This window comes from Cupriavidus sp. 05L411 (assembly GCF_056398045.1).
In genome coordinates this window covers 1-57227 of the sequence record NZ_JBFTOQ010000035.1, presented here as the reverse complement: position 1 = coordinate 57227, position 57227 = coordinate 1, and the positions used below count along the sequence as shown (strand labels likewise).

At 67.8% G+C, this 57227-nt stretch carries 49 protein-coding genes (1 of these 49 running past the window's edge); 25 read left to right on the top strand and 24 right to left on the bottom strand.

Annotated elements, in window-relative coordinates; all coding sequences use genetic code 11:
* Together AC1DQR_RS30235 and AC1DQR_RS30230 are read right to left on the bottom strand one after the other, a co-directional pair.
* Positions 1-437, bottom strand: partial view of an acetate/propionate family kinase gene (locus AC1DQR_RS30235; RefSeq protein WP_477134312.1) — the start only. It extends 790 nt beyond the left edge of the window; the window shows 437 of its 1227 coding nt (coding positions 1-437); it begins with the start codon at positions 435-437; the stop codon falls past the left edge of the window.
* 67 nt (positions 438-504) lie between these two features.
* Positions 505-1446, bottom strand: a complete 942-nt coding sequence (locus tag AC1DQR_RS30230; protein ID WP_416047742.1) for a phosphate acetyltransferase — start codon at positions 1444-1446, stop codon at positions 505-507.
* A gap of 275 nt (positions 1447-1721) precedes the next feature.
* Here AC1DQR_RS30230 and AC1DQR_RS30225 point away from each other — a divergent pair, with 275 nt between their 5' ends.
* The 5 genes from AC1DQR_RS30225 (at position 1722) to AC1DQR_RS30205 (ending at position 6845) form a co-directional block, all read left to right on the top strand.
* A complete protein-coding gene (locus AC1DQR_RS30225) occupies positions 1722-4118 on the top strand; it encodes a DUF3141 domain-containing protein (protein ID WP_477134311.1) in 2397 nt (798 codons plus the stop codon).
* Positions 4119-4169: 51 nt separating this feature from the next.
* Complete coding sequence (gene fabI / locus AC1DQR_RS30220; RefSeq protein WP_416047744.1) at positions 4170-4949, top strand: enoyl-ACP reductase FabI; 780 nt, start codon at positions 4170-4172, stop codon at positions 4947-4949.
* A 118-nt stretch (positions 4950-5067) separates the two neighbouring features.
* The gene (locus AC1DQR_RS30215; protein WP_043344225.1) at positions 5068-5310 is read left to right on the top strand and encodes an RNA recognition motif domain-containing protein; all 243 of its coding nucleotides are present in this window, start codon (positions 5068-5070) and stop codon (positions 5308-5310) included.
* A gap of 111 nt (positions 5311-5421) precedes the next feature.
* Positions 5422-6225 carry a TOBE domain-containing protein gene (locus tag AC1DQR_RS30210; protein WP_477134310.1) on the top strand — a complete coding sequence of 268 codons (804 nt, stop codon included), beginning with the start codon at positions 5422-5424 and terminating at the stop codon, positions 6223-6225.
* Positions 6226-6326: 101 nt separating this feature from the next.
* On the top strand, positions 6327-6845 hold the full coding sequence (locus AC1DQR_RS30205; protein WP_416047746.1) for a class IV adenylate cyclase: 519 nt from the start codon (positions 6327-6329) through the stop codon (positions 6843-6845).
* Between the two features lie 21 nt (positions 6846-6866).
* On the opposite strand, the gene AC1DQR_RS30200 is transcribed toward AC1DQR_RS30205, so the two are convergent.
* The 3 genes from AC1DQR_RS30200 to modA form a co-directional block, all read right to left on the bottom strand.
* A complete protein-coding gene (locus tag AC1DQR_RS30200) occupies positions 6867-7589 on the bottom strand; it encodes an ATP-binding cassette domain-containing protein (RefSeq protein ID WP_416047747.1) in 723 nt (240 codons plus the stop codon).
* A gap of 6 nt (positions 7590-7595) precedes the next feature.
* Positions 7596-8267, bottom strand: coding sequence for a molybdate ABC transporter permease subunit (gene modB / locus AC1DQR_RS30195; RefSeq protein ID WP_150988813.1), 672 nt, complete (start codon positions 8265-8267; stop codon positions 7596-7598).
* 140 nt (positions 8268-8407) lie between these two features.
* Positions 8408-9211, bottom strand: a complete 804-nt coding sequence (gene modA, locus AC1DQR_RS30190; RefSeq protein ID WP_477134320.1) for a molybdate ABC transporter substrate-binding protein — start codon at positions 9209-9211, stop codon at positions 8408-8410.
* 282 nt (positions 9212-9493) lie between these two features.
* Between modA and AC1DQR_RS30185 the strand changes: the two genes are divergently transcribed.
* Positions 9494-11620: a bifunctional 2',3'-cyclic-nucleotide 2'-phosphodiesterase/3'-nucleotidase gene (locus tag AC1DQR_RS30185; protein WP_477134309.1), complete on the top strand. Its 2127-nt coding sequence runs from the start codon at positions 9494-9496 to the stop codon at positions 11618-11620.
* 43 nt (positions 11621-11663) lie between these two features.
* A complete protein-coding gene (locus AC1DQR_RS30180; protein ID WP_416047748.1) occupies positions 11664-12479 on the top strand; it encodes a tetratricopeptide repeat protein in 816 nt (271 codons plus the stop codon).
* An 863-nt stretch (positions 12480-13342) separates the two neighbouring features.
* Here AC1DQR_RS30180 and AC1DQR_RS30175 read toward each other — a convergent pair.
* Together AC1DQR_RS30175 and araD are read right to left on the bottom strand one after the other, a co-directional pair.
* Positions 13343-14326, bottom strand: a complete 984-nt coding sequence (locus AC1DQR_RS30175) for a tripartite tricarboxylate transporter substrate binding protein (protein WP_416047749.1) — start codon at positions 14324-14326, stop codon at positions 13343-13345.
* An 84-nt stretch (positions 14327-14410) separates the two neighbouring features.
* Entirely contained in the window at positions 14411-16177 is a 1767-nt protein-coding gene (gene araD / locus AC1DQR_RS30170) for an L-arabinonate dehydratase (protein ID WP_416047750.1), read from the bottom strand.
* Between the two features lie 257 nt (positions 16178-16434).
* Here araD and AC1DQR_RS30165 point away from each other — a divergent pair, with 257 nt between their 5' ends.
* From AC1DQR_RS30165 to AC1DQR_RS30150, 4 genes are all read left to right on the top strand, one after another.
* Positions 16435-17502 carry a LacI family DNA-binding transcriptional regulator gene (locus tag AC1DQR_RS30165; protein WP_416047751.1) on the top strand — a complete coding sequence of 356 codons (1068 nt, stop codon included), beginning with the start codon at positions 16435-16437 and terminating at the stop codon, positions 17500-17502.
* Between the two features lie 93 nt (positions 17503-17595).
* Positions 17596-18537, top strand: a complete 942-nt coding sequence (locus tag AC1DQR_RS30160) for a 2-hydroxyacid dehydrogenase (RefSeq protein ID WP_416047752.1) — start codon at positions 17596-17598, stop codon at positions 18535-18537.
* A 112-nt stretch (positions 18538-18649) separates the two neighbouring features.
* Positions 18650-18844: a DUF1059 domain-containing protein gene (locus AC1DQR_RS30155; protein WP_043344249.1), complete on the top strand. Its 195-nt coding sequence runs from the start codon at positions 18650-18652 to the stop codon at positions 18842-18844.
* Positions 18845-19002: 158 nt separating this feature from the next.
* Complete coding sequence (locus tag AC1DQR_RS30150; RefSeq protein ID WP_416047753.1) at positions 19003-19551, top strand: nucleoside 2-deoxyribosyltransferase; 549 nt, start codon at positions 19003-19005, stop codon at positions 19549-19551.
* 58 nt (positions 19552-19609) lie between these two features.
* Here AC1DQR_RS30150 and AC1DQR_RS30145 read toward each other — a convergent pair whose 3' ends face one another.
* The 6 genes from AC1DQR_RS30145 to AC1DQR_RS30120 all read right to left on the bottom strand — a co-directional run bounded on the left by AC1DQR_RS30145 (position 19610) and on the right by AC1DQR_RS30120 (position 25431).
* The gene (locus AC1DQR_RS30145) at positions 19610-20248 is read right to left on the bottom strand and encodes a PqiC family protein (protein WP_416050440.1); all 639 of its coding nucleotides are present in this window, start codon (positions 20246-20248) and stop codon (positions 19610-19612) included.
* Entirely contained in the window at positions 20248-21879 is a 1632-nt protein-coding gene (locus tag AC1DQR_RS30140; RefSeq protein WP_477134308.1) for a PqiB family protein, read from the bottom strand. Before AC1DQR_RS30140 ends, AC1DQR_RS30145 begins: the two co-directional genes overlap by 1 nt.
* Positions 21872-22606, bottom strand: a complete 735-nt coding sequence (locus AC1DQR_RS30135) for a paraquat-inducible protein A (protein WP_416047755.1) — start codon at positions 22604-22606, stop codon at positions 21872-21874. The genes AC1DQR_RS30140 and AC1DQR_RS30135 overlap by 8 nt, the downstream gene beginning before the upstream one ends.
* Positions 22603-23268 carry a paraquat-inducible protein A gene (locus tag AC1DQR_RS30130; RefSeq protein WP_416047756.1) on the bottom strand — a complete coding sequence of 222 codons (666 nt, stop codon included), beginning with the start codon at positions 23266-23268 and terminating at the stop codon, positions 22603-22605. The genes AC1DQR_RS30135 and AC1DQR_RS30130 overlap by 4 nt, the downstream gene beginning before the upstream one ends.
* On the bottom strand, positions 23265-24389 hold the full coding sequence (locus tag AC1DQR_RS30125) for an AI-2E family transporter (RefSeq protein WP_416047757.1): 1125 nt from the start codon (positions 24387-24389) through the stop codon (positions 23265-23267). Before AC1DQR_RS30125 ends, AC1DQR_RS30130 begins: the two co-directional genes overlap by 4 nt.
* A gap of 124 nt (positions 24390-24513) precedes the next feature.
* Complete coding sequence (locus AC1DQR_RS30120) at positions 24514-25431, bottom strand: LysR substrate-binding domain-containing protein (RefSeq protein WP_416047758.1); 918 nt, start codon at positions 25429-25431, stop codon at positions 24514-24516.
* A 149-nt stretch (positions 25432-25580) separates the two neighbouring features.
* On the opposite strand from AC1DQR_RS30120, the gene AC1DQR_RS30115 reads away from it, so the two are divergent.
* The 6 genes from AC1DQR_RS30115 to AC1DQR_RS30090 all read left to right on the top strand — a co-directional run bounded on the left by AC1DQR_RS30115 (position 25581) and on the right by AC1DQR_RS30090 (position 32428).
* A complete protein-coding gene (locus tag AC1DQR_RS30115; protein WP_477134307.1) occupies positions 25581-26054 on the top strand; it encodes a (2Fe-2S)-binding protein in 474 nt (157 codons plus the stop codon).
* A complete protein-coding gene (locus AC1DQR_RS30110) occupies positions 26051-28324 on the top strand; it encodes a xanthine dehydrogenase family protein molybdopterin-binding subunit (protein ID WP_477134306.1) in 2274 nt (757 codons plus the stop codon). Before AC1DQR_RS30115 ends, AC1DQR_RS30110 begins: the two co-directional genes overlap by 4 nt.
* A 60-nt stretch (positions 28325-28384) precedes the next feature.
* Positions 28385-28561 carry a rubredoxin gene (locus AC1DQR_RS30105; RefSeq protein ID WP_043344276.1) on the top strand — a complete coding sequence of 59 codons (177 nt, stop codon included), beginning with the start codon at positions 28385-28387 and terminating at the stop codon, positions 28559-28561.
* Between the two features lie 3 nt (positions 28562-28564).
* Positions 28565-29833 (top strand): NAD(P)/FAD-dependent oxidoreductase, encoded by a 1269-nt coding sequence (locus tag AC1DQR_RS30100; protein WP_477134305.1) that lies wholly within the window; start codon positions 28565-28567, stop codon positions 29831-29833.
* 82 nt (positions 29834-29915) lie between these two features.
* Positions 29916-30932: an aromatic ring-hydroxylating dioxygenase subunit alpha gene (locus AC1DQR_RS30095; RefSeq protein ID WP_416047760.1), complete on the top strand. Its 1017-nt coding sequence runs from the start codon at positions 29916-29918 to the stop codon at positions 30930-30932.
* 128 nt (positions 30933-31060) lie between these two features.
* Entirely contained in the window at positions 31061-32428 is a 1368-nt protein-coding gene (locus AC1DQR_RS30090; RefSeq protein WP_416047761.1) for a nucleobase:cation symporter-2 family protein, read from the top strand.
* Positions 32429-32440: 12 nt separating this feature from the next.
* Here the strand turns inward: AC1DQR_RS30090 and AC1DQR_RS30085 are convergent, their stop codons facing one another.
* Positions 32441-33610 carry an HPP family protein gene (locus tag AC1DQR_RS30085; RefSeq protein WP_416047762.1) on the bottom strand — a complete coding sequence of 390 codons (1170 nt, stop codon included), beginning with the start codon at positions 33608-33610 and terminating at the stop codon, positions 32441-32443.
* A 182-nt stretch (positions 33611-33792) separates the two neighbouring features.
* On the opposite strand from AC1DQR_RS30085, the gene AC1DQR_RS30080 reads away from it, so the two are divergent.
* Entirely contained in the window at positions 33793-35532 is a 1740-nt protein-coding gene (locus AC1DQR_RS30080; protein ID WP_477134304.1) for a chloride channel protein, read from the top strand.
* 15 nt (positions 35533-35547) lie between these two features.
* Here AC1DQR_RS30080 and AC1DQR_RS30075 read toward each other — a convergent pair whose 3' ends face one another.
* A complete protein-coding gene (locus AC1DQR_RS30075) occupies positions 35548-35970 on the bottom strand; it encodes an Lrp/AsnC family transcriptional regulator (protein ID WP_477134303.1) in 423 nt (140 codons plus the stop codon).
* A gap of 207 nt (positions 35971-36177) precedes the next feature.
* Between AC1DQR_RS30075 and AC1DQR_RS30070 the strand changes: the two genes are divergently transcribed.
* Both AC1DQR_RS30070 and AC1DQR_RS30065 read left to right on the top strand, forming a co-directional pair.
* Positions 36178-37077 (top strand): dimethylarginine dimethylaminohydrolase family protein, encoded by a 900-nt coding sequence (locus tag AC1DQR_RS30070; protein ID WP_477134302.1) that lies wholly within the window; start codon positions 36178-36180, stop codon positions 37075-37077.
* 49 nt (positions 37078-37126) lie between these two features.
* Positions 37127-38203 (top strand): ornithine cyclodeaminase, encoded by a 1077-nt coding sequence (locus AC1DQR_RS30065; protein ID WP_477134301.1) that lies wholly within the window; start codon positions 37127-37129, stop codon positions 38201-38203.
* Between the two features lie 186 nt (positions 38204-38389).
* On the opposite strand, the gene AC1DQR_RS30060 is transcribed toward AC1DQR_RS30065, so the two are convergent.
* The 7 genes from AC1DQR_RS30060 to AC1DQR_RS30030 all read right to left on the bottom strand — a co-directional run bounded on the left by AC1DQR_RS30060 (position 38390) and on the right by AC1DQR_RS30030 (position 50336).
* Positions 38390-38992: a helix-turn-helix domain-containing protein gene (locus AC1DQR_RS30060; protein ID WP_006160260.1), complete on the bottom strand. Its 603-nt coding sequence runs from the start codon at positions 38990-38992 to the stop codon at positions 38390-38392.
* Positions 38993-39511: 519 nt separating this feature from the next.
* Complete coding sequence (locus AC1DQR_RS30055; protein ID WP_477134300.1) at positions 39512-40534, bottom strand: glycosyltransferase family 2 protein; 1023 nt, start codon at positions 40532-40534, stop codon at positions 39512-39514.
* Complete coding sequence (locus tag AC1DQR_RS30050) at positions 40515-41081, bottom strand: LbetaH domain-containing protein (RefSeq protein WP_416047768.1); 567 nt, start codon at positions 41079-41081, stop codon at positions 40515-40517. Before AC1DQR_RS30050 ends, AC1DQR_RS30055 begins: the two co-directional genes overlap by 20 nt.
* Before the next feature lie 440 nt (positions 41082-41521).
* A complete protein-coding gene (locus tag AC1DQR_RS30045; protein WP_416047769.1) occupies positions 41522-42883 on the bottom strand; it encodes a sigma-54-dependent transcriptional regulator in 1362 nt (453 codons plus the stop codon).
* Entirely contained in the window at positions 42873-44789 is a 1917-nt protein-coding gene (locus AC1DQR_RS30040; protein WP_416047770.1) for a sensor histidine kinase, read from the bottom strand. The genes AC1DQR_RS30045 and AC1DQR_RS30040 overlap by 11 nt, the downstream gene beginning before the upstream one ends.
* Positions 44790-45062: 273 nt before the next feature.
* Complete coding sequence (locus AC1DQR_RS30035) at positions 45063-46373, bottom strand: dicarboxylate/amino acid:cation symporter (RefSeq protein ID WP_006160255.1); 1311 nt, start codon at positions 46371-46373, stop codon at positions 45063-45065.
* 579 nt (positions 46374-46952) lie between these two features.
* A complete protein-coding gene (locus AC1DQR_RS30030) occupies positions 46953-50336 on the bottom strand; it encodes a diguanylate cyclase (RefSeq protein WP_477134299.1) in 3384 nt (1127 codons plus the stop codon).
* Positions 50337-50576: 240 nt separating this feature from the next.
* Between AC1DQR_RS30030 and AC1DQR_RS30025 the strand changes: the two genes are divergently transcribed.
* From AC1DQR_RS30025 to AC1DQR_RS30015, 3 genes are all read left to right on the top strand, one after another.
* The gene (locus AC1DQR_RS30025) at positions 50577-50837 is read left to right on the top strand and encodes a hypothetical protein (protein WP_416047772.1); all 261 of its coding nucleotides are present in this window, start codon (positions 50577-50579) and stop codon (positions 50835-50837) included.
* Between the two features lie 192 nt (positions 50838-51029).
* The gene (locus AC1DQR_RS30020) at positions 51030-51488 is read left to right on the top strand and encodes a (2Fe-2S)-binding protein (RefSeq protein WP_150988428.1); all 459 of its coding nucleotides are present in this window, start codon (positions 51030-51032) and stop codon (positions 51486-51488) included.
* A gap of 12 nt (positions 51489-51500) precedes the next feature.
* Positions 51501-53744 carry a xanthine dehydrogenase family protein molybdopterin-binding subunit gene (locus tag AC1DQR_RS30015; RefSeq protein WP_477134298.1) on the top strand — a complete coding sequence of 748 codons (2244 nt, stop codon included), beginning with the start codon at positions 51501-51503 and terminating at the stop codon, positions 53742-53744.
* A gap of 15 nt (positions 53745-53759) precedes the next feature.
* On the opposite strand, the gene AC1DQR_RS30010 is transcribed toward AC1DQR_RS30015, so the two are convergent.
* Both AC1DQR_RS30010 and AC1DQR_RS30005 read right to left on the bottom strand, forming a co-directional pair.
* On the bottom strand, positions 53760-54641 hold the full coding sequence (locus AC1DQR_RS30010; protein WP_477134297.1) for an anti-sigma factor family protein: 882 nt from the start codon (positions 54639-54641) through the stop codon (positions 53760-53762).
* A complete protein-coding gene (locus AC1DQR_RS30005) occupies positions 54628-55326 on the bottom strand; it encodes an RNA polymerase sigma factor (protein WP_477134296.1) in 699 nt (232 codons plus the stop codon). The genes AC1DQR_RS30010 and AC1DQR_RS30005 overlap by 14 nt, the downstream gene beginning before the upstream one ends.
* Positions 55327-55565: 239 nt before the next feature.
* On the opposite strand from AC1DQR_RS30005, the gene AC1DQR_RS30000 reads away from it, so the two are divergent.
* Both AC1DQR_RS30000 and AC1DQR_RS29995 read left to right on the top strand, forming a co-directional pair.
* Positions 55566-56447 (top strand): metallophosphoesterase family protein, encoded by an 882-nt coding sequence (locus tag AC1DQR_RS30000; RefSeq protein ID WP_416047776.1) that lies wholly within the window; start codon positions 55566-55568, stop codon positions 56445-56447.
* A 75-nt stretch (positions 56448-56522) separates the two neighbouring features.
* Positions 56523-56897 carry a cupredoxin domain-containing protein gene (locus AC1DQR_RS29995; RefSeq protein ID WP_043344319.1) on the top strand — a complete coding sequence of 125 codons (375 nt, stop codon included), beginning with the start codon at positions 56523-56525 and terminating at the stop codon, positions 56895-56897.
* The last annotated feature ends 330 nt before the right edge of the window (positions 56898-57227 follow it).

The following is a 57227-nucleotide window of genomic DNA, read 5'->3' as shown; positions in this document are numbered from 1 at the left end:
ACCGCGCGAATCGCCGTGAGGTTGTGCGGCTGGTGCAGCGGCGCCAGCGGGATCAATGCTTCCAGCTTGGCAATGACGTCGTCGTCGATCTTCACGGCAGCGGAGAAATCCGCGCCGCCATGCACCACGCGATGGCCGATCGCCACCGGCGGCGCATCGCGCAGCCCGATGCTGAGCACCAGCCGGATCAGGCGGAAGGCCGCGTCGTGATCCGCCACCTGCGCCACCGGAAAGCGCTCGTCCGCGACCGCGCGGCCGTCCGCCATGCTGGCGGTCAGGCGCGGCGACACGCCGATGCCTTCGATCTGCCCGTGCGCGCTGAGCACCGGGTTGATGTCGGCATTGGCGTGCGCGGCCTCGGGCACGGCGTACACCGAGACCTTGACGCTGGAGGAGCCGGCATTGACGACGAGGATGGTGGGATGGGTGGCGCTCACGCTGGCAAGCCTCCTTGTGACGGTGACGTTGACTGTGACTGGGACGGCGACCGAGACGCCGGGGCGTTCAGATCCTGCTGGACGTCTGGCCAGTGCGGCGCGCATGCGCCAGCAGCACGGCAATCGCGCAACTGCCGATGCGCGCGCGCACGCTGTCGGCGCGGCTGGTGAGGATGATGGGCACGCGCGCGCCCAGCACGATGCCGGCGGCTTCGGCGCCGGCCAGGAAGGTGAGCTGCTTGGCCAGCATGTTGCCGGCCTCCAGGTCGGGCACGAGCAGGATGTCGGGATCGCCCGCGACCTCGGAGACGATGCCCTTTGTCACCGCGGCCTCATGGCTGATCGCGTTGTCGAACGCGAGCGGGCCGTCGAGGATGCCGCCTTCGATCTGGCCGCGCCGGCTCATCATGCACAGCGCGGCCGCGTCGATGGTGGAGGGGATCTTGTCGGTCACGGTTTCCACCGCTGAGAGGATGGCCACCTTGGGGCACTCGATGCCCAGCACGCGCAGCAGGTCGATCGCGTTGCGGCAGATATCGGCCTTGTCGTTGAGCGTGGGAAAGATATTGACGGCGGCGTCGGTGATGAACAGCGGCTTGTGATAGCTCGGCACGTCCATCGCAAACACATGCGAAAGGCGCCGCCCCGTGCGCAGGCCGGTGGCGGACGCGGTGACTTCGTGCAGCAGCTCATCGGTGTGCAGGCTGCCCTTCATCAGCAGCTCGGCTTCGCCCGCGCGGATTGCCGCGACGGCGCGCGCGGCGGCGGCATGGCTGTGCGGCGCGTCGATCAGCACGCTGTCGCCAAGGTCCAGCGCATTGGCGTCGGCCACCTGGCGGATGCGTGCCTCGGGCCCGATCAGCAGCGGCACGATCAGGCCCAGGCTGGCCGCCTGCAGCGCGCCGCCGAGCGAGGAAGCATCGCAGGGATGCGCCACCGCGGTGGGAATGGCGGGCAAATCCTGGCAGCGCGCCAGCAGGACGGAGTACTTGTCGGGCGTGTGGGTCATCGGCGTTCCGGTGCGTCGGGTTGCGGTGCGATCGCGCGGACATGCTGCGTCGCGCAAAAAACAAAGGCCAGTATAGGCGAAGTTTCCTGCGCCACGATGACATTGGCGTGTACCTTGCGCCAGGTCATCCCGGCCCCGGATCCGCCCATGCAGCGGGTTGTCAAGCACGATGCGGACTGGTAGATTGTGCTGTGCTGCAGGGCAGCAATTCCGTGCGATCGCCTGGAAACGACTGCCTTCGGCGCCACACCGTAGAACGTAGAAGGGGAAGCCGAGTGAACGCACGTGATCCCGCCATCCATGCCGGCAGCGCCGCCGCTGGCATGCCACCGCTTTTGTCCGATGCGTGGTCCTACGCGCATGACGCCTGGCAGCGCGCCATCCTGTTGCTCGACATCCTGCGCGAGCGCGGCAACCAGACCTTCGAGCACGAGCGCGAGGGCATGCCGCCGGTGCTGATCTTCGAGCACGAGGTGGTGATCGACGCGCGCACGCTGGCGCAACCCGCCAACTACGCGCTGCTGCGCATCCTGCCGCCGCCCGGCATTGTCACCGACGACACCAAGCGGCCCTTCGTGGTGATCGATCCGCGCGCCGGGCATGGCCCCGGCATCGGCGGCTTCAAGATCGACAGCGAGATCGGCATCGCGCTGCGTAGCGGCCATCCCTGCTACTTCGTCACCTTTTTCCCGGTGCCTTGCCCGGGCCAGACCATCGAGTGCGTGGCGCGCGCCGAAGCGCTGTTCCTGCTCACCGTGGCCGAGCGCCATCCGCAAGCGCAGGGCAAGCCGTTCGTGATCGGCAACTGCCAGGGCGGCTGGGCGCTGATGATGCTGGCGGCCGCCGCGCCGGAACTGGTCGGCCCCATCCTGCTGGCCGGTTCGCCGCTGGCCTACTGGTCGGGCGTGCGCGGGCGCAACCCGATGCGCTACAGCGGCGGGCTGCTGGGCGGCTCGTGGCTGTCGTCCTTCACTTCGGATCTCGGCAATGGCCGCTTTGACGGGGCCTGGCTGGTGCAGAATTTCGAGCAGCTCAATCCATCCAATACGTACTGGAAAAAGCTCTACGACGTCTATGCGCAGGTGGATACGGAGCGCGAGCGCTTCCTGGCGTTCGAGCGCTGGTGGGGCGGGCACTTCCTGCTCAACCGCGCCGAGATCGACTGGATCGTGCAGAACCTGTTCGTTGGCAACCACCTCACCGCCGGCGAGGTGCGCAGCGCCGATGGCAGCGTCGCGGTGGACCTGCGCAATGTGCGCTCGCCGATCGTGGTCTTTGCTTCCTGGGGCGACAACATCACGCCGCCGCAGCAGGCGCTGAACTGGATTCCCGATCTCTACGCCAGCGTCGACGAGATCGTCGCCAACGACCAGGTCATCGTCTACTGCCTGCATGAAAAGGTCGGGCACCTCGGCATCTTCGTCTCGGCCGGCGTGGCCAATCGCGAGCACACCGAGCTGTTCTCGGCGCTGGACCTGATCGACGTGCTGCCGCCAGGGCTGTACGAGGCGCGCATCGAAGACATCGCGCCGGGCACCTCGCACCTGGAACTGATCGAAGGCCGCTACCTGATGCGCTTCGAGCGCAGGACCATCGACGACATCCTCGCGCTGGACGATGGCCGCGACGACGAGCGTGCGTTCGAGGTGGTGCGCCGCGTGGCCGAAGTCAACCAGCGCTTGTACGACACCTTCGCCTCGGCGGCGGTGCAGGCCGTATCCAACGAGCTGAGCGCCTACGCGATGCGGCAGATGCACCCGGCGCGGCTGGAGCGCTCTCTGGCGTCGGACGCGAATCCGTGGATGGCGTGGATCGCCGCACTGGCGCCAACGGTGCGCGAGGCGCGCCAGCCGGTGGCGCCGGACAATCCCTTCGTCACGCTGGAGCGCGCGGTGTCCGACACCATCGTGCGCACGCTCGATGCGTGGCGCGACCAGCGCGACGCCTTCCAGGAGCAGCTTTTCGAGGCGTTGTACCAGTCGCCATGGCTGTCCGCGCTGATGGGCTTCTCGCCTGGCGCCGAAAAGCGCGGCCCGCCGCCGCTGAGCGCGGCGCTGCGCCAGGAACTGGCCGCGCGGCGCCTCCATGAGGCCGAGGCGGGGATCGAGCAGGGCACGCCGCTCGATGCCTTCATGCGCATCCTCTGCTTTGTGGCGGACGAGAACACCAGCATCGAGGAGCGGCCTTTCAACCTGATGCGGCAGATGGCGCGCGAGCACCTGGAGCAGCAGCCGGACATCGCCACGGTCAAGGCCGCGGTCAGGCGGCAGAGCATGATCGTGGGGCTGGACGCCGGGCGGGCCGTGGCCGCGCTGCCGCTGCTGGTGCCGGACGGCGCGCTGCGCCATCGCATCATGATGGCGATCCATCGCATCGTGACCGTGGTGGGGCCGCTCGAAGGCGCCCGCCTGGCGCGCTATCGCGAGGTGGCGCGCGTGCTGGGCACCGACCATACGGCGCGGCAAACCGCGCAGCCCGCCACCGCGGCGCCCCCGGCGCCCGCACCCGTGGAAACGCCGCGCACGGTGCGCAGAGCCGCTTCGCCGGAAGCCAGCGCACGCGTTCGCAAGGCAGGCACGGCTGTGGCCGGCGCGGCCAAGCCGGGCAAGGTGGCCAAGCCTCTCAAGACGGGCAAGCCTTCGGCGCGGCGCAACGTCAAGACAGGCACCTGAACCAGGCGGGCGGCGCCATCCGGGCCGTGCATTCATTAAGCGAGGGACATCATGGTGCAAGTACCCAATCCCCCATTGCTGGGCGCGCGCGTGCTGGTGGTCGGCGTGGCCAACGCGGATTCCATCGCGTGGGGCTGCGCGCGGGCCTTCCGCGAGCTTGGCGCCGAGCTCGCGATCACCTATCTCAACGACAAGGCCTACCCGCATGTGGCGCCGCTGGCCGAATCGGTGGGTGCGACGATCCTGATGCCGCTCGACGTAGAGGACGCGGGCCAGGAGCAGGCGCTGTTCGAGCGGATCACCCGGCAATGGGGCCAGCTCGACGTGCTGGTGCACTCGGTGGCCTTCGCGCCCAAGGACGACTTGCAGGGCGGGCTGCTCAATGCATCGGCGGCCGGCTTCGCGCGGGCCATGGACGTGTCCTGTCATTCCTTCGTGCGCCTGGCGCGGCGCGCGGTGCCGCTGATGCGCGAGGGCGGCAGCCTGTTCGCCATGAGCTACGAGGGCGCCAACCGCGTGGTACCGAACTACAATCTGATGGGCCCGGTCAAGGCGGCGCTGGAGGCCTCCTGCCGCTACCTGGCGCACGAACTCGGCCCGAGCGGCATCCGCGTGCACGCCATTTCACCGGGGCCGCTCAAGACCCGCGCGGCGTCCGGGCTCAAGGATTTCGAGCAATTGCTGGCGGATGCCGCGGGCCGCGCCCCGCTGGGCGAGCTGGTCGACATCATGGATGTCGGTTTTGCCACCGCCTACCTGGCGACGCCCTACGCGCGCCGGATTTCCGGCAACACCGTGTACGTGGACGGCGGCGCGCACATCATGGGCTGACTGCCGCCAAGGGCGCGATGCGTGGCCCACGGCCCGCGTCGGGCCGCCTACAATGAGCTAGACAACGGAGGCACGCGCTGCCCGCCACGTGCGCGCCGCCTCATATCGGGAGCAAGACATGAAGGTACTCATCCGGGGCCTGCACCGCGATGTGACCGAACAGATGCTGCGCGACAAGCTGGCGACCTACGCACCGGTGACGTCCGTGGAACTGATGCGCGAGGGCGATCCAAACCACCCTTGGGCCTGGGTCAACCTGGATATTGATGCTTTCACCGCGTGGCGCCTGCTGCGCCAGCTGGATCGCCAGTACTTCGCCGGCAGCATGATGCGCTGGTATATCCCGGCTCACCAGGGCTGATGCGCTGGCAAGTTGAGGCCGCGCGGGCTGCCGCGTGTCGCTGCGCTTTGGCATTAAGATAAGCGCCTTCTGCCACTTTGCTGCGCTGCCACGCGGTAGCGCCATTCCCGCATGCTAGAACTCGACGGCGCGATCTGGTTTCGCTCAGGCTCCCAGGACTGGGGCGGGCGCGAACGCATCGCCCTGCTGGCCGCGATCGGCGAGCACGGCTCGATCACCGCCGCCGCCAAGGCGGTCGGGCTGAGCTACAAGGGCGCCTGGGATGCCATCGACGCCATGAACAACAGCGCGAGCGAGCCGCTGGTGGTGCGCGCCGCCGGCGGCAAGGGCGGCGGCGGCACGGTGCTGACCGAGCGCGCCGCCGGCCTGATCCGCACCTACCGCGCGCTTGAGCACGAGCACCGGCTCTTTATCGAACACCTTGCCAGCCTCGGAAACGTCAGCGAGACGGCGCAGGACGACCTTCACCTGATGCGGCGGTTCATGATCAAGACCAGTGCGCGCAACAAGCTTTTCGGCAAGGTGGCCGCGATCCGCGGCGGCGCCGTCAATGATGAAGTCACGCTGTCGCTCGCGGGTGGCCAGCACGTAGTCGCCACCATCACCCACGAAAGCGTGGAGACGCTGGGCCTCACGCCCGGCGCCGAAGCCTTCGCGCTGATCAAGGCTTCCTCGGTCCTGCTGGGGCTGCCCGATCCCGGGCTGCGGCTCTCGGCGCGCAACCAGTTGCCTGGCAAGGTGACCCGCGTGCTGCCGGGCGCTGTCAATGCCGAGGTGGCGCTGGAACTGGATGGCGGCGGCACCGTGGTGGCCGTTGTCACCAACGACAGCGTGAGCGCGCTGGGGCTTGCCGAGGGCAGCCGCGCGCTGGCGATCTTCAAGGCGTCGAGCGTGATCCTGGGCACCATGGGCTGAGCCTGGCGCGTGCTGGAGATTGTTATCGGCATCACCATATGGATGATTGCCACTAAGCAGCTGTTTGCCTTGTTTTCTGAATTCCCGAGTTTCCGACGACCATGCCAAGCAACATAGAAATCAAGGCGCGTATCGCCAGCGTGGACGCGCTGTTGCCAAGGGTCGCGCCGCTGGCCGACCATGGCCCCGAGCTGATCCTGCAGGACGACACCTTCTTTGCCTGCCCCAACGGGCGGCTCAAGCTGCGTGTCTTTCCGTCCGGCGAAGGCCAGTTGATCTTCTACGCGCGCGCCGACCAGGCCGGGCCCAAGGAGAGCCACTACATCCTCTCGCCCACGGCCGCGCCCGATTCGCTGCGCGCCGCACTGGCGGCGGCGTGGGGCGAGAGCGGGCGCGTGCGCAAGGCGCGCACCTTGTTCCTGGTGGGCCGCACGCGCGTGCATCTGGACCGCGTGGAGGGGCTGGGGGATTTCCTGGAGCTGGAGGTGGTGCTGACCGACGGCGAGCCGGCGCAGGCCGGCGTTGCCGAGGCGCATGCGCTGCTAGGCAAGCTGGGCATAACGCGAGGGCAACTAATCGAAACCGCTTACGTCGACCTGCTGCGCGCGGCCGGGGCCTGAGTTGGCCTCAATGAGCCGGCCTCAGACCGCACGCGCCGAGACGGGTGCGTACACCTGCGGATGCCCCTTCACGGGCGCGGCGCCAAAGATGCGGCCTTCGCGCACTTCCAGCACGTGGTCGCCGAGGGCTTCCACGTCGTCGGGGTCGTGCGAGATCACCAGCATGGGCACTTCCAGGCTGGCTTGCAGCGCGCGCAGCTCGGCGCGCATGCGTATGCGCAGCGCCGGGTCCAGCGCGGAGAACGGCTCGTCCAGCAGCACGATATCGGGCCGCGCCGCCAGCGCGCGCGCCAGCGCGGCGCGTTGCTTCTGGCCGCCGGAGATCTCGCCGGGATAGTTGCCGGTGATCGCGCCAAGGCCAAACGCATCGATCCAGCGCTGCGCTTCCGGGTGGTGCGTGTTGCGGCGCGGGTTGCGCCAGCCCCGCTCCAGCCCGAAGGCGATGTTCTGCGCGACCGTCAGATGCGGGAACAGGGCGTAGTCCTGGAACAGGTAGGCCACGCGCCGCTCCTGCGGGCGCACGTTGACATGTGTCTCGCTGTCGAACAGGGTGCGGCCGTTGAGCACGATGCGGCCGCTGTCCGGCGTGAGCAATCCGGCGATGGCGCGCAGCGTCAGGCTCTTGCCCGCGCCGGAGGGGCCAAACAGCGCAATGCGCTTGCTTGCCGAATCGAAGGCGATATCCAGCCCGAACCGGCGGTCGGCGGAACCGAGCTGCTTGCGTACGGTGACTTGCATGGTCATGGCGGCCTACCGGTACATTTTGCGGGTGGGCGGCACCAGCCGCCCGGCGGCCACCAGCAGCACCACGCAGGTGAGGGAGGTGACCAGCACCAGCACGTTGGCGGTGTTGTCGTCGCCGGCCTGCACGGCTTCGTAGATGGCGACCGACAGCGTTTGCGTGCGCCCGGGCAGGTTGCCCGCCACCATCAGCGTGGCGCCGAACTCGCCCAGCGCGCGGGCAAAGGCCAGCAGCACGCCGGCGATGATGCCGCGCGACGCCAGCGGCAGCGTCACGCGAAAGAAGATGCCGGCCTCGGACGTGCCGAGCACGCGCGCGGCGTCCTCGAGCTGCGAGTCAACCCCTTCGAAGGCGGCGCGGGCCGACTTCAGCACCAGCGGGAAGGCCACGATGGTGGAGGCCAGCACCGCGCCTTGCCAGGTAAAGACCAGTTCGATGCCGAGCCGGCCAAGCCACTCGCCGAACACGCCGCGGCGCCCGACCAGCACCAGCAGGTAGTAGCCGAGCACGGTCGGTGGCAGCACCAGCGGCAGCGTGAGCAGGGCGTCGACCACGTCGCGCGCGGCCGATTGCCAGCGCGACAGTGCAAAGGCCGCGCCCACGCCCAGCACGGCGTTGAGCACAGTGGCCCAGCCCGCGACTTTGAGCGACAGCGACAGTGGGACCCAGACAGCTTCCAGGGAGGTCATCAGCATAAACGCCTGCCGGCGGAGCCAGGCAGGCGGCAAGGTGGATTCAGGTTGGCGGCGCGCCCGGGCGCCGGGGCGGCGGGCAAGGACCAGGGATTATGGCTTGCGGCCTACGGCCTACGGATTACAGCTTACGGCTTGAGAAAACCATACTTGGCCAGCACCGCCTGCCCTTCCGGCGACGTCACGTAGCCGAGGAATGCCGCGGCTTGCTCGGGCTGCTTGGAGTGCGAGGTGATGGCGATCGGATACGTGACCGGCTGGCGCGTCGGTACCCGCAGCGCCACCTTGACCTTGTCCGGCATGATCGCCGCATCGGTGGCGAACACAAAGCCGGCATCGACTTCGCCACGGGCCACGTAATCCAGGCTCTGGCGCACGTTTTGCGCCATCACGCCCTTGGCCGAGACCGCATCCCACACGCCGGCTGCTTCCAGCGCGCCCTTGGTATAGCGGCCCACCGGCACCGACGCCGGGTTGCCGAAGGCCACGCGCTTGAACTCGGGGCGGCCCAGGTCCTGCAGCTTGCCCACTTCCAGCTTGCTGTCAGCCGGCAGGATCAGCGCAAGCTGGTTGGCGGCGAAATCGCGGCGCGACGCAGGCTGCACCACGCGCTCGGCCACGGCCTTGTTCATGGCGTCCTGGTCGGCCGAGGCAAACACATCGGCCGGCGCGCCGTTGACGATCTGCTGCATCAGCACGTCGGAGGCGCCGAAGTTGAGGATCACCTTGGTCTGGGGGTGCGCGCGTTCGTAGGATTCGGCGAGCGACTTGAAGGCATTGGTCAGGCTGGCCGCGGCGGAGACCACCAGGTCTGCGCCGAAGGCGGCCGGGGCGGACAGCGCCAGGGTGGCGGACAGCAGCAGGCCGGCTGCCAGCGAGGCGGCGCGCGGCTGGCGGGACTGGGCAGGCAACGGAGCGGAAATCGGGAGCATGGACATGGCGGGGCGCGGGTGGCCGGAAGCGGGTTGGATAGCAGGCGAGCCAGGCCGGAATGTGCCCGCCAGATGTGCCCGCCAAATGCGCAATATATGACGGTATATAACGCGGCGTCAATGGCACATTGGGTCAGGACAGGGCATATCGGAGGGCCGTGCGGGTGCGCCTGCCGCCGGCGGCCCGCCGTCACGGTGGTGTAACGCGCGCGTCACTCTGTTGCCATTTGCGCTCGGGACAATGTCCGGCTCCAGGCACAACAAGAAAGAAGGGAGCCACAAATGCACCGCTGTCCGACCGACGTTCTATCCGCGCGCGCCGCACCCGCTTCGTCCCCGATCCTCGCTGTGCCCACCGTGGCCGCGCTGGGCGCCGCCATCGTGGCCACCGTGCTGCTGGCCGCCTGCGGCTCCGATGACAGCCCCGCCAGCCCCGGCACGGGCACGGGCGTCACGCCGCAGGCCGATAGCGTCTCGGCCGGCACCAAGGCCACGCTGGCCTTGCTGGAAACCACCGACCTGCACACCAATGTGCGCAGCTACGACTACTTCAAGCTGGCCGAGGACAAATCCTTCGGCTTCGAGCGCGTGGCAACCCTGATCAAGCAGGCGCGCGCCGAGTTTCCCAACACCCTGCTGCTGGACAACGGCGACACGATCCAGGGCACCGCGCTGGCCGATTACCAGGCCCAGGTCAACCCGCTCAAGTGCGGCGAGACCCTGGCCATGTACAAGGTGATGAACGCGGCCAGGTTCGACGGTGGCGGCATCGGCAACCACGAGTTCAACTACGGCCTGGGCTATCTGAACCAGGTCACGGGCAACCGCTTCAACGTGGATGGCCTGCCCGACCCGACCGTGCAGACGCCGTGCGCCGGGCCGGCCTTCCCGCAGGTGCTGGCCAACGTGTACAGCGTGCGCACGCGCGCGCCGCTGTTCCAGCCGTACACCATCATCACCCGCCAGATCACCGCCACCGGGCCCGACGGCAACACCGTCACGGTGCCGGTCAAGGTCGGCATCATCGGTTTCACGCCGCCCGCGATCATGAGCTGGGACAAGCGCTGGCTCGACGGCAAGGTCTACACCGAGGGTGTGAAGGAAACCGCCGAGAAGTTCGTGCCGGAGATGCGCGCCAAGGGCGCCGATCTGGTGGTGGTGATCTCGCACGGCGGGCTGGATGCCTCCGCGTACTCGCCCACCATGGAGAACGGCAGCTGGCACCTGTCCAAGGTGGCCGGCGTGGACGCCATGCTGATCGGCCACTCGCACCAGGTCTTCCCCGATGCCACCAGCACGGTAGCGCAGTTCAACCTGCCGGGCGTGGACAAGGTGCGCGGCACGGTCAACGGCGTGCCTACCGTGATGGCCGACTACTGGGGCCGCCGCCTCGGCGTGATCAAGCTGCAGCTCGCGCATGACGGCAATCGCTGGGTGGTCGACAAGAGCGCCACCACGGTCCAGGCGCGCTCGATCCAGAATGCCGACAAGAGCTATGTGGCGGCCGATGCCAGCGTGGCGGCCGCGGTCGATGCGGAGCACCAGGCCACCATCGCCTACGTGAAGACGCCGATCGGCACCACCGACTACCGCATGAGCACGTACTTCGCCGATGTGGGCGATCCCGGTGCGATCCAGATCGTCAACCAGGCGCAGGCGGCCTACGTGAAGGACTACATCGCCGCCAACCTGCCGGCGCTGGCCACGCTGCCGGTGCTGTCCGTCTCCGCGCCGTTCAAGAGCGGCTTTGGCGGCGGCAACGACTACACCGACGTGCAGTCCGGCAACCTCGCCATCAACAATGCGGCCGATCTCTACCTCTACCCCAACACCATCTACGCGGTGAAGGTGAACGGCAGCGACGTCAAGGCCTGGCTGGAGACCGCCGCCAAGCGCTTCAACCTGATCGATCCGGCCAAGACCGCTGACCAGCCGCTCATCAGCAGCTTCCCTGGCTATAACTTCGACATGTTCACCTCACCCGACCTGCAGTACGAGATCGACGTGACGCAGCCGGAGGGCAGCCGCATCAAGAACCTCGCGTACAAGGGCGTGCCGCTCGACGCCAGCCAGCAGCTCATCGTGGCCACCAACAATTACCGCGCCAGCGGCGGCGGCAATTTCCCCGGCCTGGACGGCAGCAAGACGGTCTACGCCTCGCCGGACGCCAGCCGTGATGTGCTGATCGCCTACATCAAGAAGGCCGGCGCCATCACGCGTGCCGCCAACGGCGGCGCGCGCAGCTGGCGCTTCACCAAGGTGGCCACGGCCGGCAAGGTGGTGTTTGCTTCCGCGCCAGGCCAGCTGGCGCAGGCGCAAGCCGCCGGCCTCGCCAATATCGCGCTGGAGCAGGCGAGCTACGACACCACCAAGAACCTGTCGCTATACAGCGTCGACCTCAACCAGTAAGGCGGCAATGACCACGGCAATGCGCACGGCAACGAATACGCCAATGAAGGGAACGACGGCGCCGGCATGCAGCGCGCCTGTGCGTCGCCAGGGCCGTCAGCGCCGCCTGCATCCCGTCATCGCCGCGGCGCTGGTGGCGGTCGCGGTGGCGGCCGGCTGCGTGGGCGGGGCTTCGGCGTGGCGCGAGCATGCCAGCGCGCGCCACGCGCAGCTTGCCCAGTGGCAGACGCGGGCCGGCTCGGCTGGAGACGAAGAGGCGCTCGCGGCGCTGCGCCAGGCGGCGCGGGCAGGGGAGGGCGCGGCCCAGGCTGCGCTTGGCGAAGCGTTGTGGGCAAGCGGGGATGCGGCGGCGCATGCCGAAGGCCGGGACTGGCTGAAGCAGGCCGCCGGGGCGGGCGATGCGCGCGCGCATTTCGTGCTGGGCAAGGCGGCCTTCCTCGGCGATGCGCAGCGCGCGCCTGACGCTGAGGCGGCCTGGCACCACTTCGAGCTGGCCGCCGCGGCGGGCAATACCGGGGCTGCGTACTACCTCGGCTTGCTGCACCGTGGCGGTTATGGCCGAGCGCCGGACCCGGCCGCGGCCGCGCGCTGGTTCGAGCTGGCCGCCGAGGCCGGCGTGCCGCAGGCGATGTTCATGCTGGCCAACGCCTATCGTGAAGGTGCGGGCGTGCCGCGCGACGAGGCCCGCGCGGTAGCGTGGTACGAGGCTGCGGCAGAGCGCGAGCATCCGGAATCGATCCAGGCGCTGGCCATGGCCTATCGGTATGGCGAGCTGGGGTTGAAGCGGGATGAAGGCAGTTTTCGCGCGCATCTGGCAGAGACAGCGCATGCGTTGAAGCATCCGGCTTTGAGTCCTTGATTTCTTGGGGCAGGGCGGACGGGGCGTTGGGGGGGGGCACGCGTGCTTGTAGCCCGCTGACGCGGGGGTAACGTTTGTGGGCGGGGTTTTATGCCTCTAGCTGCTGGCGCGGCTGTACGGTGTTGGCTGTTTTAGAACGTGTGAGATGTCACTTCTCTTTACTCGTAAAGAGAAGTAACCAAGAGAAAGCGATCCTTGCAGGAGGCTGGCGTGGCGTCATTGGGGATCCCAATGGTTTCGTCGTACGGCCCCGGGTGCTAATGGCCTCGTGCCGTTACCGGTTCAGAGCACCACGACCCAGCCAATGCCCAGGGTTTCGTGGTGGTCCCCCCGGTAGCGGCCACCACGAACTTCAAGCCGTCTGTCGCTCGCGGGGTGACCGGCCACGAAGTTGCAAGCGTCCCGTTTCCGTCGTGGGCGCGGTGGCACCGGATTGCTAGGACCAAGAACTTCTTCACCGCGCCCACCCCACCACGAAACCATCACGGCGTGATATATCGTGATACCTTGCACCGGCACCGGCAGATGGATGAATGCGCAGGGATGCCGCTACCGAGCAGCCTCACCACGATACCAGCGCCATCCGCGGGATCGTGGCCATTCAAACCGGTAACGGCACGAGACCATTAGCACCCAGGGCCGTACGACGAAACCATTGGGCTACGCAACCCCAATAAGCCAGCCTCCTGCAAGGATCGCTTTCTCTTGGTTACTTCTCTTTACGAGTAAAGAGAAGTGACATCTCACACGTTCTAAAACGGCCAACACCGTACAGCCGCGCCAGCAGCTAGAAGCCGTAAAACCCCGCCAAAAAACGCCACCCCCGCGTCAGCGGGCCACCACCAGTTCAATCGAGCCCGATATCAATCAATCCTGATATCTGCCGCCTTAACCACCTTCGCCCACTTCACGATCTCGCTGCGCTGGAACTCCGCAAACTCCCCGGGCGACATCCCCGACGGCTCCATGCCCAGCTTCTCCAGCCGCGCCTGCATATCCGGCGTCTTGATGATCGCTGAGATCTCCTTGTACAAGCGGTCCACGATCGGCTTGGGCGTATTTGCCGGCGCAAAGATCGCTTGCCAGGATTCCAGCTCGTAGCCGCTGACGCCGGCTTCGGCCATCGTCGGCACATTCGGCATGCTCTTGATGCGCCTGGCGGAAGTCACGGCAAGCGCCCGCAGCTTGCCCGAGTCGATATGCTGGGCAGCCACCACGGTGGTGTCGAACATCATTGGCACCTGCCCCGCCATCACGTCCTGGATCGCCGGGCCGCTGCCTTTGTAGGGTATGTGCGTGATCTTGATGCCGGCCAGGCTCTTGAACAACTCACCGGCCAGGTGCTGCGAGGTGCCGTTGCCGGCGGATGCGAAGGCGAGCGTATCCGGCTTGGCCTTGGCTTCGGCCACGATGTCCTTCACCGTCTTGAACGGGCTGCCGGCGCTGACGACCAGCACATTGGCATTGGTGCCGATCAGCGTGATGGGGGCGAAGGACTTGACCACGTCGTACGGCATCTTCGGGTACAGGCTGGCATTGATCGCGTGCGAGCTGATGGTGCCGCCGAGGATGGTGTAGCCATCGGGCGCGGCCTTGGAGGCGTAGTCGGAGCCGATATTGCCGCCGGCGCCGGGGCGGTTCTCCACCACCACGGTGGTGCCGAGCGCCTGGCCCAGGCGCTGGCCGATCAGGCGCGCCAGGGTGTCGGTGGTGCCCCCGGGCGGGAACGGCACCACGTAGGTGATCGGCTTGCTGGGCCAGCTGGCCTGGGCGGATGCGCTCAGCGGGAGGGCGGCGGCGGCCAGGGTCGCCGCGGCGGCCAGCAGCGCAAGGGCTTGGCGTTTCATGGGGTGGGGTCTCCTCGGTTCTTATTGGGGTGGTGAAGCGATGATGAAGCGATGCCGGGGCGATGGTGGGACGCTTGTTAAGCGCTAGTGGATCTCCGGCTCGCCGTCCTCCGGGGCATCGACCGGTTCCAGGAAATCAAAGTCGCAGCCCTTGTCCGCCTGGCTGACATGGCGCAGGTAGAGCTTGCCGTAGCCGCGCTCGAACTTGGGCACGGGCGCGACCCAGGCGGCGCGGCGGCGCGCCATCTCGTCGTCGCTGATCAGCAGGTTGAGCTTGCGGGCCGGCACGTCCAGCTCGATCAGGTCGCCGTCGCGCACGAAGGCGAGCGGGCCGCCCACATACGATTCCGGTGCCACGTGCAGCACGCACGCGCCATAGCTGGTGCCGCTCATGCGCGCATCCGAGATGCGCACCATGTCGCGCACGCCTTGCTTGAGCAGCTTCTGCGGAATCGGCAACTGGCCCCATTCCGGCATGCCGGGCGCGCCTTGCGGCCCGGCGTTCTGCAGCACGATCACGCAGGTGGCTTCGATGTCCAGCTCCGGGTCGTCGATGCGCGCCGCCATGTCGTTGTAGTCGCGGAATACCACGGCGCGGCCGGTGTGGCGCAGCAGGTCTTGCTGCGCGGCCGGCGGCTTGATCACGGCGCCGGCCGGGGCGAGGTTGCCGCGCAGCACGGCCAGCCCGTCGCTGGCCACCAGTGGCTTGTCGCGCGGGCGGATCACGTCGTCATTGAACACGCGGGCGCCTGCCAGGTTCTCTCCCAGCGTGCGGCCATCGACGGTGAGCGTGCCGGTATCGAGCAGGTCGCCCATCTGCGCGAGCATCGCGCGCAGGCCGCCAGCGTAGTAGAAGTCTTCCATCAGGTACTGCCCCGACGGACGGATATTGGCCAGCACCGGCGTGCTGCGCGCCAGTTCGTCGTAGCGATCCAGCGATAGCGCATGGCCGGCGCGGCGCGCCAGCGCGATCAGGTGGACGATGGCGTTGGTGGAGCCGGACAGCGCCAGCGCAGTGCGCACGCCGTTGTCGATGGCGGCGGGCGTGACGATTTCCGACGGCTTCAGGTCCTGCCACACCATCTCGACGATGCGCCGGCCCGACAGCGAGGCCATTTGCGCATGGCGCGAATCCGGCGCGGGAATCGACGAGGCGCCGGACAGGCACATGCCGATGGCCTCCACCACGGCCGTCATGGTCGATGCCGTGCCCATCGTCATGCAATGCCCTGGCGAGCGCGCGATGCCGTCTTCGATGCCCTGCCAGTCCTGCTCGGTGATATTGCCGGCACGCAGCTCGGCCCAGTACTTCCACGTATCCGAGCCGGAGCCCAGCGTCACGCCGTTCCAGTCGCCGCGCAGCATCGGCCCGGCCGGCACGAAGAGGGTGGGCAGGTCCATCGCCAGCGCGCCCATCAGCAGGGCCGGCGTGGTCTTGTCGCAGCCGCCCAGCAGCACGCAGCCATCGGCAGGGTAGGAGCGCAGCAGTTCCTCGGTCTCCATCGCCAGCAGGTTGCGGTAGAGCATGGTGGTGGGCTTCTGGAACGGCTCGGACAGGCTCATTGCCGGCATTTCCACCGGGAATCCGCCCGCCTGCCAGATGCCGCGCTTGACCTCTTCGGCGCGCTGGCGGAAGTGGCTGTGGCAGGGGTTGATGTCGCTCCAGGTGTTGATGATGGCGACAACCGGCTTGCCGGCGTAGTCGGCGCGGCTGTAGCCCATCTGCGCGGTGCGCGAGCGGTGGCCGAAGGCGCGCAGGTCGTTGGCGCCGTACCAGCGGTGGCTGCGCAGTTCCTCGGGCTGCTTGCGGGGCCGGTCTTGCGGCTTCTTGCCGGCGAGGTTTGTGGGCATGGGCTGTCTCCTCTGATCGGTAGCGTCGTGGCGACGTCTGCTTTTCTTGTCTGGCCCCGGCGGGCGGCCGTCCTGCTTCTCCAGCGCCGAAGACAGCAGATGATAGCGCTGTCATTTGTCGCCCACAACGCATGCGTGCTCGGGGTTAACCCGTCGCGCGGCCCCGCATCGCAGCCCGCGGCGCGGCGCGGGCGCTATCATGGCGCCCATGCCGGCCCTGCGCCCAGCCGGCTTTTTCCGCTTCCTTCACCACATTCATGGCCTCATCCCGCAAGCCGACCGCTCCTCGCACCGCCCCTCGTTCGGCGTCCGCGCCAACTCCTGCCGGCCGCGCCACCGGCAGCGTCACGCTGGCTGACGTGGCCAAGATCGCGGGCGTCTCGCCGATCACCGTGTCGCGCGTGGTCAACCAGCCCGGGCTGGTCTCGGCGGGCACCGTGGCGCGCGTGCAGGAGGCCATCCAGCGCACCGGCTACGTGCCCAACCTGCTGGCCGGCGGCCTGGCCTCGCGGCGCAGCCGGCTGATCGCGGCCATCGTGCCGACCATCGCCAACTCGATCTTTGCGGACACGATCCAGGCGCTGACCGATCGCTTCTCGCAAGCGGGCTACCAGATGATGCTGGGCCTGTCCGGCTATGCCGCCACGCGCGAGCAGGACCTGCTGGCCGCCATCCTTTCGCGCCGCCCCGACGGCATCGTGCTGACCGGCATCGCGCACACCGCCGACACGCGCCGGCGCCTGCTGGCCGCGCGCGTGCCGGTGGTGGAGACCTGGGACATCACGCCCACGCCGATCGACATGCTGGTGGGTTTCTCTCACGAGAAGGTGGGCCAGACAGTGGCCGAGTTCCTGCATGCGCGCGGCTATCGCAAGCCGGCCATCCTGTCGGCCAGCGACCAGCGCGCCGAGTCGCGCCGCCTGGGCTTTCTCGACGCGTTCGGCCGCCACGGCATCACGGAAGTGCCGAGCAGCATCGTGCCCGCGCCGTCCAGCCTGGGGCTTGGCCGCGAGGGGCTGGCGCGGCTGCTCGATGGCGGCGCGCGACCAGACGTGGTGTTCTGCAGCTCGGACACGCTGGCGCAGGGCGCGCTGTCGGAAGCCCGCGCGCGCGGGCTGAAGGTGCCGGAGCAGCTCGCGGTGATGGGTTTCGGTGATCTCAACTTTGCCGCGCATACCTACCCGGCGTTGTCGACCGTGCGCATCGACGGCCCGGCCATTGGCCGCACCGCTGCCGAGTGCCTGCTGGCCCGCATCGACGGGCGCGAAGTGGGGGAGCGCATCATCGACCTGGGGTTCGAGGTCATCCAGCGCGAGAGCGCCTGACTCCCGAGCCTGGGCGCTGCCCTGCGGCGCGGCGCGGGACGCGTTATGATTGCGCTACCATTCAACGTTGCATTCTTTCCTCGCCTCGCATCCATGTCCCATGCCACGCTCATCCAGATCGGCCCCCTCGCGCCGCAGATCAATTCCCGCCTGCGCGAGCAGTACCAGGCCGTGCCGCTGTGGGAGCAGCCCGAGCCGCTGGCGTGGCTGCGCGAGCACGCGCAGCAGGCGCGCGTGGCGGTGACATCGGCGCGCCACGGCATCACCGCCGAGGCCATCGCGGCCATGCCCAAGCTCGCAGCCATCGTGAGCTTTGGGGTCGGCTATGACTCGATCGCGCTGGACGCGGCCCGCGCGCGCGGCATCCAGGTCAGCAACACGCCCGACGTGCTCAACGACTGCGTGGCCGACCTCGCCTTCGGCCTGCTGCTCGACGCCGCCCGCGGCATCGCCCATGGCGACCGCTTCGTGCGCGCCGGCAAGTGGGGCAAGGACAACTTCCCGCTGACCACCCGCGTCTCCGGCAAGAAGCTCGGCATCCTGGGCCTGGGCCGCATCGGCGAGAAAGTGGCGCAGCGCGCCACTGGTTTCGGCATGGGCATCGCGTACCACAACCGCAGGGCGCGCGACGGCGCGCCGTGGCGCCACGAGCCTGACCTGAAGGCGCTGGCCGGCTGGGCGGATTTCCTGGCCGTGACCTGCGTGGGCGGCCCCGAGACCGAAGGGCTGGTATCGGCCGACATCATCGAGGCGCTGGGCCCCAAGGGCATCCTGGTCAATGTGTCGCGCGGCAGCGTGGTGGACGAAGACGCATTGGTCGCTGCCTTGCGCGACGGCCGCCTGGGCGGCGCCGGGCTGGACGTGTTCCGCGCCGAGCCGGAAGTGCCCGAGGCGCTGTTCGCGCTGGACAACGCGGTACTGGCTCCGCACGTGGCCAGTGGCACGCATGAAACCCGCGCGGCCATGGCCGGGCTGGTGTTCGACAACCTCGATGCGTTCCTTGGCACCGGCAAGGTGATTACCCCGGTACTCTGACGCGCTGGCAGGCCCCCCGCGCACGGCGCCGGTCCTATACTGGATCAGGCGGTGGATCAGGCGCCCGCCGCCCCGGCGGCGCCATCTCACCCTCACGCGTCAGGAGGCAATGATGGGACGCAAATATATCGATTGCCGCGAGTTTCCGAGCGCGTCGAAGTGCACGGTGGCATTGAGCGCCGACACCGAAGACGAACTGCTCGAAGTCGCGGTCCAGCATGCGGTGCAGGTGCACCAGCACCAGGATGGCCCCGAACTGCGGCAGATGCTCAAGGGGGCATTCAAGGATGGCTCGCCGCCCGCGTGAGCACGGCAAAGCAGTAACGCAGGCCGCCGCCTGGCGAGGGCGGCGGCCTGCCGTTCAGGTTCAGGTTGACGTTGGGTTTGATGTGGACGCTGTAGCCATCACGTCAAACACATGCGCTATCCTCACTGGCGTCAACGTCCGCCACCCAGCCACGCTCAATGAAAACCATCTACCTCGCCGGCTTCGACGTATTCCGCAAAGACGCCATCGCCTACGGCGAGGCCCTCAAGGCCCGCTGCGCCCATTACGGCTTCCTCGGCCTCTATCCCCTCGACAAAGCCGCCCCGGCCGGCCTTTGCGGCCCCGACACCGCGCGCTGGATCTATGAGGCGAACATCAATCTGCTGCGCCGCGCCGACATGGTGATGGCTAACCTGGACGATTTCCGCGGGCCGGGCGAGCCGGACTCCGGCACGGCGTTCGAGGTGGGATTCGCCATCGCGCTGCAAAAGCCGGTATGGGGCTACAGCAGCGACCGCGGCACGTTGCTGGACCGCGTGGCCGTTGCCGCCGGTGACACGCACGGCAAGGGCGAACGGCTCGATGCGCGTGGCTTCGTGGTGGAGGACTTCGGCCTGAGCAAGAACCTGATGCTGGCCTGCTCGGCCAAGCTGGTGGCGGGAGACGCAGAGGCCTGCCTGGCGGCCATGGCCGAGTCGGAGCGGCGGCGCAGTTGCCGGGGCGCGCAGGCACCGGCGGAGGATTGATTCCGCTGCGGGCTGGACCTGCATCCCGCAGCGCCGCTACTTCGCCGCCACTTCGAAGCTATTTCGCCGTGCCGCGGCGCAGTGTTTCCACACCTGCCGCGATATCGTCCGCGGTGCCTGCAACGATCTGGCGGTAAGCCGCTACCACGCCGTCCACCGCGCCCGGCGCGGCCAGCTCGGCCTGCGTGCGGCCAGCCTTGACCTTGCCGTCGGGCAGGCGGCGCACGGTCCAGTTGATGATGGCGCCAGCGCGCTGGCCCACGTCAGCATCCAGCCGCACCACTTCGGTGGTGATGCGGAACACGGGCTCCACTTCCGACAAGCCTTGCTGGTAGGTGTCGACCGCACCTAGCCTGGCCTGCAGTTGCTGCGACAGCGCGTCGCGCAGCTCGTCCGGCAGCGGCGCGGACCAGCGCGACAGGTCCAGCAGCTTGAGCTCGTTGCCATCCTTGCCGTCACGCACCACCAGCTGCGGCCGGTTGAGGCGTTCAGGCACGCGCACCGGCGCAACCTCGATCCACACTGGCTGCGCTGGCGCGGCGGCCCGTCCTTCGGCGCCGGTAGCCGTAGCGGCAGCGGGACCCTGGGCCAGCGTGTAATAGCGCGGATCGGGCGAGGCGCAGCCTGCCAGCAGCGCGGCGCCGAGCGCGAGGGGCAGCAACAGGCGGTGGCGGGTCATCTCTATGCGGGTCATCATCATTTCTCCGGCTTGCCGCGCACCAGCGCTTCAGGGTGGCGTTCCAGGTACTCGGTCAGCGTGCGCAGCGACACCGCGGTGCGCGTGAGCTCCTGCATCATGCGGCGCGTGTCTTGCTGCAGCGGGGCGTCCGAGGCGAGCGTGCCGTTGGCCGCGCCCAGCGTCTTGCGCGCGTCCTGCAGCGCGGCCAGCACCTGGGGCGCCACATCGCCGTTGAGCTGGGCGACCAGTTTGTCCGCGCTGGTCATCATGGTGTTGAGCGTGGCTATCGACGTGCGCAGGTCCTGGCCGATCTGCTCGAACGGCACCTTGTCGATCTTGTTGACGATATCGCCCAGCTTGGCCTGCAGCTCGTCGAACGCGCCCGGCGTGGTGGCCAGTTCAGGCATGGCGCCATCCAGGTTGACGCTGGCCGGCGGCGCCTTGGGGAAGAAATCCAGCGCCACATAGAGCTGGCCCGTCAGCAGGTTGCCGGTGCGCAACTGCGCGCGCATGCCACGCTTGATCAGCGTCTGGACGATATTGCGGGCACGGTTGACGTCCTCCACATCGCGCGCCCGGAAGCCCATGCGCGAGGGGTACAGTTCCACCACCACGGGCAGGCGGAAGGCCTTCTTCTCGACCTGGTACTCGATGCCGATCGAGCGCACCTGGCCCACGACCACGCCGCGGAAATCCACCGGTGCGCCGGGCGAGAGCCCGCGCACGGACTGGTCGAAGTTCAGCACGGCGAGTGAAGGCGCGATTTCTTCCGGCTCCTTCATCGCCTCGGTCTGGTCGCTGGCCAGCAGGAACTGGGTGTTCTCGTTGGCGGCATCCGTCGCCTTGGAGTCGTCGGGGGYCTGGAAGGCCACGCCGCCGAGCAGCACCGTCACCAGCGATTGCGTGTTGAGCTTGAAGCCGCCGGCATCGAGCTTGATGTCCACGCCGCTGGCGTGCCAGAAGCGCGAGTCGGCCGTGACGAGCTTGTCGTAGGGCTTGTTGATGAACACGCGCAGCGACAGGTCGCGCCCGTTGGGCTCCAGCTGGTAAGCCACCACCTGGCCAACCTGGACGCGGCGGTAGTAGACCGGCGAGCCGATGTCGAGCGAGCCGAGATCGGTGGCGCGCAGCACGAACTGCTTGCCGGAGGCATCGGTGGTGACGGCGGGGGGCACTTCCAGCCCGGTGAAGTCGCGCACGCGCTCCTCGGACTTGCCGGCGTCGACGCCGATATAGGCGCCTGACAGCAGGGTTCCCAGCCCGGAGATGCCGCTGGTGGCAAAGCGCGGGCGCACCACCCAGAAGCGCGTGTCCTTGGTGGAGAAGCTCGCCGCATCCTGGGTCAGGTCGATCTTGGCGATCACGTGCGAGTGGTCGCCGGCCAGCCGCACGGACTTGACCAGGCCGATGTCCACGTCCTTGTAGCGTACCGGCGTCTTGCCCGGGACCAGGCCCTCGGCGGTGCGGAACGTGACCGTGATCTCGGGGCCGCGCTCGGTGAGCGTGTGGATCAGCAGCGACAGGCCAACCAGCGCCGCCACGATCGGGATCAGCCAGACCAGCGAGGGCAGCCAGCGCGCCCGGCGGCGGCGCTCCGGCGCCGGTGGCTGCGAGGAAGGAGAGGGGGGAGACGGGTCTAGGTCAGGCATCGTTTGTATCCATCGAATCCCACAGCAGGCGCGGGTCGAAACTGAGTGAAGCCAGCATGGTGAGCACCACCACGGAGCCGAACGCCATGGCGCCGGCGCCCGGGATGATGGTGGCGAGTGCTCCGGCCCGCACCAGCGAAGCCAGCAGCGCCACCACGAAAATATCCAGCATCGACCAGCGGCCGATGATTTCCACCAGCCCGTACAGCCGGGTCTGCTGGCGAATCCGCCAGCGCGAGCGCAAGTGCACGGACAGCAGCAGCAGCGCGAGGATGATCATCTTCAGCAGCGGCACCACGATGCTGGCGATCAGCACCACGATGGCCAGCATGTTGGAGCCCGACAACCATAGGTAGACCACGCCGGAGAAGATGGTGTCGCGCTGCGTGCCCAGGATGGACTGCGTCACCATGACTGGCAGCAGGTTGGCGGGAATATAAAGGATGAGGGCGGACAACAGGAACGCCCAGGTGCGCGCGAGGCTGTTCGGCTTGCGGTGATGCAGCGTGGCGCCGCAGCGCGGGCAGGGCTCGCCTTGCATCGCGAGCGGGCTGAGCGCGTCGCAGGCGTGGCAGGACACCAGGCCCATCGACGTGGCGGTGGGCACCTGCGGCAGCGGCCTGGTTTCGTCGTCGTCGGTCAGCTCCGCCACCACATTGGCGGCCAGGCGGCGCGAGCGCGCCAGCGCGGCGGCGCCCATCGGGGGCTTGGGGGTTGGGGCGCTCATCGGGGCGGCTCCTCGTCCAGGTGCTGCCACAGATCGCGCGGATCGAACGACAGCATCGCGGCCAGCACGATCACCAGCGCGGCGAACGACCACAGCGCCACGCCCGGCAGCACCTGCGCCATGGTCGAGAGCTTGACCAGCGTGACCAGCACGCCAATCATGAAGACTTCGATCATGCCCCACGGCCGGGTTTGCTGGATGCCGCGCACGATGCGCTCGAAGCCCGGCGGCATCCGGTGGCGCGCCATGGGCACCAGCAGGTAAAGCATCATCAGCATCTCGGACARSGGAAACAGGATGGTGGTGGCGAACACCAGCACGGCCACCAGCGTCATGTTGTCCGCGTAGAGCGCCTGCACCGCGCCCCATAGCGTGGTTTCGGTGCGCACGCCCTTGAGATCCATCTCGACGATGGGATAGGCGTTGGACACCAGGAACAGGATCAGCGCGGCAATGACCAGCGGCAGCAGCCGCGCATAGGCCCGCGAGCTATCGCGGTAGAGCTGGCCGCCGCAGCGCAGGCACAGCGCGCGCTCGCCCGGCTCCAGCTCGGTGCGCTGGTAGACCGCATCGCAGTACTCGCAGGCGACCATCCGGGCCAGCTCGGCCTGGGTGGGTGGTGGTGCCAATGGCTGCGGTTCGGGACGGCCGGCTTCGCTCATGCCTTGCCGGAACCCGCCACGTCCTCGGCGGTGGTGATGGGCTTGCCTTGCGCCAGCGCGGGTGGCGGGTCAGCCAGGTGCTGCGAGCCGATGGTCCAGTCGCGCAGCAGCGCGTAGGCCACCGCCAGCAGCGTCGGGCCGATAAACACGCCGAGAAAGCCAAAGGCCAGCGCGCCGCCGAACACGCCCAGCATGACCCAGATCAGCGGCATGTCGGTGCCCTTGCTGATGAGGAGCGGCTTGATGACGTTGTCGGCCATGCTGACCACGCCCACGCCCCACACCACCATGAAGATGGCCCAGCCGAGCGAGCCGGTGTGGTAAAGCCAGAGCGCGGCGGGAATCCACACCAGCGGCGGGCCGACCGGGATCACGGACAGGAAGAAGGTGATGAAGCCGAGGATGGCGGCGCCGGGCACGCCGGCGATCCAGAAGCCGATGCCGGCCAGCAAGGCCTGCACGAAGGCGGTGCCCAGCACGCCGTAGACCACGCCCTTGACGGTGTTGCCGGCCAGCGCCAGCAGGTGGTCGGCGCGCTCGCCGGCAATGCGGCGCATGCCAGCGCGCAGCCACGCCACCGCGAACTCGCCACCGGTATAGAAGAAGAACGCCAGCACGATCGACAGTGCCAGCTGGCCCAGCCCGGCGCCGATCGACAGCCCGGCGCCCAGTATCACATGGCCCACGGGCGCGATCAGCTTGCGCAGGTTGGCGACCATCTCCGAGTCGGCATGGATCACCTTGTCCCAGGAGCTTTGCAGGTAGTCGCCCACATAGGGCAGGCCGGTCAGCCACCCGGGTAGCGCGGGCGCGCCGTGATCGAAGAACTGGTCGACCAGGCCGGACAGCTCGTCGATGTGCGCGGAGATGCTGGCGCCAGCATAGACAAAGGGGCCGAGCACGATGACCGCGGCCAGCAGCACGCAGATCAGGGCCGCCAGGCTGCGCCGGTTGCCCATCCAGCGCGACAGCACCGTATAGGGGTACCACGAGCTGAAGGCGAGGATGGCGCCCCACAACAGCGCGGTGGTAAAGGGCGCGAGCACCAGCAGCGAGCCGCCGATCAGCACGATCAGTGCAAAGATGGCGGCGAGTTTTTCAATCAGTTGGCCGGAATTCATCGGGTGCTTCTCCTGGACTGCCGGTGTGACGTGAACGGCAACAATATATAGGAAAACCCGTAGCCCGCCGGAGGCGGGCGGCATCGCGGGGGCAGCAATGTTGCATTGCGGGACGCCGGGCGCGCTACGTGCTACGCAGGCCTTCCCCGAACGTCTCACGATGCCATACCTCGGTGACATCTTCCAGCAGCGTGAGAAAGCGGTCCAGCGCGGGCAGGCCGTGGTCGCGCCGCACGGTGGCATAAAGGTCGGCGGCCAGCCCCGGCTCGTCCAGCGTGAGGAAGGTGACGTCCTCCCGCGGCGCGCCCGACAGCGAGCGCGGCAGCGCGCTGACCCCCACGCCGGCGCCCACCAGGCTCAGCACCGTCTGCGGATCCACCGACTCGTGCAGCACGCGCGGGTGGAAGCCATTACGCACGCAGGCGGCCAGCAAGCTGCGGATCACCGGGCTTTGGGTATTAAGCAGCACAAATGGTTCCGCCGCCAGCGCCTTCAGCCGGATCCGGCCGCTTCCCGCCAGCGGATGGCTTGCCGGCACCGCGGCCATCAGCGGCTGCGGATAGACGCGGATCGACCGCAGTTCCTCCCGCCTGGTAGCGCTGGAGGCAAAGCCGACGTCGATCTGGCCACGCACCAGCGCCTCGCCCTGCTGGTCGGGGAGCATCTCGTGCAGGGTCCACTCCACTGCGGGGTTGCGCTCCTGGAACAGCCGCATGGTACGGGGCAGGGGGCCGTACATCACGGAATTGATGATGCCGATGCGCAGGTAGCCCTCCAGCCCGTCGGCCACGCGCAGCACCATTTTCCGGGTCGAGTCCAGGTCGGCCACGATGTCGCGCGCCCGCGTCAGCAGCGCCTCGCCCGCCCGGGTCAGGCGCGCGCCCAGGCGGCCACGCTCGAACAGGATGACCCCAAGGGACGCCTCCAGCGACTTGATCTGCTGGCTCAGCGGCGGCTGGGAAATATGCAGGCGCTCGGCGGCACGGCTGAAGTTGCCCTCCTCGGCGACGGCGATGAAATAGCGGAGCTGGCGGATATCCATATGGATGTCGTATGGAAAAGATTCTTAAATCATATTTCACATATGGATTTGGCGCAGCTAGTCTTTGTTTCAACACGGCCCGCCAGCCCCCAAAGACAGCAATCAGCAGCGCCAAGCAGTGACAAATGGCGGAGCAAGGAGAAAAAACCATGACCCCCATCAAAGTCAACGGCGCCCTGCGCGCCGTGCAAGCTCCCGGCGACACCCCCTTGCTATGGGTGCTGCGCGACGAGCTCGATCTCACCGGCACCAAGTACGGCTGCGGCATGGGCCTGTGCGGCGCCTGCACGGTGCATGTGGATGGCGCCCCGGTGCGGGCCTGCCAGACGCCGGTCTCCACTGTGGCCGGCAAGCGGGTCACCACCATCGAGGGTTTGGGCCAGCCCGATGCGCTGCACGCGGTGCAGAAAGCCTGGCAAGCCGAAGACGTGCCGCAATGCGGCTACTGCCAGTCCGGTCAGCTGATGTCGGCCGCCGCGCTGCTGGCCAGCAAGCGCAACCCCACCGACAGCRATATCGACGCCGCCATGGCCGGCAACATCTGCCGCTGCGGCACCTACGACCGCATCCGCCGCGCGATCCATCGCGCCGCCGCCGAACTGCGTGGAGGCAAGCCAGCATGACGCGCGATCTCAACCTGATCGATGCCACCCCGGCCAATGGCGGGCGCCGCCGCTTCCTGCAAGCCGGCGCGGCGCTCGCCGGCGGCCTGCTGCTGGAGATCGGCAGTGGCGGCCAGTTCATCCGCAACGCGGCCGCCGCGCCCATCACCGATAGCGCGGCCGGCAACTTCGCCCCCAATGCCTGGGTCCGCGTCACCCCTGACAACCGCGTGCTGCTGGTGGTCCACAAATACGACAGCGGCACCGGCGTGAAGAATGCGCTGGGCCTGATGCTGGCCGAGGAGCTGGATGCCGACTGGGCCACCGTGCAGGTGATCCAGCCCGACGATCCGCTTGCCAAGGCCTACCTGCATCCGCTGTGGGGCATGCACGCCACCGGCGGCAGCACCAGCGTGCCGCTCGAGTGGAACACGCTGCGCCGCGCGGGCGCCACCGCGCGCGCCATGCTGGTGGCGCAGGCGGCGCGGCGCTGGGCGGTCGAGCCGGCGGCCTGCAAGACGGCCGCTGGCGCCGTGATCCACGTGGCCAGCGGACAGCGCCTCACCTACGGCGAGCTGGCCGAAGGCGCGGCAGGCCTGCCGGTCCCGGCCGAGGTCACGCTCAAGCGGCCAGACGAGTTCGTGCTGATCGGCAAGGAGCGCAGCAGCTACCGCGTGGCCGACAAGCTCACCGGCCGCGCGCGCTACGCCATCGACATCAAGCTGCCGGACATGCTGACCGCCATCGTGGTGCACGCGCCAGTGGTCAACGCGCGGGTGGTGTCGTTCAACGCCGCCGAGGTCAAGGCGTTGCCCGGCGTGCGCGATGTGTTCGCCACCGACATCCCGGAAACGATCGCGCATTTCCGCCCCGACGCGCCGGCCGCGCGCCCCATCAATGGCGCCAGCCAGCCCGGCGTGGCCATCGTGGCCGATCATTTCTGGGCCGCGCAGCGCGCGCGCCAGGCGCTCAAGGTGGCGTGGGGCGACAGCGCAATGCAGGATTTCAGCGCCGAGGCCGCCATCCGCGCCATGGCCGCGCGCGTGGATGAGCCTGGCAAGAAGTCCAAGGTCAAGGGCGATGCCGATGCCGCCTTCCAGGGTGCCGCCAAGGTGGTGGAAGCGGTCTACACCATGCCCTACAAGGCGCATGCGCAGATGGAGCCGCTCAGCATCGTGGCGTGGGTGCGGCCGGACGCGGTGGAGTACTGGGGCGGCGTGCAGGTGCCCTCGCGCTGCGCGCAGGCGGCCGAGACCATTGCCGGGGTCTCGCGCGACAACGTGAAGATCCATCTGACCGAAGCCGGCGGCAGCTTCGGCGCCCGCGAAGGGCTGCACATCATTTTGGAGGCGACCTATATCGCCAAGCGCATGGGCCGCCCCGTCAAGCTGCTCTACAGCCGCGAAGACGACATGCACGCGTTCTATTACCAGAGCGCCAGCGTGCACAAGGCGCGCGCCGCGCTGGACGCCGCCGGCAATGTGCAGGCCTTCAGCCTGCGGGCCGTGGTGCCGTCGATCAAGGAGCCCGACGATCCCGGCTTCCTGGCCAAGGTGCCGGTCGACCCGAGCTGCACCGAGGGCATGCGCGACGATTTCTACTACCAGGTGCCCGCGCTCGACCTCGCCTGGGTGCGCCACGAGCCGGGCTTCCCGGTGTGGTGGTGGCGCGCGGTGAGCTACGTGCCGAATATCTTCGCCATCGAAAGCCTGATCGACGAAGCCGCGCATGCCAGCGCGCAGGACCCGGTGGCGTTGCGCAGGAAGCTGCTGCAAGGCAAGCCCGAGCATGTGGCGGTGCTCGACCGCGCCGCCGCGCTGGCGGGCTGGAAAGCCGGCGCGAAGCCGGGCAAGGGCGGCATTGGCCGTGGCCTGGGCGTGGCCACCTACGAAGGCTACAAGAGCTATATCGCCATCGTGGCCGATGTCAGCGTCAGGAACGGCGCCATCACCGTGCGCAAGATCACCTGCGTGGTGGACTGCGGGCTTGCCGTCGATCCCAGCTCGGTGCGCCAGCAACTGGCTGGCGGCATCTACTGGGGCGTGTCCACCGCGCTGATGAACGCGGTGCATATCGAGAACGGCGGCGTGAAGCAAAGCAACTTCCACGACTACCCGGTGGTGCGCATGAGCGACGCCCCGGCGCTGGAGATCGTGGTGATGCCGCCCTCCGGCAGGCAGCCCGGTGGCGTCGGCGAGCTGTCCAACCCGCCGGTGGTGCCGGCGATCGGCAACGCCATCTTTGCGGCCACCGGCAAGCGCTTGCGCGCCACGCCATTTGCGCTGGCGTAGGCCTGCCATCCGACCGGCAAGCAAGCCCGTAACAACCCGAACCCGACGAAAGGACTCGCAATGACGACAGCGACGAAATGGAAATGCATGGTATGCGGCTTTGAATACGACGAAGCGCTCGGCATGCCTGAGCACGGTTTTCCCGCCGGTACGCGCTGGGAGGATATCCCCGACGAATGGCTGTGCCCGGACTGCGGCGTGAGCAAGGCCGAGTTCGAGATGGAAGTGGTGGCCTGAGCCATGACAAACGACGCCAACGACGCCAACGACGCCAACGACGCCAACGACGCCATCACCGCCATCACCGCGAACGCGCAGCCAGCGCTGCCGCTGGTCATCCTCGGCACCGGCCTGGCCGGCTACACGCTGGCGCGCGAGTTCCGCAAGCTCGACAGCGCGACGCCGCTGGTCATCGTCACGCGCGATGGCGGCGAGTCGTATTCCAAGCCGATGCTGTCCAATGCGCTGGCCGGCAACAAGGCGCCCGCCGCACTGGCCATCGCCAGCGCGCAGCAGATGGCCGCGCAGCTCAACGCGCGCGTGATGACGCATGCCGATGCATCGGCCATCGATACCGCCACCGGCACCGTGCTGGTCGACGGGCAACCGCTGCGCTACGGACAACTGGTGCTGGCGCTCGGCGCGCAAGCGCGTGCGCCAGGCTTGCAAGGCGATGGTGCCGATGCCGTGCAGACCGTCAACGATCTTGCCGACTACACGCGCTTTCACGCCTCGCTGCAAGGCAAGAGGCGCGTGGCCATCCTCGGCGCGGGCCTGATCGGCTGCGAGTTCGCCAATGACCTGCACGCGGGTGGCTTCGACGTCGAGCTGGTTGATCCTGCCGCATGGCCGCTCGGCCGGCTGCTGCCGGGCGAGGCGGGCGCTCTGATGGCCGGCGCGCTGCGCGGCCTCGGCGTGCGGCTGCACCTTGGCGAGATGCCGGTCGCGGTGCATCGCCGCGATGGCGCGCTCGCGGTGCAACTGGCCAGCGGCGCGCAGATCGCCGCCGACGTGGTGCTGTCCGCCACCGGGTTGCTGCCGCGCGTGGCGCTGGCGCAGGACGGCGGCATTGCCACTGCGCGCGGCATCGTGGTGGACCGCCTGCTGCGCACCAGCGCACCGTCGGTCTACGCGTTGGGCGACTGCGCCGAGGTCGACGGCCTGGTGCTGCCTTACGTGATGCCGCTGATGCAAGCTGCGCGCGCACTGGCCCGCACGTTGGCCGGCACGCCGACGCCGCTGAGCTACTCCGCCATGCCGGTGGTGGTGAAAACGCCCGTGCTGCCAGCCGTGGTGTCGCCCGCGCTGGCCGGCGCGGGCAACTGGGAGATCGAGTCCCAGGCGGTGGCCGGGGAAGCCGGCGCGGGCCTGCGCGCGTTGTTCCGCGATACGCAAGGCGCCCTGACCGGATTCGCGTTGCTGGGCAAGGCCGTGGCCGAGAAGGGTGCGCTTGCCAAACAGATCGGCGACTGGCTGCCGGTGCAAGCCGCACCAGCCGCACCAGCCTGAAACAAGAACACAACGCGCTGCACGCCTGCACGCCTGCACGTCAGCACACCCCACACTCGACAATACGAGAGGAGACTTCCCAATGCTTGTCACTCAACAACCGGTCCTGCGTCGCTTCTGGTACGCGGTCATTCCCGAATCCAGGCTCGACCTTGGCCCGCAGCCGTTCACGCTGTTGGGCGAGGACATCGTGATCTGGCGCGGCGCCGATGGCACGCCCGCAGCCGTGCGCGACCGCTGCTGCCACCGCACCGCCAAGCTCTCCAAGGGCTATGTGGATGCGCACGGCCTGCTGTGCTGCGGCTATCACGGCTGGTCCTACGACTGCAGCGGCAAATGCGTGCGCATTCCGCAGATGCCGCAGAACATGATCCCCGCCAACGCACGCGTGGCGAACTACCACTGCAAGCTGCGCTATGGCTATGTGTGGGTGGCGCTGGAAGACCCGCTGACCGATATCCCGGATATCCCGGAAGGCAACGATCCTTCGCTGCGCCGCATCCCGCAGTTCTACGAGCGTTGGGCATGCAGCGGCCTGCGCTTCATGGAGAACTCGTTCGACAACGCGCATTTCAGCTTCGTGCACAAGAACACCTTCGGCAAGTTCGCCAGCCCGAAGCCGGCAGACATCGAGATCATCGAGAACGCGTGGGGTTTCGAGTCGCGCCGCTCGGTGCCGATCATGAACCCGCCCGATAGCTGGCTGCTCACCGGCAGCAAGGAGCCGGAGACCATCCGCCACCTGCATGACAACTGGTACATGCCGTTCTCGCGCCGCTTCGGCTGCACCTATCCGAATGGCCTGGTGCACACCATCGTCAACTGCGCCACGCCCATCGACGACAAGAGCACGATGATGGTCCAGTGGCTATACCGCAACGACACGGAGCAGCAGGCCCCGGCCGAGGAACTGGTCAAGTTCGATCATGCGGTCACGCGCGAGGACAAGGAGATCCTGGAAGCCACGGATTACGACGCGCCCATCGATACCACGCGGCGCATGGAGTTCCACATGCCGTCCGACAAGCCCGGGCTGGTGATGCGCAAGAAGCTGATGGCGCTGCTGCAGGCGCATGGCGAGAAGGAGGTGCACCTGTAATGCTTGCTTGATCTTGCCCCGGCGCCTGCTGGGCGCTAGCCAGGTTCCGGGGCTTTCTTTTTTTTGCGCGCCCGTATTCCCAGAGATGTCGCGTCATCGCACGTAACGGCACAAGAGGAGACAACCCCATGAACACCCAAGACCTGACCGGCGACAGGCCGGCCGCAGTTGACCAGGTGCCCGCCCCCGGGCCGCTGGTGATGCTGGGCTTCCAGCACGTGCTGGTGATGTACGTCGGCGCCATTGCGGTGCCGATGATCATCGCCAGCGCGCTCAAGCTGCCGAAGGAGGCAGTGGCGGTCCTGATCAATGCCGACCTCTTCACCTGTGGCATCGCCACCATCCTGCAGGCCGCGGGCTTCTGGCGCTTCGGCGTGCGCATGCCGGTGATGCAGGGCGTGGCCTTCAGCGCCATCCCGCCGATCCTTGTCATCGCCACCAATCCTGCGCTTGGCTTGCCGGCCGTCATCGGTGCGGTGATGGCGGGCGGCGTCATCACCATGCTGCTGGCGCCGGTGTTTGGCAAGCTGCTGCGCTTCTTTCCGCCCATCGTTGGCGGGTCCATCGTGATGGTGGTGGGGCTGTCGCTGTTTCCGGTCGGCGTGAACTGGGTGGGCGGCGGGCGTGGCGCGCCGGATTTTGGCGCGCCGCATCACCTGGCACTGGCGGGCTTCGTGTTCGCGCTGATCCTGGTCATCAACAAGTGGCTCAAGGGCTTCTGGTCCAATGTCTCCGTGCTGCTGGCGCTGGCGGCCGGCATGCTGGTGGCGATCCCCTTCGGCATGGTGGACTTCCATGGCGTGGCCGAGGCGCCGATGGTCGACGTGATCCATCCCTTCTATTTCGGCTGGCCGGTGTTCGACGTGGTGGCCACGCTGACGATCGTGGTGGTGATGATCATCATCATGATCGAGTCGATGGGTTTGTTCCTGGCGATCGGCGATGTCGTGAACAAGCCGCTGAGCGCGGGCGAGATGACGGATGGCCTGCGGGCCAACGGGCTGGCCAGCGTGATCGGCGGGGCGCTCAATGGCTTTCCCTACACCATCTACAGCCAGAACATCGGCCTGCTGGTGGTGACGGGCGTCAAGAGCCGCTGGGTCGTGGTGGCGGCGGGCGTGATCCTGTGCGCGCTGGGCTTGTTCCCCAAGCTGGCCACGGTCGTCGCTTCCATCCCTCTGCCGGCGCTGGGCGGGGCAGGGCTGTTCATGTTCGGGGTGGTGACCTCGGCGGGCGTGCGCACGCTGGCGCGGGTGGATTTCGAGGGTACGCGGCACAACGTGTACATCGTTGCCGCCACCCTGGCCATCTCGCTGCTGCCCACGTTCTCGGGCACGCTGTTCAATCAACTGCCAGGCTGGCTGCAGCCCATCATGCACAGCAGCATCCTGCTGGCTTGCGTGATGTCGGTGGCGTTGAACCTGTTGTTCAATGGCATGGCGCGTGCCGATGCACACGCCATGCCGGCGGCGGGCGGGTTGCAGGCGAGCCGCTAGCGCCCGCGCGGGTTAGCCTGCCGGCTGCGCATCCGGTTCCACTTTTGCCGGCGGGCCTTGTTCGAGCAGCGCGGCGATCAGGTCTGATTGCGTGACAATGCCCAGCAGCCGCCGCTGGGCATCCACCACCGGCACCTGATGCAGGCCGCCATTGGAAAACGCCCGCGCCAGTTCCACCATGGGTTGCTCCGCCCGTGCCGTAGCCATGCCGGTGTGCATCAGGTCCCTGGCAGTTCCCACGCGGACCTGCCCCTCGGCGCCACTGCGCGCCGCAAGAAGATCCGCCAACCCAAGCATGCCAAGCAGCCGCCGCTGCGCATCCACCACCGGCAGCGCCTGGATCCCATGCTTGAACAACAGGGCGCGCGCCTCCAGGCCACTCTGCCCGGGCTGCACCGTCACCACGTCCCGCGACATGATGTCCACGCACCGCACATCGCCAAAGTGCCGGCGATACGCCCGTAGCTGCGCGGCCACCAGGATGTCTTCCAGGTCGTCTTCCTCGATGTCCAGGAACTCGCCGCGCGCCTTGAGCACTTCGTCCAGATCGCTGCGGTTGAATCCCACCCGCTCGCTCGGCAACGGATCGGCGGTGCGGTGCGGGTTGGCGTGTTCGACGGGGCGGTGCGGATAGCGCCGGCGCATCAGGTTGTTGAACAGCAGCGCCACCAGCAGCAGCAACATCGAGTTGACCGCGACCGGCATCACCACGAAGCCAAAGCCAAGCTGGGTCACGGCGTGGCCGCCGAATACCGCGGTAATCGCCACCGCGCCGCTGGGCGGGTGCACGCAGCGCAACTGGAACATGGCGACGATGGCCAGCGCCACGGCCACCGAGGCGGCCAGCCCAGGCTCGGGGATCCAGCGCGCGCAGGCCACGCCGATAAGCGCCGCCACCAGGTTGCCGCCGATGATGGACCAGGGCTGTGCCAGCGGGCTCGCCGGCACGGCGAACAGCAGCACCGCGGAGGCGCCCATCGGGGCGATGAACCAGGGGTTGAAGCCACCCAGCAGGTGACGGCTGATCCATTCGGTGAGCAGCAGGCCGACCAGCGCGCCCAGGCAGCTCTTGACGCGTTCGCGGCGGCCGGCGGCGATGGGGGTGGGGGCAAACGCGCGCAGCCACGCACGTGCCCGGCCTGGCGGGAAGTCGGCTAAGGAGGGGGCCTGGGATGGCGGCATGGGTCTTTTTTCTTTGGGTTGTGCGGGCGAATGCGCGCAATAGCGCACCTGGATCGCCTTGGCATCGTGCTCCGGAAATCCAGCGCGCAAATATATCATGACGTGATACATTTCGTTTTTCGCGCAGCGGGATCAGCCCGCGATCCGCGTCCTGTCCTCCGCCTACTTTCCCAATCCTGGCCATGCACTTCGAAAAACGCGACTACGCCGTCGACCGCCGGCTGCTTCTGCTGGCAGCGCTGGCGCCCCTTATCGGGGCCATCAGCACGGCGGCTGCCGTGCTGTTGCTGAACCTGATCCGGTTCTTCACCAATCTCTTCTTTTATCAGACCCTGTCGCTGGCGGATCGCTCGCCGGCGCAGCATGCGCTGGGGGCATGGGTCATCGTGGTGCCGGCGGTCGGCGGCCTGCTGGTGGGCCTGATGGCGCGTTACGGCAGCGACAAGATCCGTGGCCACGGCATCCCGGAAGCCATCGAGGCCGTGCTGTTCGGCAAGAGCAAGATGTCGCCCCGGGTGGCCGTGCTCAAGCCGCTGTCCTCTGGCATCGTGATCGGCAGCGGTGGGCCGTTTGGCGCGGAGGGGCCGATCATCATGACCGGCGGCTCGATCGCCTCGCTGCTCGCGCAGTACCTGCATCTCACCGCGGCCGAGCGCAAGACGCTGCTGGTGGCGGGTGCCTGCGCCGGCATGACGGCGATCTTCGGCACGCCGGTGGCGGCGGTGCTGCTGGCCGTGGAGCTGTTGCTGTTCGAGCTGCGCCCGCGCAGCCTGCTGCCGGTGGCGCTGGCTTGCGCCGTTGCCGGCTTCCTGCGCACGATGGTGTTCGAGCCTGGCCCCTTGTTTGCGCTGCACACCGCGCCGGCCAGCACCATGGCGCTGGGCTCGTGCGTGGTTGCCGGGCTGCTTTGCGGCGTGCTGGGCGCCGCGCTGACGCTGGCGCTCTATCGCACCGAGGACCAGTTCTCCAAGCTCAAGCTGCACTGGATGTGGTGGCCGGCAATCGGCGGGCTGGTGGTCGGCATTGGCGGGTACTTCGAGYCGCGCGCGCTGGGCGTGGGCTATGACGTGATCGCGGACCTGTTGCACAACCGCATGGCGATCGGCGTGGTGCTGGCCCTGCTGACGGTCAAGGCCATCATCTGGGTGGCAGCGCTGGGGTCCGGCACGTCGGGTGGCGTGCTGGCCCCGCTGCTGATGCTTGGCGCGGGCCTTGGCGTGGCGCTGGCGCCGTGGCTGCCCGGCGCCTCGCCGCAGTTGTGGGCGCTCGTGTGCATGGCGGGTGTGCTGGGCAGCGTGCTTGGCGCGCCGCTGACCGCCATCGTCTTCGCGTTTGGCCTGACGCATGACAGCAATGCTCTGCTGCCGCTGCTGCTGACCGTGGCGATGGCGCATGGCTTCACGGTGCTGACCATGAAGCGCTCGATCATGACCGAGAAGATCGCACGCCGGGGCCTGCATATCTATCGCGAGTATGGCGTGGATCCGCTGGAGCGCCAGCACGTGGCGGATTTGATGACGACGGCTGTGGTGAGCGTGGATGGCGAGCAGCCGGTCCACGTCTTGTGGGCCAGCCACTTTGGCGAGCGCGCACCGCATCGCGGCTATCCGGTCGTGTGCGCAGCGCGCGTGGTCGGCATGCTGGAGCGCAACGCGCTGCGCGGGCGGGAAGCTTCGATGGAGGCCGGCCGCGCGCTGATGGCGCCACTGCAGCCGCACCAGGTGCTGCTGCCGGCGCAGACCGCGCGCCTCGCTGCGGGCCGCATGGCGGAGCTCGGTGTCAGCCGGCTGCCGGTGGTGGCCGACCTGGATTCCATGCGGCTGGTGGGCGTGGTCTCGCTGCGCGACCTGCTGCGCCCCAGCGGCCAGGTGCTGCACGAGGAAACCCGGCGGGAACGGCTGCGCGGCACTGCCGCAGCGTAAGCGCGCTCGCGTCGCCTAAAGCTTGTAGCTGGACAGCAGGATGCTGGTCTCCGTGGCGGCAATGCCGTCGATCAGCCGGATGCGGTCCAGCGTGCGGTCGAAGGCTTCCAGCGAATCCGCGCGCAGCTCGGCGATGATGTCCCAGCGCCCGTTGGTGGTGTGCATGGCCTGCACATTGGGCTCGCCGCGCAGTGCCTGCAGCACCGCGCGCGCCGTGTTGCCTTCCACCGCGATGGTCATCCAGGCACGGATGCGGTGCGCCTCGGCTTCGGGCTTCAGCCGCACCGTATAGCCCACGATCAGGCCTTCCTTTTCCAGCTTGTCGATGCGGTTCTGCACGGTGGCGCGCGAGACGCGCAGCGCCTTGGCCAGGGCGGTGGCGGGCGTACGCGCGTTGTCGCGCAAGAGGGCGAGCAGTTGGCGGTCGGTGTCGTCCATGGTGGGTTCTGGAAGGGGGGGCTGGGGAGGGCCTTTGCCTGCATTTTCGTTGCGGCTGGCGATTCGCTAATTTTAGCTGGCGTTTTGCAGTATGGCACAGGCAAATTGCGCAACTTGCTGGCTTTTAGTTAGCGGGGCAGTGCACCACAATGCAGGCATTCCAAGGCATTGACTGACCCCCGTCACCCATCACCCAAAGGAGCCAGCGTGATCCACCAGCCCACCATCTTGCTTGTCGAGCCCACCCATTACGATGTGTCGTACAGCATCAACCCGTGGATGGACCCCGGCCTCTGGGCCAGCGACCCGCGCGGCATGCATCGCAATGCGGTGGCATCCTTCGAATCCCTGCATGCGGCCCTGCAGGCGGCCGGCTTCACGGTGGAAACCGCGCCCGGCGCGCCCGGCCTGCCCGACATGGTGTTCCCCGCCAACGCCGCCGTGGTGCTGGACGGCCACGCCGTGCTGGCGCGCTTTCGCTATCCCCAACGGGCCGGCGAGGAAGCGCCCTTTGCGCGGATCTTCGAGGGCCTGCGCGAACGCGGCCTGATCGACTCCGTCAGCCTGCTGCCCGAAGGCTGCTACCAGGAAGGCGCTGGCGACTGCATCTGGGATGCCGTGCGCGGCCATTTCTGGGCCGGCTTTGGCCCGCGCTCCTCGCGTGCCGCGGCCGATGCCATGGCGAGCCATTTCGGCCGCGAGGTTGTCGCGCTGGAGCTTGCCACGGCGCAGAGCTATCACCTCGACGTGTGCTTCTGTCCGCTATCCGGCGGCGAGATTCTCTACTACCCGCCCGCTTTTACGCAGGACGCCCTGCGCATCTTGCGCGAGCGCGTGCCGGCCAGCCTGCGCATCGAAGCGAGCGAGGACGACCTGCGCCACTTCAGCGTCAATGCGGTCAACCTGCATGATCAGGTGGTGATGACGCGCACCACGCCGCACCTGCGCGCCGAACTGGGCCAGCGCGGCTACCAGTTGCGCGAGGTCGACCTGTCGCCGTACATGCTGTCCGGCGGCGGCGCCTACTGCATGACGCTGCGCCTGGACCGCACCAGCGGGCCGGCCCGGGCGAGCGCCGTGGCCGAGGGCGCCGCGGTGGCGGCATGAGYGCGAAGGGCGAGCAAAAACCAATACCGAGCCAGCAAGGGAGAAGACCATGAAGGAGATCGCCATGACCCGCTTTCTGGACGCCGCCGATGTAGCGGCGCTGGTGCGCGCCACGGGCGTTGCCAACGCCGTCGCGCAGATGGCGCATCACATTCGCCAGGATTTTGTGCGCTGGGACGCATTCGATAAATCCGCGCGGCTGGCGACGCATTCCGTCGACGGGGTGATCGAGCTGATGCCGGTGAGCGACGCGGTGCAATACGCGTTCAAGTACGTCAACGGCCATCCGCGCAACGCGCAGAACGCCATGCCAACAGTGATGGCGTTTGGCGTGCTGGCGGAAGTGGCGAGCGGCTTTCCGCTGCTGCTGTGCGACCTCACGTTGGCCACCGCGTTGCGCACCGCCGCCACGTCGGCACTCGCCGCGCAGGTGATGGCGCGGCCCGGCGCCGCCACGCTGGCGCTGATCGGCAACGGCGCGCAGGCGGAGTTCCAGGCGCTGGCCTTCCATGCCATGGTGGGCATCCGGGAGATCCGCGCCTACGATATCGATCCCGCCGCAACGGCGAGGCTCGCGCGCAACCTGCATGGCGTGCCGGGGCTGAAGGTGGTGGCGGTGGACTCCGTGCGCGCAGCCGTGCAGGGTGCCGACATCATCAGCACCGTCACCGCCGACAAGACGCGGGCCACCATCCTCACGCCTGACCTGGTCGCCCCCGGCGTACATATCAATGCGGTAGGCGGCGATTGCCCAGGCAAGACCGAACTGCACCCGCAGATCCTGCGCCAGGCGCGCATCGTGGTCGAGTACGCGCCACAGACCCGCATCGAAGGCGAGATCCAGCAATTGCCACCGGATACGCCGGTGACGGAGTTGTGGGAGATTCTGTCCGGCCGGGTGGCCGGACGCACCGAAACAGGGCAGGTGACGGTGTTCGACTCGGTGGGATTCGCGCTGGAGGATTACTCCGCGCTGCGCTGGATCCATGCCGCGGCCCACGCGCAGCATCGCGGCAGCCACGTGGAGCTGGTGGCGACGCCGCCGGATCCCCGCAATCTCTATGGCTGGATGATGGACGCCGGGGTGCCGCAGCCCGTGCGTGAGCCGCTGGCGGCGCTGGCCTGAAGCGGCGGCGCATGCCACAACGCCGCAGTCGTGCGGGTCACGAGACTGCGGCGTTGTGATGTGCGGTTTATAGCGGGTGCCACGCCCACGGGTAACGGGCATGGCAAGCCGGGCGGCCGGGTGACGGCCGGGCAGATAGCTGCCGGTGAAGCGTCCTGGACAGGGTCTTGGCGATGTGCCGGCTGATCAGCCTGCCGCGCCCCGGGTCATCATCAGCTGCGCGCGCAGGAAGCCTTTGACTTCTTCCAGCGAGGGCGTTTTCAGGAACACCATGATGCCCCACTGCTGCAGTGCATCGGCCACACCGTCATAGGCCTGGCGGTTGGTGATCACGGCGAAGATGACGTTCTGGCGCGCAAAGAAGTTCTGCAGCTTCTCGATGGTGGCCGACTCGGCGTCAGTGAGTTCTTCCACGTAGTACAGCACCACTCGCGGATGCGAGCTGACCGAAGTAATGATGGTATCCACCACGTCCTCCACCACCACGCTTTTCAGGGGCAAGCCCCATTTGCCCAATTGTGCGTGGATGCGTTGGGCTTCCTGGTGGTTCGGGTGAAACACCACCAGGTCGAGTTCATGCACAGACGGAAGTTCCTGCCCCACGCGCGTGGCCAGCAGGCGATGCACGGTTTCCTTATGTATGCGTCGGTGGCCACCGTTGGTTTTCCAGGCCCCGAGTTCGCCGCGTTCCACCATCTTCTGCACCGTGCCCAATGACACATTGAGCAGCTTCGCGGCGGTACGCGTACTGTAGTAAGGCTTTTCAGCCAGTTCTGAATCCAGTTTCATCCGTTCACCCGTTAACTAAATACACCGCACTGCGAGAGAAACAGCAGTGACAGCGCGAGCCTTCCGCGCTGGTTTGGGGCTTGGCAATGCAAGGCAACGCGAGCCATGAAGACGGTTGCATGCTGGCACCATTCGGCCTCTTGCATAACCTGCCCTCGCATCCGGGGCGGCGGGAGCGAAGGTGCTCCCACGGTCTTGCAACGGCATGATCTATGTCACTGGTGCCTGATTCTCCCAACGGAAGAATGCCAGCCTCGAATCATATGCGGTATCGAACATAAGCAACCAGACGGCGTGCCAAATATTTCGAAATCGCATTGAACGCTCCCACTTCTGGGTTTAAACGCATATTGCCGCGTTTTGGCAGACACGGGCGAGCGGGAATTTATCGCAAACATTACATACATCTGAAGTGCTTCTGCCGCGCGCTCAGCCCATCGAAACGTAGAGCGCACATGGCCGCGCGGCCGGTCGCCGCAGGAATGACAAATATGGCGTGGGCAGCAATTTCGCTTGCCGTCAGGGATTTCGCCCGCCAGCCACTGCCACCGTTTGCCGGGTCGATGTGACTGGCAGGTTGCTGAATTCACCTTCTCCATCTGCTGTCATATCCGGCATCGGGAGGGACTGGCGCACGGGTGCGGGCGCGCCTTCCGGGCACACGGACTCGGGATCTGGCGCGGGCAGGACCATGGACCTTTCCAGTTCGCGTGTCTTGAGCACGATGAAGTACTCGTAGATCGACTGCAGCATGGCGTAGGTGAGCCCGGCCCGTCCGTCGAGAAAGCCGCGCTTGCCCAGGTACAGGATCGCGAACTTGACGAGGGGGCGCAACGGCAGGCGGAAGAACAGTTCCTTCTGGTGCGCGCGGCGCCGGTGGAAATCCGTCGCGAACAGGGCTTCGGCCAGGCTGAACGCCGCCTCGCCGCGCCGGTTCTCGATGATCTGCATCGCTTCCAGCCCGCTGTAATTGTTGTGGCGGGTGATCCAGTGGGTCACGCCTTTGCTGAACGGGTAGTGATCGAGGTAGCCCGTCAGCTCGCCAGCCGGGCCGTCGGGAATCGACACCGGGTTTACCAGGCGCTCGTAGCGCATCCGCTCCGGGCGGAACAAGCGCAGGTAGAAGGGAGATGTCTGTACATGGCGCAACCAGGTGCCTAGGAAAAAGTCGCGCCGTTGCACCCGGAACGCGACCTCATCGCGCGCCGCGCGCACCGCGGCCCGGGCTTGCGCCACGAGCTCGGGCGTCATGCGCTCGTCGGCGTCGATGTAGAACACCCAGGGATGGCGAAAGCCGATGTGCTGCAGGCCCCAGTTCTGGTGGCTGGCCCAGTTGTCGAAGACGCGCTGCGTGACATGCGCGCCAAAGCGCTGTGCGATCGCCACCGTGGCATCGGTGCTCATCGAGTCGTACACGTGAATGTCGTCCGACCAGGCCACGCTTTGCAGGCAGCCCGGCAGGTCCTGCTCCTCGTTGCGGGTCAGGATCAGCACGGAGATGCCCGGCGCTTGCATGGGCTGGCTAGGCTGGAGACTTGGCATGTCTGACTCTCGTGCTGATGGCGCGGGCCGGGATGCCCGCGTAGACGGTCCATGGCGTGCGCAGGCTTTTGCTCACCACCGCGCGCGGCGCGATCACCGCGCCCTCGGCCAGCGTCACACCGGGCGAGACAAAGGCTTCGGCGCAGATCCACACGTGCGCCGCAAGCACGATGGGATGGGCTACCAGCTGGAAGTTGGCGCTGTTGTAGTCGTGCGTGCCGGTGCACAGGTGCGCGCCCTGCGAGACCACGCAGAAATCGCCGATGTCGATCGGCGCCATGTTGTACAGCGTGACGCCATCGGCCACGCCGACATGGCTGCCCACGCACAGGTTCCACGGCGCCCAGATCTTCACGCCCGGATAGATATGCACATGCGAGCCCAGTTGCGCCCCGAACAACCTCAACAGCGCCGCGCGCCACGCATGCAGCGGGCGCGGGCTTGGCCTGAACAGGCACAACCAGGCCCAGTGCCAGAGCTGGCGCTGAATCCGGTTGCCCAGCGAAAACGAAGCGCCGGTAGTCGGGTCGTTTCCTTGAAGGATCATCGTCGCTCCGCTCCTGCTCGTTGGCGGCTTCTCAATACGCGGCAAGGCCCGGCAGCCATGGAGGCGACCACGGTGCGGGCCAGCACCGCGGTCGCCGAACCCGGCCGAAGCCAGGCTTTGTCCCGCACCGGCCGCGCCAGGCACGGCAAGGTGCAAAGCGCGCGGGAAGGGGTGAAACCATAGTGGCGCGGCGTGCGCGCCGCTTCGGTGCGGCACCTCACACAAGGAAAAACGAAGCGGGAAGGAAGCGCGGGGGCGGGAGGGAAGGAAGGGAGAAGGGCGGGGAGGTGGAGCGAAGGGGCTGAGAGGGCGCAGGAGGCGGGGGGCGGCGCGGCGGCCGACGCGGCAGCGAAAGCCTCAGCGCAAGCTGCGCGCAAGCCGTTGCGGTTCAGCCGGTGGCAGCTAGCGCCGCCACCCGGCAAACCTCAACGCCTGGAATCTCAAAGCCGGTATTTCCTGACCTTATCGAACAAGGTCGTCTTGGCGATGCCCAGCGCCTCGCTCGCGCGGCTGAGGTTCCCCTCATGCCTGCGCATGGCGTCGGCAATCATGGCCCGCTCGAACTGCTCCACGGCCTGCGCCAGCGGCAGCGCTGCCGGCTCGGCGGTGCCTTGCCCGGGATTGCACCCCAGTCCCAGCACATGGCGCTCGGCCAGGTTGCGCAGCTCGCGCACATTGCCCGGCCACGGATAGGCCATCAGCGCAGCGAGCTCCCCCGGCGTGGCAGGCTGCGCCTCGCGCTCGAAGCGCAGCGCCGCCTGCGCGACAAAATGCTCGAACAGCGGCGGCACGTCYTCGCGCCGCTCGCGCAGCGGCGGCAGCTCCAGCGTCACCACGTTSAGCCGGTAGTAGAGGTCGGCGCGGAACTGGCCGGCCGCCGAGAGCGCCTTCAGGTCTGCCTTGGTGGCCGCGACCACGCGGGTGTTGACCGGTACCGGCGTATTGGAGCCAAGCCGCTCCACCACGCGCTCCTGCAGCACCCGCAGCAGCTTGATCTGCATCTGCATCGGCATGCTCTCGATCTCGTCGAGGAACAGCGTGCCGCCCTCGGCGTGCTCGATCTTGCCGATGCGCCGCCGCGCCGCGCCGGTAAACGAGCCGGCCTCATGGCCGAAGATCTCGCTTTCAAACAGCTGCTCGGGCAGGCCGCCGCAATTGATCGGCACAAAATGCCGCGCGCGGCGCGAGCTCGCTTCGTGCAGGCAGCGGGCGACCAGTTCCTTGCCGGTGCCGGTCTCGCCGTGGATGAGCACGTTGGCGGCGGTGTCGGCCAGGTCGGCGATCAGCTTGCGCAGCCGTTCGATGGATGGCGAATGGCCGATCAGGCGCGCCTGCAAGGTGTCGCGTCCGGCCAGCTTCCTGCGCAGCTCGGCCACTTCCAGCACCAGCCGGCGCTTTTCCAGCGCGCGCTGCGTGACCTCTACCAGGCGCTCGGGCGAGAACGGTTTTTCCAGGAAGTGGTAGGCGCCGGCCTTCATGGCCTGCACGGCCAGGCTGACGTCGCCATGGCCCGTGACCATCACCACCGGCAGCGCATCGTCGCGCGAGCGCAGCTCATGCAGCAGCGCCATGCCGTCGATGCCGGGCAGGCGGATGTCGCTCACCACCACGCCGGGAAAATGGCTGCCGACCTCGCGCAGGGCGGCTTCGGCGCTCGCCACGGCACGCGTGGCAATGCCTTCGAGCCGCAGTGCTTGCTCGCAGCCCAGGCGCACGTCGGGGTCGTCTTCGACGATCAGCACGGTCAGCGGCGCGGGGTCGATCGCGTCGGGGGAATCGGCGTGGTTTGGGTCAATTGCCATGGCGGCTCTCCGGTTCAAGCCTGGCCAGCGGCAGCACCAGCGTGAAGCACGCGCCGCCGTCGGGGTGATTGCTGGCCTCCAGGCTGCCGCCGACCTCGTCCAGGATGCCGGCCGACAGCGTCAGGCCCAGGCCCAGTCCCTGTCCTGCCGGCTTGGTGGTGAAGAACGGCTCGAACAGCCGCGCGAAGGCTTCCTCGGACAGCCCGGGCCCGTTGTCGCGGATGGTCAGGCGCAGCTTGCTGCCCGCCAGGTGGCTGCGCAGCTCCAGCCGGGGCTCAGGGTTGCCGGCCAGCGCGTCGAGCGCGTTGCCGATCAGGTTGACCAGCACCTGTTCCAGCCGGTTGGGATCGCACGTCACCATCAGGCCAGGCTCGATCTCCCGGACCAGCGCCGGGCGTACCGCCTGCAGGCGCGTATCGAGCAGGAACAGGGCGTTGTCCACCGCATCGTCCAGCGGTGCCAGGCGAGCGGCGGTGCCGCCATTGCCGGGCTTGCGCGCGAATGACTTGAGCGCGCCGGTGATGCGCCCCATGCGCTCCACCAGGCCGATGATGGTGCCGAGGTTGGCCTGCGCGGTGGCGTTGTCGCCGCGCTCGAGGAATTTCTGGGTATTGCCCGAGAGCGTGCGCAGGGCGGCAAGGGGCTGGTTGAGCTCGTGGGCGATGCCGGTGGACATCTGGCCAACCGCGGCCAGCTTGCCGGCCTGCAGCAGGCCATCCTGGGCCTGGCGCAAGGTTGCCTCGGCGCGGATGCGTTCGGCGACTTCCGCCTGCAGATGCTGGTTGGCGGCGGACAGGTCCGCGGTGCGCTCCGCCACCTTGCGCTCCAGTTCGCCGTTGGCGGCCTCCAGCGCGGCGCGCGCGGCCATGCGCTCGCTGGCGATGCGCCGGCGCACGTTCCAGGCCGCCGCCAGCAGCAACAGGAAGGCGGTGAGCACGCCGGCCAGCGCGGCGGTGCTGAGCGCGGCCACGCGGGCCTGCGAGGTATTGGTGAGCAGCGTCAGGTGCCAGTCGGTGCCAACCAGTTCGGCGTTCTGCGCCAGCATGGGCGGGCCGCTGCGCAGGCGGACCAGGGCGTCGCTGTCGGACAGCTTGCGTACCGGCGTGAGCTCCAGCTGCGGGAGCGCGGCGCGGTTGTATTGCAGGTTGCGTTGCAGCCGCTCGCGCAGCTCGGGGGCCAGCGGCTTGAGCGCGCCCAGTTTCAGGGACGGGTCGGAGGCCAGGATCACCACGCCGTTCTCGTCCGTCAGCAGCATCTGGGTATCGGCGCCCTGCCAGCGGTTCTCCAGGGGTTCCAGCCCCACCTTGACGACCGCTACGCCGCTTGGCTTGTGGCGATCGCCCAGCGGCGCCGAGAGGTAGTAGCCGGGCTCGCTGCGGGTGGTGCCCACGCCATAGAAGCGGCCCAGCTGACCGTCCGCGGCGTCGCTGAAGTAGGGGCGAAAGCTCAGGTCTTCGCCCAGGTAGCTGTCGGGGCGCTGCCAGTTGCTGGTGGCGAGCACATGGCCGCGGGCATCGAGCACGAACACCACGCGGGTGCCGGCGCGGGCATTGACCGCGGCCAGGTACTGGTTGGCGGCCTCGACGCGTGCCGGGTCGTCCGGGTGCGCCAGCAGGGTAGCGATCTTGTCGTCCAGCGAGAGCAGGCTGGGCACGTAGTCATAGCGCGCCAGCTCGCTCGACAGGGCCTGCCCGTACAGGCGCAGCTGCACCTGGCCGCGCTCGCCCTGGCGCGCCAGCGCGTTGTCGTAGCTGTACCGGTAGCCCATGGCGCCAGCCAGCCCGATCAGCGTCGCCAACGCCAGCATGGCCATGAGGGGCACCCACGGGCGCAGGCGTGCGGCACGAGCGGAGGTATCGTGCGGGGCGCCTTGCGGGGTAGCGTGTGAGGGGAGCGGGCCGGTCATGGGAGCGGGCGGAATGCGCAGGAAGCGAAGGCGAAGGAACTCGGTCGCGGGCAGCGAGCCCGACTGGTTAAGACTGCAGGCGCCAGCAAAAGTGCATCGTGCAAAGGGGTAAGAGTAGGGGTAAGAATAGGGGTAGGAGTGCCAATGTGCACATTGTGCGATGGCGGCACCCGCGGCGACCCCGTCTTTTACCACATCGCGGTTTTCCGGCCCCCGGAAACAAAAAAGGCCCGGCCACCTGATCGGTGGCCGGGCCTTGGCGCGCTGGCAGTGTTACTTGCCGGCCAGGACCTGAACGGGTGTCAGGCCGCGGTTGCCGTCGGCAGCGGGGTCATCCGCTTCTTCGGGCACCGGCGCGCCGATGGCGCCTTCGCTTTTGGCGACGACGGTTGTGGCAATGGCGTTGCCAAGCACATTGGTCACGGTACGGCCCATGTCCAGCACGTGGTCGATGCCCAGCACCAGCAGGATGCCGGCCTCGGGCAGGCCAAACATCGGCAGCACCGCGGCCACCACCACCAGCGAGGCACGCGGCACGCCGGCGATGCCCTTGCTGGTGACCAGCAGCACCAGCAGCATGGTCACCTGCTGCGAGAGCGACAGGTGGATGCCGTACACCTGCGCCACGAACAGCGCGGCGAAGGACGTGTACATGATCGAGCCGTCCAGGTTGAACGAGTAGCCCAGCGGCAGCACGAAGCCCGTGATGCGCTCCTTGACGCCAAAGCGGCCGAGCTGCTCGATCACCTTGGGGTAAGCCGATTCGCTGCTGGCGGTGGCGAAGCCGATCATCAGCGGGGCGCGCACCATCTTGAGCAGGCGGAACACATCGCGGCCGAGGAAGAAGTAGCCACCGGCGATCAGCGCCACCCACAGCAGCGCCAGCGACAGGTAGACAGCGCCCAGCAGCTTGGCGTACACGACCAGCACGCCCAGGCCTTCGGCGGTGATCACCGCTGCGACCGCACCGAACACGCCGACCGGCGCGAAGGCCATCACATAGTTGGTGATTTTCAGCATCACGTGCGACAGGCCTTCGATGCCGGCCAGCACGGGTTTGCCAATGCCGTCCTTGAGCGTGCCCAGCGCAAAGCCGAAGAACAGCGAGAACACCACGATCTGCAGGATCTCATTGGTAGCCATGGCCTCGACGAAGCTCTTGGGGAACATGTGCGCGATGAAATCGCGCAGGTTCAGTGCCCCGGTCTTCAGGTTGGAGGCCGCATCCGCCGCCGGCAGCGCCAGGTTCATGCCTTCGCCCGGGCGCAGCAGGTTGGCCATCAGCAGGCCCAGCAGCAGCGAGGTGATGGACGCGGCGATGAACCATGCCATCGCCTTCATGCCGATGCGGCCAACGGCTTTGCCGTCGCCCATGCTGGCGATGCCGCTGACCAGGGTGGCGAACACCAGCGGCCCGATGATCATCTTGATCATGCGCAGGAACACGTCGGTCAGGATGGACAGGTGGTCGGCGATGGACTTGGCGGCGGCGGGGTCCGGCGCATAGTGGTGGGCGGCCGTGCCGGCCAGCACGCCAAGCAGCATCGCAATGAAAATCAGGGTGGGCAGTCGGTTCAGTTTCATCAGAAGTCGGGCCGATGCGCCCGGCCAATGGCCGGACGGCTGTTTTGCGGGGGGGGGGGCTGGCAGCCTTCTGGCATGGCGTTGCCGTCGTGGGGACAGCGCCATGCGGCCTCAGCCGGGAAGATCAGTGCCTGTTCAATCCAGAATCATTCCGGATCAATGCGTTGATCCATGCCAAACGGGCACGGGCAGCGTGTGCCCGGCGCCCACCGGTGTGGTGGGCAAGGTCGGCAAGGCGGGGTCGATCATTGTTTCCTCCATTGTTTTGGGTCCGGGCCGGCACGGGGGGAGCCAACCGTCGACCTGTATGGCCGCTTGGGGCCGGCGCATACATTGCACGAGGCGTGCCAGGCCAAAGGCCGTGCCGAAGCCGCCTAAGCTGCTGAAAAACAAGGAAAAATTAATGTGCGCTCGGCGCACGGTTCGGATTTCCGTGCGGGCGGGGCGACAGGGCGTTCGGTTTTCCGAACGGGTGGCGGGGCTGAAAGCGGCACTGGCGCCCGTGCGGGCGCCAGTGTGTGATGCAAGGGGCATGGCGCGGCCGGCACACGCCGCCGCCAGCCACGCACGCCAGGTGACTCAGGCGTTGTCCACGGGTTGGGTCGGGCAACTCTCCAGGAACAATTCCAGCGGCATCGGCCGCCCGATCACATAGCCCTGGGCATAGTCCACGCCGAGCGAGCGCAAGGCCTGCAGCGTTTCCTCGTCCTCCACGGATTCGGCCACGGTCAGCATGCCCAGGCGATGGCCGATATCGTTGATCGAGCTGACGATCTCGCGGTCCACCGCGCTGCCGGCCAGGTGGCGGATAAAGCTCCCGTCGATCTTGAGATAGTCCACCGGAAACTGCTTGAGATAGGAGAACGACGACAAGCCGGCCCCGAAATCGTCCAGCGCCACGGTGCAGCCAGCGCTGCGCATTTCGGTCACCAGGCGATTGGCCGCCGCCATGTTGTTGATCAGCGCGGTCTCGGTGATCTCCAGCTGGATGCGGCTGGCGGGCAGCACGGACTCGTGCAGCTCGGCGTGCAGGAACGGCAGCAGGAACGGCTCGCCCAGCGAGTTGGCCGACAGGTTGATTGCGACCGTGAGCCTGGGCACCGCGGCCAGGCGCTCGCCGAATTCTTGCAGCACGTGGTGGATCACCCAGCGGTCCACGTGGCCCATCAGGTCATAGCGCTCGGCGGCGGGGATGAACGCGCCCGGCATCACCAGCTTGCCTTGCTCGTCGACCATGCGCACCAGGATCTCGATATGGCGGTCGGCCTGGTTGTGTCTCTGTAGCGCGCGGATCTCCTGGGCGAACAGGCGGAAGCGGTTCGCATCCAGCGCTGAGTGGATGCCGGCGGCAACCTGCAGCTCCTGGTGGTGGCGCTGCGCATCGCTTTCGTCGCGCCGGTACACCGAGACGCGGCTGCGCCCGGCCGCCTTGGCCGCGTAGCAGGCTACGTCGGCGCGGCTCATCAGCTCGCCCATCGGCGGTGTTTCGTGGTCGATGGCGGTAATGCCGATGCTCGCGCCCACATCGTAGACCCGCCCTTCCCACGGGAAACGCTGGCCGCGGATGGCATCGATGATCTTCTGGCACACACGCTCGGCGTGGTCCACCGTGCAGTCCATGAGCAGCAGCGCGAACTCGTCGCCGCCCAGGCGGGCGAGCAGGTCGTCCGGGCGCACGTGGTAGCGGATCACGTGGGCGAGCTCGCGCAGCAGCACGTCGCCCGCGGCATGCCCGGCCGTGTCGTTGACGATCTTGAAGCGGTCCAGGTCGATGAAGCACAGCGCGTGATGCTGGTGCTGCATGCGCGCAGCCTCGCAGGCCTCGCGCAGCCGCTTCTCGAACCAGATGCGGTTGGGCAGCCCGGTGAGCGCATCGTGCGAGGCCGAATGGGCCAGCTCGCGCTGCAGCGCGCGGGCACCGGTGATGTCCTGGAACACCAGCACCGCGCCGATGACCTCGCCGGTAGCCGTGCGCACTGGCGCGGCGGAGTCCTGCACGTCATGGCGGTCGCCGGTCAGGCTTTGCAGCACCGCGCCGTCCTGCAGGTAGACCGGGCGCAAGGTCAGCAGGCACTGTTCCACCGGGCTGGGGATCGGCGCGTTGGTATGCTCGTCGACGATGCGGAAGATGGATTCGAGCGGCTGGCCGGCAGCCGCCTGCATGGTCCAGCCGGTGAGCTGCTCGGCGATCGGGTTCATGAAGGTGACGCCCATGGTGGCGTCGGTGCAGATCACCGCATCGCCGATGGAGCGCAGCGTGATATGCAGGCGTTCCTTYTCCTCGAACAGCGCCTCGGTSAGGYGGCGCTGYTCGGTGATRTCCCAGTTGGTGCCGATCATGGACASCGCGGTGCCRTCGTCCTGGCGCAGCACCATTGCCATGGCGCGGATGTGGCGCACCGCGCCGTTGGGGCGCTGGATGCGGTATTCGGTATCGAAGGTGCGCGTGCCGCGCACCGCCTCGCGCATCTCGGTGCTTGCCTGCTCGACATCCTCGGGATGCACCATCGCCGTCCAGCGCTTGATGTCCGGCGCGCCCAGGGCGGGATCGACGCCGTGCAGCGCATGCATGCGCGCGTCCCACTCGATCGCGCCGCTGGCAACGTCCCATTCCCAGATGCCTACGCCGCCGGCTTCCACCGCCAGCTGGGTCCGGCGCGACAATGCCTCGAGCTTTTCCAGCGCGGCCTTGCGCTCGTCGATGTCTTCCACCTGCGAGATGAAATGCAGCGGCTTGCCCGTGTTCTCGTCGTGCACCAGGGAGACGGCCAGCAAGGCCCAGCGATAGCGGCCGTCCTTGTGGCGGTAGCGCTTTTCTATCCGGTACGACTCGATCTCGCCGGCCAGCAGGCGCTCGACCTGGTGCAGGTCGGGGGCGAGATCGTCCGGGTGGGTGATGGTCGGGAAAGGCAGCTCCGCCAGCTCGGCGGCATCATAGCCGAACAGGTCGCAGATGGCGCGGTTGACCTGCAGCCAGCGGCCGTCCAGCCCTACCAGCGCCATGCCGATGGCCGAATGCTCCATGGCCTGGCGAAAGCGCCGCTCGCTGCCGCGCAGCTCGCTGCGGTCGCGCCGGTTCTGCTCCAGCAGGAAGGCGATGCAGATCGGGAACACCATGATCAGCGCGGTCGACAACTGCACCGACTGCAGCAGGAACGGCTCGTTCGCGCCCAGGCCGAGCGATGCGGTGACCAGCCCCAGCGCCACCGTGCCGCAGATGGCCAGCAACGTCAGCAGGGCAGTGGCAAAGGGATTGGTCAGCAGTGCCGCCAGTACCAGCGGCAGCGCCATCACCACGAACGGCTCGTTGCTCTTGTATAGCGCCACGCCGCCCACCGCCAGGCTCAGCAGGAGCAGTCCGGCAAAACGGGGCAGCTGCGCGCGGCGGAAGGTATCCGCGAAACGCTCGCGGGTGATCGATACCATCAGCGGCAGCAACATGACGATGCCCATCGAGTCCGCTGTCCACCAGGTCCACCAGACCGCGCCAAAGCCGCTGTGGTAGGCGGTGCTGATGGTGGCGGCGCCGATGGTCGCGCCCACCGCTGGTCCCAGCGTGCTGGCCGCGCCCAGCGTCAGCGCGAAGCGCGCCAGCGGTCCCGGGCGGGATAGCGTGGCGCCGCCGGTCATGGCGCGCACCAGCCACGCCGAAAAGGCAATCTCGGCGACGTTGCCCAGCGCCAGCGCCAGCGCGATGACCGGGCTATCGCCCATGGCCGCGTTGGCCGCCAAGCCTGCCACCAGCATCCCCGCCAGTTGCCAGAGCGCATCGCTGCTGCGCTGGTGCAGCAAGATGCCGAGGCCGAAAGCATTGGCCAGCCAGAGCATGGCCACGTTTCCCGGGTAGCGCGACACGGCCAGCCCGGCCAGGGCCAGCAGGAAGAAGGCGATGGCGGATAGCGACACGCGCTGCCAGCGCGGGTAGATGGTGGGCAAGGGGCGGACATCCAAATCTGGCGTCATGTGGCGTCAGCCTGAAGCTGCGTTCTCGAAATTGAGGCGATGGGCGGGCGTCGGGCAGGTTGCACGCGCGGCCCAGCTTAATGGATCAATATAGCGGCGATGCGTCGGAAGCACGAGGCGATAAGCCCCGGTGTGTTCCCGCTATTCGGACTAGCGCCGGACGCCGTTTTGGGGTAGGAGAGTGGCCGCCGGCGAGCCGGAACCGGCCCCGGCGGCTAGTCGCTGCCATGGTGGACAGGCGTGCCGCCGTTCCAGTCCTACAGGCGTTTCAGGCATATCCCCGCCGAGGAGGGGTATTGGCGCGGATATGGGGCCAGCGCGAAGCGCGTCCGCCTCACCAGCCATGGCAGCCCTTGGGCGCGCGGAGATGACGCGACGGCGATTACCGCGCGCGTCATCGCGCGTAGCGCTGTGCGCACCGATTTCGCGACTGTGGCGGCGGACGGCCGGCTGCAAAGCATGACGGGCTTTATCGGCCGCGCGCCGGAAGGCATGGCCTGAGGCCGCCCGGGCACGGTGCATGGTACCGCACGCGACTGCCCTTTTTGCACTATGCTCACAAGGTTGTACGGCGTGCGCACCGCGGCTGGGGCGCGCGCCGCTGACCGGCCGCCGGCGGCGCGGCGCGGCGGATTGAACCGCTGCACCATGCCGGGGGCGGACCAGGGCAAACAGACCCAAGGAGCTCCCCCCATGACCACGCTAGATATCAACGGCAAGCCGTTGCAGGTAGACGTTGATCCTTCCACGCCCCTGCTGTGGGCGTTACGCGACAGCCTTGGCATGACCGGCACCAAGTTCGGCTGCGGCATGGCCGCATGCGGCGCGTGCACCGTGCATGTGAACGGCCAGGCCACGCGCAGTTGCGTGACGCCGGTTTCGGCGGCGCAAGGCGCGCGCATCACCACCATCGAAGGCGTCACCGGCGACAAGGTTGGCCGTGCTGTGCTCGACGCCTGGATCAAGCACGACGTGGCGCAGTGCGGCTACTGCCAGAACGGCCAGGTGATGAGCGCCGTCGGGCTGTTGCGCAGCAAGAAGCACCCGAGCGATGCCGACATCGACCAGGCCATGGCCGGCAACCTGTGCCGCTGCGGCACCTACCAGCGCATCCGCGCGGCCATCAAGGACGCGGCGCGCGCGCTGGCTTAAGGGGACGACATCATGCGAATCAGATACCTCGAAGCGCTGGCCGGCGGCAACCGCAGGCACGCGGACGCCGGCGGCGTCGCCGCGCTGGACCGCCGCAGTTTTCTCAAGCTGACCGGCTTTGCCGGCGGCGGGCTGGCGCTCGGCATCCTGCCAGCCCAGGCCGCGCTGGCGCAGGAAGGCGCGGCGCCCAAGGCCCCGCCTTCACCGCCGCAGGCGTTCCTGCTGATCGCGCCGGACAACACCGTGACGGTGGCGGTCAACCGGCTCGAATTCGGCCAGGGCGTGCATACGGCGCTGCCCATGGCGCTGGCGGAAGAGCTCGACGTGGACTGGCGCAACGTGCGCGCCACGCTGGCACCCGCCGGCGATGCGTACAAGGATCCCGCCTTCGGCATGCAGATGACCGGCGGCTCCACCGCGCTCAATCACTCCTTCCAGCAGTACCGCGAGCTGGGCGCGCGCGCCCGCGCCATGCTGGTATCCGCCGCGGCCACGCAGTGGCAGGTCGACCCGTCGAGCTGTCAGGTGGCGCTGGGCGTGGTCACCTCCGGCAGCCATCGCGCCACCTTTGGCGAGCTGGCGCAGGCCGCCATGGCGCTGCCGGTGCCGCAGCAGGTGACGCTCAAGAACCCGGCGCAGTTCAAGCTCATCGGCAAGCCCACGCGCCGGCTGGACGCGCGCGGCAAGCTGGAGGCCACCACCGCCTTCGGCATCGACGTGCATCTCAAGAACATGGTGGTGGCCGTGGTGGCACGCCCGCTGCGCTTTGGCGGCAAGGTGAAATCCTTCAACGCCGACAAGGCGCGCGCGATCAAGGGCGTGGCCGACGTGATGCTGGTGCCGGTGGATCGCGGCGGCACTGGCGTGGCGGTGGTGGCCAATGGCTACTGGCCGGCCAAGCAGGCGCGCGACGCGCTGGAGATCGTGTGGGAAGACAGCGGCTCCAGCGTCTCCACCAAGGACTTGTTCGCGCAGTACAGGACGCTGGCCGCGCAACCCGGCACGGTGGCGCTGCAGGCTGACATGGGCGCCATGTCCGGCGCCGCGCGCACCATCTCGGCGGACTACGAGTTCCCCTATCTTGCGCATGCGCCGATGGAGCCGCTGAACTGCACCTTGCAGGCCGAGGTGTCGGGCAAGGCGGTGCAGAGCGTGAAGGTATGGGTGGGCTCGCAGTTCCAGACGGTGGACCAGGCCGCCATCGGGCGCGTGCTCGGGCTGCCGCCGGCCAAGGTCACGCTCAACACCATGATGGCGGGCGGCGGGTTCGGCCGGCGTGCCGTGCCCACCTCCGACTACCTGGTCGAAGCGGCCAACGTGCTGCTGGCCTGGGTCAAGAACGGGCATGACGAACCGCTCAAGGTGATGTGGAGCCGCGAGGACGATATCCGCGGCGGCTACTACCGGCCGCTGCATGTGCACCGCGCGCGCATCGGCACCGATGCGAAGGGGCAGGTGCTCGGCTGGCAGCATACCGTGGTCGGGCAGTCCATCCTCTCCGGCACGCCGTTCGAGGCMTTCATGGTCAAGGGCGGSGTGGACKCGACCATGGTCGARGGCMTSGTSGAGAACGACTACGGCTTCCCGCTGCARTTRTCGGTGCAYCACCCGCAGGTGGMSGTGCCGGTGCTGTGGTGGCGCTCGGTTGGCAACACGCACACCGCCTTCGTCAAGGAAACGCTGGTCGACGAAGTGGCCGTCAATGCCAGGCAGGATCCGGTGGCGTACCGCCTTGCGCGGCTGGACGCGGGCAAGCACGCGCGTCATCGCGCGGCGCTGCAGCTGGCGGTGGACAAGTCCGGCTACGGCAAGCGCAAGCTGCCCAAGGGCCAGGCCTGGGGCGTGGCGGTGCATGAGTCCTTCGGCACGGTTGTGGCTTATGTGGTGGAGGTGTCTCTGGTGAAAAACGAGCCACATGTGCATCGCGTGACGGCCGGGGTGCATGCCAACCGCGTGGTCAATCCCATGTCGGCCGAGGCGCAGGTGCAGGGCGCCTGCGTGTTCGGGCTGGCGATGACGCGGCCGGGCTTTGCCATCGAGATCGAAAACGGCGCGGTGAAGAACAGCAACTTCCCCGACTATCCGCCGCCGCGCATCACCGATGCGCCGGTGGTGGACGTGTTCTTCGTGCCCTCCGAGGATCCGCCCACCGGGCTGGGCGAGCCGGGCGTGCCAGCCATTGCGCCAGCGGTGGCCAACGCGCTGTTCACGCTCACCRGCAAGCGCCAGCGGCAGTTGCCGTTCGTGCTCGCCTGAGCCCGGGCGCCGGGCTCAGGGCGCGCGGTTGTCGCCGGCCGCGCGCCAGGCCTGCGTGAAGCGCAGCAGGTCGTCGGCCGAGGCATCGGTGATGGCCGCGTAGCGCATGCCGTCCGACTCCCAGATTGCCAACTGGTAGCCTTGGCGCGCCTCGATCTGCGGCGGTGCCTGGCCGCGGCCGGGGTTGGCGGCTGGCTTGCTGTCCGGCTTGTCCGCCGTGCGCGATGGCAGCACGAACACGTCGATGGGGTGCTGGTTGCGGCGGTAGACCAGCACCGCCACCGGCCGCCCATGCACGTAATCGAGCCGTCCCCCGACCAGCGGGAACCCTTGCGGCGCGAGTTCCCGTACCGACGGCGCGTAGTCGATCCGGCCATTGAACCAGGGTTTGACGGTGTGGCGGTCCGACGAGGCGACATCGATCGTGTGCCCCGAGATCAGCGCGCGCACATGGCTGCTTACCATCTCGCCTTCCACCGTCGGCCCGGAGCCATCGCTCAGCGCGTACTGGACCATGCCGATGCCCAGCGTCGCCACCGTCAGCGCGGCCATGGCGGCATTGGCGGCGGGACCCCATTCGAAATAGCGCCGCATCCATTGCCACCATGCGCCACCGTTGCCGGAGGGCGCCGCCGCAGCGCCGGAGCCAGCCGCCTGTGGCGCTGGCGTGGCCTGGGCTGCGTCCAGCGCCGCGGTCAGCCGCGCGCGCAGGGCCGGCCCGGCGCGGTGGTAGGGCGCATGCGCGCGCAATACCGTGCGCAGTTCGCGCAGGTGGGCGAGCTGCGCGGTGCAGGCCGTGCATTGCGCCAGGTGCTGCTCAAGGCGCAAGGCATCGCCCGCGCCGAGCTCACCGTCAGCACTGGCCTGCAGCAACAGGCGGGCGTCATTGCAGTTCATGGCCTGTCTCCCCGGCAGGTTGCGGCGGCGTGGCGTGGATAGCGGTTGCCGCGGCGGCCCTGTCTGTTGCCGGTGCAGTGGACAGGGTGCCGGCTGCGCTAAGGTCGGCGCCGCCCTGGTTGCCGACGCCGCGCGTGCCCTCCGCGCGCAAGGCGAGCACCGCCGCCGCCAGCAGCTTGCGCGCGCGTGCCAGCCGCGACATCACGGTGCCCAGCGGAATTTCCGCGATGACGGCGATATCGCGATAGGGCAGGTCCTCCAGCTCACGCAGCACCAGGACTTCCCGAAAGGCCAGCGGCAGGCGCTCCAGCGCCAGATGCAGCAGCCGGACATCCTCGGCGCGCAACAGCCATTGCTCAGGGCTGTCGCCGTGGCCATCCTGCCAGCCGGGCAGCGGCTCGCCATCGAAATGCGCGTCGTCGTAGCCCGAGCTCTCGGCCTGGCCCGGCTGATGCCGCTTGCGCCAGGCGGTGAACCACGTGTTGCGCACGATCGCCAGCAGCCACGCGCGTGGCTGGTCGCCCCGGAAGCTGTCAAAAAAGCAGAAAGCCCGCAGGCAGGCTTCCTGCACCACGTCATCCGCCTCCACCGGGCTGCCCGACAGCCAGCGGGCCAGGTTGTAGGCGGCGTCGAGGTGCGGAAGCACCAGATCGTCGAAACGGCGGCGCTGGTCGGCAGCGTTCACGTCACTCCTTTGGCTCGGTGCCCGGGCTGGGCGCATCGCGCGCCATCCCCGTTCATTCCGTCTCTGCCGCGTATACCGGGAATGCACTGAGTTTATTCCCGATTCTCACCACCACCACGTAAAAAAATTTTCGCCAGCAACGGGAATAAACACGCCTGCGCGCCGGTATGACAGGCAGGTCCCCAGCAACCGGATTCCGATCGCGATCCGATCGATCCGATCAACCGATGGAGCTCAATATGCAGCGAGCATGGAAGCGGCGCGATTTTCTCGGGCTTGCCGCGTGCGCCGGCGGCGCGGTGTTTGTGTCGGCATTGCCCGGATGGGCCGCCGGCCGCGACGAAGCGTTCTACTTTGTCCAACTCTCGGACGCGCACTGGGGCTTCCAAGGCCCGCCCAATCCCGACGCGCGCGGGACTTTGCCCAAGGCGGTGGCGGCGGTCAACGCACTGGCCCAGCCGCCGGATTTCCTGATGTTCACCGGCGACCTCACCCACACCACCGATGACCCCGCCGAGCGCCGCCGGCGCATGCGCGAGTTCCAGTCGATCATCGCCGCGCTCAAGGTGCCGGTCGTGCACCTGATGCCGGGCGAGCACGACGCCAGCCTGGACCAGGGCGCTGCCTACCGCGAACTGTTCGGGCCCACGCACTATGTGTTCGACCACAAGGGCGTGCACTTCATCGTGCTGGACAACGTGTCCGATCCTGCCGGGCGGGTGGGCGCGGCGCAGCTCGACTGGCTTGCCGCGGATCTTGCGCAGCAGCCGCAGTCGGCGCGCATCGTGGTGTTCACGCACCGTCCGCTGTTCGATCTGTATCCGCAGTGGGACTGGGCCACCCGGGACGGCGCGCAGGTCATCGAGCGCTTGATGCCGCATCCCAACGTGACAGTGTTCTACGGGCACATCCACCAGGAGCATCACCACATGACCGGGCATATCGCGCACCACGCGGCGCGCTCGCTGATGTTCCCGTTGCCGGCGGCGGGGTCGCAGCCGCAGCGCTTGCCGGTGCCGTGGGATCCGGCGCAGCCCTATCGGGGATTGGGCTGGCGGGAAGTGGAGGCGGGCAGGGCGTCGGGGGATTTCGGGATCGAGGAGAAGCCTGTCAATGGTTGAGCAGATCGTGCCATGCCGCTTTGAACGGCTTTGGGCTGCTTTGAACTGCTTTGAACTCGCTATCAGGAGTTGGTCATGTCAGTCATCGGACGGGAAGGAATCAGCCGCAGGCGGGCGCTGTGCTGCCTGCTGGCGCTGGCGGGCGGGACGCCGCTGCTGCGCAGCGCGGCCGCCGCGCCAAGGGTGATCAAGGTGCATGCGCGCAAGTTTGTCTTCACGCCGAACCGGATTGCGCTGCGGGTCGGGGAGCCGGTGGTGTTCGAGCTGACCGCGCAGGATGTGATCATGGGGTTTAGCGTGCCGGATCTCGGCATTCGGGAGGATTTGCCGCCCGGCAAGGTCGTGCGGGTTTCGGCCTTGCCCAAGGCGGCTGGCAGCTTTGGGTTCTTGTGCGATATTTTTTGTGGGTCCGGGCACGAGACGATGAACGGGGTGATTGAGGTTAGTTAGTTCGTTTGTTGCAACCGCAACTGATTAACTTCAAAGTCAAAGGCAACTGCAGTTTCACCACCCCTGCGGGGCGGCGACCTACTTTTTTGTCTTGCCAAAAAAGTAGGCAAAAAAGGCGCGCCGGATGGGGCGACACCCCCCTCGGGCTTCGACGAAAAGAGCGGCCGGGACCCAAACTCGCATCGCCTTAAGGATTCTCTGCAAAACGTGTCAGCGAGTGGCGCTTCCCCTACGTTGCAATAGTCAGGAGGAAGCTGCCATGAAGCAAGGAGAATTGGGATTGAACCTGTCGACAAAGCGCACGCGTAAGCGCGAGTTCTTGGATGAGAT

Bases quoted from the DNA above. Each gene is read 5' to 3' on its own strand.
- AC1DQR_RS30230 (WP_416047742.1), bottom strand. From the start codon at position 1,446: ATGACCCACACGCCCGACAAGTACTCCGTCCTGCTGGCGCGCTGCCAG.
- fabI (WP_416047744.1), top strand. From the start codon at position 4,170: ATGGTGCAAGTACCCAATCCCCCATTGCTGGGCGCGCGCGTGCTGGTG.
- AC1DQR_RS30215 (WP_043344225.1), top strand. From the start codon at position 5,068: ATGAAGGTACTCATCCGGGGCCTGCACCGCGATGTGACCGAACAGATG.
- AC1DQR_RS30210 (WP_477134310.1), top strand. From the start codon at position 5,422: ATGCTAGAACTCGACGGCGCGATCTGGTTTCGCTCAGGCTCCCAGGAC.
- AC1DQR_RS30205 (WP_416047746.1), top strand. From the start codon at position 6,327: ATGCCAAGCAACATAGAAATCAAGGCGCGTATCGCCAGCGTGGACGCG.
- AC1DQR_RS30200 (WP_416047747.1), bottom strand. From the start codon at position 7,589: ATGACCATGCAAGTCACCGTACGCAAGCAGCTCGGTTCCGCCGACCGC.
- modA (WP_477134320.1), bottom strand. From the start codon at position 9,211: ATGCTCCCGATTTCCGCTCCGTTGCCTGCCCAGTCCCGCCAGCCGCGC.
- AC1DQR_RS30185 (WP_477134309.1), top strand. From the start codon at position 9,494: ATGCACCGCTGTCCGACCGACGTTCTATCCGCGCGCGCCGCACCCGCT.
- AC1DQR_RS30180 (WP_416047748.1), top strand. From the start codon at position 11,664: ATGAAGGGAACGACGGCGCCGGCATGCAGCGCGCCTGTGCGTCGCCAG.
- AC1DQR_RS30175 (WP_416047749.1), bottom strand. From the start codon at position 14,326: ATGAAACGCCAAGCCCTTGCGCTGCTGGCCGCCGCGGCGACCCTGGCC.
- araD (WP_416047750.1), bottom strand. From the start codon at position 16,177: ATGCCCACAAACCTCGCCGGCAAGAAGCCGCAAGACCGGCCCCGCAAG.
- AC1DQR_RS30165 (WP_416047751.1), top strand. From the start codon at position 16,435: ATGGCCTCATCCCGCAAGCCGACCGCTCCTCGCACCGCCCCTCGTTCG.
- AC1DQR_RS30160 (WP_416047752.1), top strand. From the start codon at position 17,596: ATGTCCCATGCCACGCTCATCCAGATCGGCCCCCTCGCGCCGCAGATC.
- AC1DQR_RS30155 (WP_043344249.1), top strand. From the start codon at position 18,650: ATGGGACGCAAATATATCGATTGCCGCGAGTTTCCGAGCGCGTCGAAG.
- AC1DQR_RS30150 (WP_416047753.1), top strand. From the start codon at position 19,003: ATGAAAACCATCTACCTCGCCGGCTTCGACGTATTCCGCAAAGACGCC.
- AC1DQR_RS30145 (WP_416050440.1), bottom strand. From the start codon at position 20,248: ATGATGACCCGCATAGAGATGACCCGCCACCGCCTGTTGCTGCCCCTC.
- AC1DQR_RS30135 (WP_416047755.1), bottom strand. From the start codon at position 22,606: ATGAGCGCCCCAACCCCCAAGCCCCCGATGGGCGCCGCCGCGCTGGCG.
- AC1DQR_RS30125 (WP_416047757.1), bottom strand. From the start codon at position 24,389: ATGAATTCCGGCCAACTGATTGAAAAACTCGCCGCCATCTTTGCACTG.
- AC1DQR_RS30120 (WP_416047758.1), bottom strand. From the start codon at position 25,431: ATGGATATCCGCCAGCTCCGCTATTTCATCGCCGTCGCCGAGGAGGGC.
- AC1DQR_RS30110 (WP_477134306.1), top strand. From the start codon at position 26,051: ATGACGCGCGATCTCAACCTGATCGATGCCACCCCGGCCAATGGCGGG.
- AC1DQR_RS30105 (WP_043344276.1), top strand. From the start codon at position 28,385: ATGACGACAGCGACGAAATGGAAATGCATGGTATGCGGCTTTGAATAC.
- AC1DQR_RS30100 (WP_477134305.1), top strand. From the start codon at position 28,565: ATGACAAACGACGCCAACGACGCCAACGACGCCAACGACGCCAACGAC.
- AC1DQR_RS30095 (WP_416047760.1), top strand. From the start codon at position 29,916: ATGCTTGTCACTCAACAACCGGTCCTGCGTCGCTTCTGGTACGCGGTC.
- AC1DQR_RS30090 (WP_416047761.1), top strand. From the start codon at position 31,061: ATGAACACCCAAGACCTGACCGGCGACAGGCCGGCCGCAGTTGACCAG.
- AC1DQR_RS30085 (WP_416047762.1), bottom strand. From the start codon at position 33,610: ATGCCGCCATCCCAGGCCCCCTCCTTAGCCGACTTCCCGCCAGGCCGG.
- AC1DQR_RS30075 (WP_477134303.1), bottom strand. From the start codon at position 35,970: ATGGACGACACCGACCGCCAACTGCTCGCCCTCTTGCGCGACAACGCG.
- AC1DQR_RS30065 (WP_477134301.1), top strand. From the start codon at position 37,127: ATGAAGGAGATCGCCATGACCCGCTTTCTGGACGCCGCCGATGTAGCG.
- AC1DQR_RS30060 (WP_006160260.1), bottom strand. From the start codon at position 38,992: ATGAAACTGGATTCAGAACTGGCTGAAAAGCCTTACTACAGTACGCGT.
- AC1DQR_RS30055 (WP_477134300.1), bottom strand. From the start codon at position 40,534: ATGCCAAGTCTCCAGCCTAGCCAGCCCATGCAAGCGCCGGGCATCTCC.
- AC1DQR_RS30050 (WP_416047768.1), bottom strand. From the start codon at position 41,081: ATGATCCTTCAAGGAAACGACCCGACTACCGGCGCTTCGTTTTCGCTG.
- AC1DQR_RS30040 (WP_416047770.1), bottom strand. From the start codon at position 44,789: ATGACCGGCCCGCTCCCCTCACACGCTACCCCGCAAGGCGCCCCGCAC.
- AC1DQR_RS30035 (WP_006160255.1), bottom strand. From the start codon at position 46,373: ATGAAACTGAACCGACTGCCCACCCTGATTTTCATTGCGATGCTGCTT.
- AC1DQR_RS30020 (WP_150988428.1), top strand. From the start codon at position 51,030: ATGACCACGCTAGATATCAACGGCAAGCCGTTGCAGGTAGACGTTGAT.
- AC1DQR_RS30010 (WP_477134297.1), bottom strand. From the start codon at position 54,641: ATGAACTGCAATGACGCCCGCCTGTTGCTGCAGGCCAGTGCTGACGGT.
- AC1DQR_RS30000 (WP_416047776.1), top strand. From the start codon at position 55,566: ATGCAGCGAGCATGGAAGCGGCGCGATTTTCTCGGGCTTGCCGCGTGC.
- AC1DQR_RS29995 (WP_043344319.1), top strand. From the start codon at position 56,523: ATGTCAGTCATCGGACGGGAAGGAATCAGCCGCAGGCGGGCGCTGTGC.